63 protein-coding genes, 1 tRNA gene and 1 pseudogene (2 of these 65 cut by a window edge) are annotated in these 55,591 nt (G+C 55.0%); 30 read left to right on the forward strand and 35 right to left on the reverse strand.

Annotated elements, in window-relative coordinates:
• A protein-coding gene (locus VH413_06595; GenBank protein ID HEX3798355.1) for a sugar phosphate isomerase/epimerase crosses the window boundary here: on the reverse strand, positions 1 to 333 show its beginning. It extends 552 nt beyond the left edge of the window; 333 of the gene's 885 nt are visible here — the first part of the coding sequence; it begins with the start codon at positions 331 to 333; its stop codon lies beyond the left edge, outside the window.
• Between the two features lie 121 nt (positions 334 to 454).
• Positions 455 to 1,444 (reverse strand): L-histidine N(alpha)-methyltransferase, encoded by a 990-nt coding sequence (locus VH413_06600; protein HEX3798356.1) that lies wholly within the window; start codon positions 1,442 to 1,444, stop codon positions 455 to 457.
• 266 nt (positions 1,445 to 1,710) lie between these two features.
• Between VH413_06600 and VH413_06605 the strand changes: the two genes are divergently transcribed.
• Both VH413_06605 and VH413_06610 read left to right on the forward strand, forming a co-directional pair.
• A complete protein-coding gene (locus VH413_06605; protein ID HEX3798357.1) occupies positions 1,711 to 2,472 on the forward strand; it encodes a UvrB/UvrC motif-containing protein in 762 nt (253 codons plus the stop codon).
• 3 nt (positions 2,473 to 2,475) lie between these two features.
• A complete protein-coding gene (locus VH413_06610) occupies positions 2,476 to 2,922 on the forward strand; it encodes a GatB/YqeY domain-containing protein (protein HEX3798358.1) in 447 nt (148 codons plus the stop codon).
• A gap of 84 nt (positions 2,923 to 3,006) precedes the next feature.
• Here VH413_06610 and VH413_06615 read toward each other — a convergent pair whose 3' ends face one another.
• From VH413_06615 to VH413_06665, 11 genes are all read right to left on the reverse strand, one after another.
• Positions 3,007 to 3,453, reverse strand: a complete 447-nt coding sequence (locus VH413_06615; protein ID HEX3798359.1) for a DUF420 domain-containing protein — start codon at positions 3,451 to 3,453, stop codon at positions 3,007 to 3,009.
• Entirely contained in the window at positions 3,450 to 4,118 is a 669-nt protein-coding gene (locus VH413_06620; GenBank protein HEX3798360.1) for an SCO family protein, read from the reverse strand. The genes VH413_06615 and VH413_06620 overlap by 4 nt, the downstream gene beginning before the upstream one ends.
• Positions 4,119 to 4,214: 96 nt before the next feature.
• Entirely contained in the window at positions 4,215 to 5,009 is a 795-nt protein-coding gene (locus VH413_06625) for a cytochrome c oxidase subunit II (GenBank protein ID HEX3798361.1), read from the reverse strand.
• A 2-nt stretch (positions 5,010 to 5,011) separates the two neighbouring features.
• The gene (locus VH413_06630; protein HEX3798362.1) at positions 5,012 to 5,284 is read right to left on the reverse strand and encodes a hypothetical protein; all 273 of its coding nucleotides are present in this window, start codon (positions 5,282 to 5,284) and stop codon (positions 5,012 to 5,014) included.
• On the reverse strand, positions 5,281 to 5,487 hold the full coding sequence (locus VH413_06635; GenBank protein ID HEX3798363.1) for a hypothetical protein: 207 nt from the start codon (positions 5,485 to 5,487) through the stop codon (positions 5,281 to 5,283). Before VH413_06635 ends, VH413_06630 begins: the two co-directional genes overlap by 4 nt.
• 4 nt (positions 5,488 to 5,491) lie before the next feature.
• Positions 5,492 to 5,845: a cytochrome C oxidase subunit IV family protein gene (locus VH413_06640; GenBank protein ID HEX3798364.1), complete on the reverse strand. Its 354-nt coding sequence runs from the start codon at positions 5,843 to 5,845 to the stop codon at positions 5,492 to 5,494.
• Positions 5,846 to 5,850: 5 nt separating this feature from the next.
• On the reverse strand, positions 5,851 to 6,678 hold the full coding sequence (locus VH413_06645) for a cytochrome c oxidase subunit 3 (protein ID HEX3798365.1): 828 nt from the start codon (positions 6,676 to 6,678) through the stop codon (positions 5,851 to 5,853).
• Between the two features lie 31 nt (positions 6,679 to 6,709).
• A complete protein-coding gene (locus tag VH413_06650) occupies positions 6,710 to 8,512 on the reverse strand; it encodes a cbb3-type cytochrome c oxidase subunit I (protein ID HEX3798366.1) in 1,803 nt (600 codons plus the stop codon).
• Between the two features lie 127 nt (positions 8,513 to 8,639).
• On the reverse strand, positions 8,640 to 9,542 hold the full coding sequence (gene cyoE, locus VH413_06655) for a heme o synthase (GenBank protein ID HEX3798367.1): 903 nt from the start codon (positions 9,540 to 9,542) through the stop codon (positions 8,640 to 8,642).
• Positions 9,543 to 9,549: 7 nt separating this feature from the next.
• A complete protein-coding gene (locus VH413_06660; GenBank protein ID HEX3798368.1) occupies positions 9,550 to 10,638 on the reverse strand; it encodes a COX15/CtaA family protein in 1,089 nt (362 codons plus the stop codon).
• A 78-nt stretch (positions 10,639 to 10,716) separates the two neighbouring features.
• On the reverse strand, positions 10,717 to 11,424 hold the full coding sequence (locus VH413_06665; GenBank protein HEX3798369.1) for a carboxypeptidase regulatory-like domain-containing protein: 708 nt from the start codon (positions 11,422 to 11,424) through the stop codon (positions 10,717 to 10,719).
• Positions 11,425 to 11,593: 169 nt separating this feature from the next.
• Between VH413_06665 and VH413_06670 the strand changes: the two genes are divergently transcribed.
• Positions 11,594 to 12,391, forward strand: coding sequence for an alpha/beta hydrolase (locus tag VH413_06670; protein ID HEX3798370.1), 798 nt, complete (start codon positions 11,594 to 11,596; stop codon positions 12,389 to 12,391).
• Positions 12,392 to 12,423: 32 nt separating this feature from the next.
• Here the strand turns inward: VH413_06670 and VH413_06675 are convergent, their stop codons facing one another.
• The 4 genes from VH413_06675 to VH413_06690 all read right to left on the reverse strand — a co-directional run bounded on the left by VH413_06675 (position 12,424) and on the right by VH413_06690 (position 16,422).
• Positions 12,424 to 12,762, reverse strand: coding sequence for a histidine triad nucleotide-binding protein (locus VH413_06675; GenBank protein HEX3798371.1), 339 nt, complete (start codon positions 12,760 to 12,762; stop codon positions 12,424 to 12,426).
• Between the two features lie 27 nt (positions 12,763 to 12,789).
• Positions 12,790 to 13,347, reverse strand: coding sequence for a hypothetical protein (locus VH413_06680; protein HEX3798372.1), 558 nt, complete (start codon positions 13,345 to 13,347; stop codon positions 12,790 to 12,792).
• Positions 13,344 to 13,802 carry a transcriptional regulator NrdR gene (nrdR, locus tag VH413_06685; GenBank protein HEX3798373.1) on the reverse strand — a complete coding sequence of 153 codons (459 nt, stop codon included), beginning with the start codon at positions 13,800 to 13,802 and terminating at the stop codon, positions 13,344 to 13,346. Before nrdR ends, VH413_06680 begins: the two co-directional genes overlap by 4 nt.
• 433 nt (positions 13,803 to 14,235) lie before the next feature.
• The gene (locus VH413_06690; protein HEX3798374.1) at positions 14,236 to 16,422 is read right to left on the reverse strand and encodes an adenylate/guanylate cyclase domain-containing protein; all 2,187 of its coding nucleotides are present in this window, start codon (positions 16,420 to 16,422) and stop codon (positions 14,236 to 14,238) included.
• 145 nt (positions 16,423 to 16,567) lie between these two features.
• Between VH413_06690 and VH413_06695 the strand changes: the two genes are divergently transcribed.
• On the forward strand, positions 16,568 to 17,464 hold the full coding sequence (locus VH413_06695; protein ID HEX3798375.1) for a FecR family protein: 897 nt from the start codon (positions 16,568 to 16,570) through the stop codon (positions 17,462 to 17,464).
• A gap of 6 nt (positions 17,465 to 17,470) precedes the next feature.
• Positions 17,471 to 18,463: a hypothetical protein gene (locus VH413_06700; GenBank protein ID HEX3798376.1), complete on the forward strand. Its 993-nt coding sequence runs from the start codon at positions 17,471 to 17,473 to the stop codon at positions 18,461 to 18,463.
• A 38-nt stretch (positions 18,464 to 18,501) separates the two neighbouring features.
• Here VH413_06700 and VH413_06705 read toward each other — a convergent pair whose 3' ends face one another.
• Positions 18,502 to 18,936: a hypothetical protein gene (locus VH413_06705; protein ID HEX3798377.1), complete on the reverse strand. Its 435-nt coding sequence runs from the start codon at positions 18,934 to 18,936 to the stop codon at positions 18,502 to 18,504.
• A gap of 93 nt (positions 18,937 to 19,029) precedes the next feature.
• Here VH413_06705 and VH413_06710 point away from each other — a divergent pair, with 93 nt between their 5' ends.
• On the forward strand, positions 19,030 to 19,449 hold the full coding sequence (locus tag VH413_06710) for an EamA family transporter (GenBank protein HEX3798378.1): 420 nt from the start codon (positions 19,030 to 19,032) through the stop codon (positions 19,447 to 19,449).
• Positions 19,450 to 19,458: 9 nt separating this feature from the next.
• Here VH413_06710 and VH413_06715 read toward each other — a convergent pair whose 3' ends face one another.
• Positions 19,459 to 20,091, reverse strand: coding sequence for a DedA family protein (locus tag VH413_06715; protein ID HEX3798379.1), 633 nt, complete (start codon positions 20,089 to 20,091; stop codon positions 19,459 to 19,461).
• A gap of 182 nt (positions 20,092 to 20,273) precedes the next feature.
• Between VH413_06715 and VH413_06720 the strand changes: the two are divergent.
• A pseudogene (locus tag VH413_06720) lies at positions 20,274 to 20,497 on the forward strand (DUF433 domain-containing protein).
• A gap of 100 nt (positions 20,498 to 20,597) precedes the next feature.
• Here VH413_06720 and yidC read toward each other — a convergent pair.
• The 10 genes from yidC to VH413_06770 all read right to left on the reverse strand — a co-directional run bounded on the left by yidC (position 20,598) and on the right by VH413_06770 (position 29,712).
• The gene (yidC, locus tag VH413_06725; GenBank protein ID HEX3798380.1) at positions 20,598 to 22,442 is read right to left on the reverse strand and encodes a membrane protein insertase YidC; all 1,845 of its coding nucleotides are present in this window, start codon (positions 22,440 to 22,442) and stop codon (positions 20,598 to 20,600) included.
• 11 nt (positions 22,443 to 22,453) lie between these two features.
• Positions 22,454 to 22,786 (reverse strand): membrane protein insertion efficiency factor YidD, encoded by a 333-nt coding sequence (gene yidD / locus VH413_06730; protein ID HEX3798381.1) that lies wholly within the window; start codon positions 22,784 to 22,786, stop codon positions 22,454 to 22,456.
• Positions 22,783 to 23,157 carry a ribonuclease P protein component gene (rnpA, locus tag VH413_06735; protein ID HEX3798382.1) on the reverse strand — a complete coding sequence of 125 codons (375 nt, stop codon included), beginning with the start codon at positions 23,155 to 23,157 and terminating at the stop codon, positions 22,783 to 22,785. The genes yidD and rnpA overlap by 4 nt, the downstream gene beginning before the upstream one ends.
• Before the next feature lie 11 nt (positions 23,158 to 23,168).
• On the reverse strand, positions 23,169 to 23,306 hold the full coding sequence (gene rpmH / locus VH413_06740; protein ID HEX3798383.1) for a 50S ribosomal protein L34: 138 nt from the start codon (positions 23,304 to 23,306) through the stop codon (positions 23,169 to 23,171).
• A 289-nt stretch (positions 23,307 to 23,595) separates the two neighbouring features.
• Entirely contained in the window at positions 23,596 to 24,201 is a 606-nt protein-coding gene (locus VH413_06745) for a hypothetical protein (protein HEX3798384.1), read from the reverse strand.
• Positions 24,202 to 24,279: 78 nt separating this feature from the next.
• Positions 24,280 to 24,558 carry a hypothetical protein gene (locus VH413_06750; protein ID HEX3798385.1) on the reverse strand — a complete coding sequence of 93 codons (279 nt, stop codon included), beginning with the start codon at positions 24,556 to 24,558 and terminating at the stop codon, positions 24,280 to 24,282.
• Between the two features lie 399 nt (positions 24,559 to 24,957).
• Positions 24,958 to 25,962: a DUF4097 family beta strand repeat-containing protein gene (locus tag VH413_06755; protein HEX3798386.1), complete on the reverse strand. Its 1,005-nt coding sequence runs from the start codon at positions 25,960 to 25,962 to the stop codon at positions 24,958 to 24,960.
• Between the two features lie 223 nt (positions 25,963 to 26,185).
• Positions 26,186 to 27,421, reverse strand: coding sequence for an FAD-dependent oxidoreductase (locus tag VH413_06760; protein ID HEX3798387.1), 1,236 nt, complete (start codon positions 27,419 to 27,421; stop codon positions 26,186 to 26,188).
• Positions 27,422 to 27,484: 63 nt separating this feature from the next.
• Positions 27,485 to 28,735 (reverse strand): threonine ammonia-lyase, encoded by a 1,251-nt coding sequence (gene ilvA, locus VH413_06765; GenBank protein HEX3798388.1) that lies wholly within the window; start codon positions 28,733 to 28,735, stop codon positions 27,485 to 27,487.
• 221 nt (positions 28,736 to 28,956) lie between these two features.
• Complete coding sequence (locus VH413_06770) at positions 28,957 to 29,712, reverse strand: 3-oxoacyl-ACP reductase family protein (GenBank protein HEX3798389.1); 756 nt, start codon at positions 29,710 to 29,712, stop codon at positions 28,957 to 28,959.
• A 694-nt stretch (positions 29,713 to 30,406) separates the two neighbouring features.
• Here VH413_06770 and VH413_06775 point away from each other — a divergent pair.
• Entirely contained in the window at positions 30,407 to 30,691 is a 285-nt protein-coding gene (locus VH413_06775) for a DUF1778 domain-containing protein (protein ID HEX3798390.1), read from the forward strand.
• A complete protein-coding gene (locus VH413_06780; GenBank protein HEX3798391.1) occupies positions 30,684 to 31,199 on the forward strand; it encodes a GNAT family N-acetyltransferase in 516 nt (171 codons plus the stop codon). Before VH413_06775 ends, VH413_06780 begins: the two co-directional genes overlap by 8 nt.
• Before the next feature lie 454 nt (positions 31,200 to 31,653).
• Here the strand turns inward: VH413_06780 and VH413_06785 are convergent, their stop codons facing one another.
• From VH413_06785 to VH413_06800, 4 genes are all read right to left on the reverse strand, one after another.
• A complete protein-coding gene (locus VH413_06785) occupies positions 31,654 to 32,436 on the reverse strand; it encodes a VPDSG-CTERM sorting domain-containing protein (protein ID HEX3798392.1) in 783 nt (260 codons plus the stop codon).
• Positions 32,437 to 32,899: 463 nt separating this feature from the next.
• Positions 32,900 to 33,265, reverse strand: a complete 366-nt coding sequence (locus tag VH413_06790; GenBank protein HEX3798393.1) for a VOC family protein — start codon at positions 33,263 to 33,265, stop codon at positions 32,900 to 32,902.
• 361 nt (positions 33,266 to 33,626) lie between these two features.
• Complete coding sequence (locus VH413_06795) at positions 33,627 to 33,899, reverse strand: hypothetical protein (GenBank protein ID HEX3798394.1); 273 nt, start codon at positions 33,897 to 33,899, stop codon at positions 33,627 to 33,629.
• A 179-nt stretch (positions 33,900 to 34,078) separates the two neighbouring features.
• Entirely contained in the window at positions 34,079 to 35,122 is a 1,044-nt protein-coding gene (locus VH413_06800; GenBank protein HEX3798395.1) for a DNA adenine methylase, read from the reverse strand.
• Positions 35,123 to 35,266: 144 nt separating this feature from the next.
• Here VH413_06800 and VH413_06805 point away from each other — a divergent pair, with 144 nt between their 5' ends.
• From VH413_06805 to VH413_06815, 3 genes are all read left to right on the forward strand, one after another.
• Positions 35,267 to 36,100 (forward strand): NotI family restriction endonuclease, encoded by an 834-nt coding sequence (locus VH413_06805; protein HEX3798396.1) that lies wholly within the window; start codon positions 35,267 to 35,269, stop codon positions 36,098 to 36,100.
• Between the two features lie 311 nt (positions 36,101 to 36,411).
• Positions 36,412 to 36,708, forward strand: a complete 297-nt coding sequence (locus tag VH413_06810; GenBank protein ID HEX3798397.1) for a type II toxin-antitoxin system prevent-host-death family antitoxin — start codon at positions 36,412 to 36,414, stop codon at positions 36,706 to 36,708.
• A gap of 204 nt (positions 36,709 to 36,912) precedes the next feature.
• Positions 36,913 to 37,362, forward strand: coding sequence for a hypothetical protein (locus tag VH413_06815; protein ID HEX3798398.1), 450 nt, complete (start codon positions 36,913 to 36,915; stop codon positions 37,360 to 37,362).
• A 51-nt stretch (positions 37,363 to 37,413) separates the two neighbouring features.
• On the opposite strand, the gene VH413_06820 is transcribed toward VH413_06815, so the two are convergent.
• Positions 37,414 to 37,875, reverse strand: a complete 462-nt coding sequence (locus VH413_06820; protein HEX3798399.1) for an Rrf2 family transcriptional regulator — start codon at positions 37,873 to 37,875, stop codon at positions 37,414 to 37,416.
• A gap of 260 nt (positions 37,876 to 38,135) precedes the next feature.
• Between VH413_06820 and VH413_06825 the strand changes: the two genes are divergently transcribed.
• The 7 genes from VH413_06825 to VH413_06855 all read left to right on the forward strand — a co-directional run bounded on the left by VH413_06825 (position 38,136) and on the right by VH413_06855 (position 46,183).
• Complete coding sequence (locus VH413_06825; protein HEX3798400.1) at positions 38,136 to 39,575, forward strand: porin; 1,440 nt, start codon at positions 38,136 to 38,138, stop codon at positions 39,573 to 39,575.
• Between the two features lie 159 nt (positions 39,576 to 39,734).
• On the forward strand, positions 39,735 to 42,632 hold the full coding sequence (locus tag VH413_06830; GenBank protein ID HEX3798401.1) for an ABC transporter permease subunit: 2,898 nt from the start codon (positions 39,735 to 39,737) through the stop codon (positions 42,630 to 42,632).
• 198 nt (positions 42,633 to 42,830) lie between these two features.
• Positions 42,831 to 43,355, forward strand: a complete 525-nt coding sequence (nuoB, locus tag VH413_06835; GenBank protein ID HEX3798402.1) for an NADH-quinone oxidoreductase subunit NuoB — start codon at positions 42,831 to 42,833, stop codon at positions 43,353 to 43,355.
• Positions 43,356 to 43,377: 22 nt separating this feature from the next.
• Positions 43,378 to 44,043 carry an NADH-quinone oxidoreductase subunit C gene (locus tag VH413_06840; protein ID HEX3798403.1) on the forward strand — a complete coding sequence of 222 codons (666 nt, stop codon included), beginning with the start codon at positions 43,378 to 43,380 and terminating at the stop codon, positions 44,041 to 44,043.
• 4 nt (positions 44,044 to 44,047) lie between these two features.
• The gene (gene nuoD / locus VH413_06845; GenBank protein HEX3798404.1) at positions 44,048 to 45,328 is read left to right on the forward strand and encodes an NADH dehydrogenase (quinone) subunit D; all 1,281 of its coding nucleotides are present in this window, start codon (positions 44,048 to 44,050) and stop codon (positions 45,326 to 45,328) included.
• A gap of 8 nt (positions 45,329 to 45,336) precedes the next feature.
• On the forward strand, positions 45,337 to 45,696 hold the full coding sequence (locus tag VH413_06850) for a VOC family protein (protein ID HEX3798405.1): 360 nt from the start codon (positions 45,337 to 45,339) through the stop codon (positions 45,694 to 45,696).
• Between the two features lies 1 nt (position 45,697).
• Positions 45,698 to 46,183, forward strand: coding sequence for an NAD(P)H-dependent oxidoreductase subunit E (locus tag VH413_06855; GenBank protein ID HEX3798406.1), 486 nt, complete (start codon positions 45,698 to 45,700; stop codon positions 46,181 to 46,183).
• Positions 46,184 to 46,217: 34 nt separating this feature from the next.
• On the opposite strand, the gene VH413_06860 is transcribed toward VH413_06855, so the two are convergent.
• A tRNA-Gln gene (locus VH413_06860) sits at positions 46,218 to 46,291 on the reverse strand.
• Positions 46,292 to 46,357: 66 nt separating this feature from the next.
• Between VH413_06860 and nuoF the strand changes: the two genes are divergently transcribed.
• The 11 genes from nuoF to VH413_06915 form a co-directional block, all read left to right on the forward strand.
• A complete protein-coding gene (gene nuoF, locus VH413_06865; protein HEX3798407.1) occupies positions 46,358 to 47,788 on the forward strand; it encodes an NADH-quinone oxidoreductase subunit NuoF in 1,431 nt (476 codons plus the stop codon).
• Positions 47,789 to 47,809: 21 nt separating this feature from the next.
• A complete protein-coding gene (locus tag VH413_06870; GenBank protein HEX3798408.1) occupies positions 47,810 to 48,043 on the forward strand; it encodes an addiction module protein in 234 nt (77 codons plus the stop codon).
• The gene (locus VH413_06875) at positions 48,040 to 48,336 is read left to right on the forward strand and encodes a type II toxin-antitoxin system RelE/ParE family toxin (GenBank protein HEX3798409.1); all 297 of its coding nucleotides are present in this window, start codon (positions 48,040 to 48,042) and stop codon (positions 48,334 to 48,336) included. The genes VH413_06870 and VH413_06875 overlap by 4 nt, the downstream gene beginning before the upstream one ends.
• 25 nt (positions 48,337 to 48,361) lie before the next feature.
• Positions 48,362 to 48,625, forward strand: coding sequence for an addiction module protein (locus VH413_06880; protein ID HEX3798410.1), 264 nt, complete (start codon positions 48,362 to 48,364; stop codon positions 48,623 to 48,625).
• 321 nt (positions 48,626 to 48,946) lie between these two features.
• Entirely contained in the window at positions 48,947 to 50,635 is a 1,689-nt protein-coding gene (locus VH413_06885) for a molybdopterin-dependent oxidoreductase (protein ID HEX3798411.1), read from the forward strand.
• 3 nt (positions 50,636 to 50,638) lie between these two features.
• A complete protein-coding gene (gene nuoH / locus VH413_06890; protein HEX3798412.1) occupies positions 50,639 to 51,754 on the forward strand; it encodes an NADH-quinone oxidoreductase subunit NuoH in 1,116 nt (371 codons plus the stop codon).
• Positions 51,755 to 51,784: 30 nt separating this feature from the next.
• The gene (locus tag VH413_06895; GenBank protein ID HEX3798413.1) at positions 51,785 to 52,330 is read left to right on the forward strand and encodes an NADH-quinone oxidoreductase subunit I; all 546 of its coding nucleotides are present in this window, start codon (positions 51,785 to 51,787) and stop codon (positions 52,328 to 52,330) included.
• Positions 52,331 to 52,379: 49 nt separating this feature from the next.
• Positions 52,380 to 52,853, forward strand: a complete 474-nt coding sequence (locus VH413_06900) for an NADH-quinone oxidoreductase subunit J (protein HEX3798414.1) — start codon at positions 52,380 to 52,382, stop codon at positions 52,851 to 52,853.
• Positions 52,850 to 53,164, forward strand: coding sequence for an NADH-quinone oxidoreductase subunit NuoK (gene nuoK, locus VH413_06905; protein ID HEX3798415.1), 315 nt, complete (start codon positions 52,850 to 52,852; stop codon positions 53,162 to 53,164). Before VH413_06900 ends, nuoK begins: the two co-directional genes overlap by 4 nt.
• Position 53,165: 1 nt before the next feature.
• On the forward strand, positions 53,166 to 55,076 hold the full coding sequence (nuoL, locus tag VH413_06910) for an NADH-quinone oxidoreductase subunit L (protein HEX3798416.1): 1,911 nt from the start codon (positions 53,166 to 53,168) through the stop codon (positions 55,074 to 55,076).
• A 164-nt stretch (positions 55,077 to 55,240) separates the two neighbouring features.
• Positions 55,241 to 55,591 carry the 5' end (the start) of an NADH-quinone oxidoreductase subunit M gene (locus tag VH413_06915; GenBank protein ID HEX3798417.1) on the forward strand. 1,191 nt of this gene lie beyond the right edge of the window, so the window shows 351 of its 1,542 coding nt (coding positions 1-351); its start codon is at positions 55,241 to 55,243; its stop codon lies beyond the right edge, outside the window.

A 55,591-nucleotide genomic window follows, 5' to 3' on the forward strand; every position in this document is an offset into this window, starting at 1 on the left:
ATCATCCAAATGATCCTTGAACAAATCATAACCGAAATGTCCGCTAACGGGCGTGATACCGCTGGCGAGCAGTTGCTCCTTGAACTCGGCGGGCGGCACGCCGTAAGTGCCGGCGGTCTCGGCATATTTGATGCCGAACTTTTTCACCTTGGCAATAGTGCCGGGGACATCCTTGCCGAATTGCGCGCGCAGGCTGTAGAGCTGCAATCCGATCGGCCCTTTAAAGCTCGGCCCGATGCCTGCCTCCTTTTCCGGCGCGGCGATAATCGTCGAAGCCAGAAAAAGTCCGGCGAACAAGGTAAGGCTGGTGAGAAATCTTGCGTTTGGTTTCATGCTGCGATTTAACACGAAGCCCGGACGATTGGAAAAGAAATTTCTATGGACAATTTGAGGACATGAATTTGGGCCACGGATGGAACACCTGTTTATTCCGTGTTCCATCCGTGGCTGGCATTTAAACCTTCGCCCGGCGGCAAAGAAACACGCCTTCCTCCCGTGACTTCGTGATCCATTCGTCAACCACTTCCAGCCCGTGCGTGGCGAGCATTGCGCGAATTTGCGCGGGCATGTGGCGATACGAAAAAAACAGCCTCACACTCTCACCGGCGGCGAATGCAAAAGTTTCAATATCTACTTTCACCTCGCGGGCGCGCTTGAAAAAAAAGCGCGCGGCCACGCGTTTAAGCCCGCTGCCCGCTGGATCGTCCTCAATGGAAAAATGGAGTTCGCCATCGCCGGCTTCCACGCCCAAATCAAACAAAAACGCGAGCAGCCAATCACGCGTGAGGGCGTTGTCGTAAAGCGGCAGGATGCGCTGGATGCCCGCCAGATAATCATCACCAGGCGCAAGGTTCGCGCCGAAGAAAAGGTGATCGCCGGGCCGCACCAGCGCGGCGAGCCGCGGCAGAATTTCCTGCGGCTCGAAATTCGGAATCATGCCGAAGAAGGTGATGAGCCGCGTGGCATCGGCAGGCGCGTGCTGATCGAGAACCGTCGAAAGATCATCCGCATTCAGAAGGTCACACACCAGCGGATGACAATCGTCATCGGCCAACAGCGTTTTCACCGATTGCCTGGCCACGAGGACCATTGCCGTGCTGACATCGCAGGGGGTATAGGAAAGTTTATTCTCGCGGCTCTTCAAATGGAAAAGCAGTACCGCGTCTTTTCGCCCGCCCCCGCAGCCCAGGCCGATGAGATGAACTTTTTCCGCCCGGACCTGAAAGGCCGCTTTCGCAAAGGCCTTCGTATAAGTTTGGCTGCAATCCGGGTCCACGCGCGATGGCGCATACGCCTGGTGCAAGGCCAGCCACTTTTGCGTTTGCTTGATGCTGTCGTAATGAAATTTGTGGTTCACCCGGCGCGTGCGGAGTGATTCCAGCAGGTCACGGCGGACGGCATCGGGAAATTGGCTGGAGTGGATGGTCACGTTTGCGACAGGCATGAAACATTCTTCGCTCAAGTACGCGGCAAACACAAGTGCGAGCGGAAACGCGGATTTGACTCGGCGCTTTTTTGATTTTTGCGGCCAGCAATTTGATCTTTGAGTGCCGGAATAATCGCCCGCTTCGACACGCCCTTCGCAATTTTGAGAACGGCGGCGGATGTGCTGATTCATTGGAGAACCGGCGGCGTTTTCGACTTTGGAAACTTGAAACTTTATAAGTTCGTTGCGTTGACTTGGAACGCCGCGCCATTATATTCGCTCAAATGAATTTTGATATTTCACATCTCCTGGAGCAATGGGATTATCAGCCAGGGATGGCGTCGGTCCGGAGATTCACCGGCAAGGATGGCATGGAAAAAATCCAGTTGCGCCTGGACCTCGGCCTCTTGCAGATGAACAGCGAAGGCCGTCCCGACGGCAAACGCCCGCTGGGGCATCCGTCGCTTTACGATTATTATCAGTCCCGCCTCTACAAACATATCGCCGCGAATGACGGCAACGAAGCCGGTTTTCGCCTCAAGGCCGAAGATTGCGCCAAGCTTCAATTCGAGGCGTTGCAATATTATCAACGCCATAATTGCCTCTGGCAGCTTGAAGATTTTGCCGGCGTGATCCGCGATACTGAGCGCAACCTGGCCGTCTGCGATTTCGCCAGCAAGCATGCCGAAAGCGAAGAACTCGCGTGGTCGCTCCAACAATTCAAACCGCAACTGCTCATGATGCACACGCGCGCGCGCGGGACGGAGATGTTGCGGGCCAACGAATATGAAACCGCGGTCACCTATATCGAAACCGGCATCAATCTCATCAAGGATTTTTATCGCGACCATTCGCGCGGCGAAATGATGGAGCAGAGCGGCGAATTGAATTCTCTCAAAGCATGGCTCGACGAGCTTTCCTCGCAACGTCCCTTGAGCAAGCGCGAGAAACTCGAGCGCGCTTTAAATGATGCCGTCACCAACGAAGACTATGAAAAGGCCGCGCAGATGCGCGATGCCTTGCGCAATCTCAAATCCACGGAATAACCAATGACCTTACAGGAAAAAGTCACGCAGGAAATCAAGTCGGCGATGCTCGCGAAGGACGCCGAGCGCCTCTCGACCTTGCGCATGTTGAAATCAGCCTTCGGCTACGTGCAGATCGAGCGCAAAGTGGAATCGCTTTCCGACCCTGACGTCATCGCTATTGTGCAGAAAGAAGTGAAGAAGCGCCGCGATTCCGTCGAGCAATTTGAAAAAGGTGGTCGCGCTGAATTAGCAGCGAAGGAAAAGCAGGAGATCACCGTGCTCGAATCATTTTTGCCGCAGGCGCTCTCGCCCGAAGAATTGGAGCAACTCGTCCGCGCGACCATCCAGGAACTCGGCGCGACCAGCAAGAAAGACATGGGCCCGGTCATCAAAGCGGTGCAAGCCAAAGCTGCCGGGCGCGCGGATGGCAAGACCGTAAGCGGTCTCGTGGGAAAATTTTTGCCGTAACTCTTTCTCTAGCGGCGGTCCATGACCGCTGAATTCGAATGGGCGAGCGTACTCGCGAGCCGTAACTTAAATCAGCTCACAGGCTCAATGCGGCTGCGGGAATTTTATGTAGAGCAGCCAGTAGATGAGCACGCCCGTCACGGAAACATACATCCACAACGGCCAGGTCCAGCGCGCGATTTTTTTGTGCTGATCAAAGCGTTCCCTCAACGCGCGAATCAGGGTGATGAAAATCAGCGGCACAATGACGACGGCGAGGATAAGGTGCGTGATGAGGATCGTCAGATAGATCGGGCGAAACCACGCCGGGTCTTTAAAAATTGTCGGGCCGCGATGCAGCACTTTCGCGAGATAGATATGGTAGGTCAGATAGCACGCGAGAAAAATCGTGGAAGTAATAAACGCGGCGATCATGCACTTGCGATGTGCGCTCACGTTTTTGCGGCGGATGAAAATAAATCCTGCCGTCAAAAAAATGGCGCTCAACGCGTTCAAGGAGCCGTTGACGGCCGGAAGATCGAAGATGGTCATGATGACGCGGGTTCGCGGAGTAATTGTTTGATGGCCGCCAAGATTTGCCGCGGTGTGTCCGGGTCGAGCGAATCGAAATAGGCGTGCAGATGGCCGTCGGCATCCGTCCAGCCGCGCACGCGCCCCTGCTGGTCCACCAGCACGAACCACGTGCTATGGATGAACAAATCCACCGGCGTTTCCTGTTCCTGGGCGCCCTTTTCCACGACGACAAATTTGAAATCGTTCACTTCGAGCTTGCGGATGTCCGGCTTGGGGCCGGTGAGGAACGTCCACACATTCGAGTCGGCATTGAAACGCGCGGCGTATTTCCTGAGCACCGGCGGCGTGTCGTAATCAGGATCGCTGGTGAGCGTGACGAGGCGGACGGGTTGGGCGGCGGGAAACGAGGATTGCAGTTGTTCCATGACGTGAGTCATCGTCGGGCACGGCCCGGCGCAACGCGTGAAGATGACATCGGCCACCCACACATGTCCGCGCAAGCTCGCCAGTGAAATGTGTTCGCCGTCCTGGTTGGTGAGATTGAAATCGGAAAGTTGGCCAGTGACGGGAAGCGATTTAATGGGGCTCATCTTCGACCAGGCGAACGCGCCCACGATTGCTACGATGACGACTACTAACCCGCCCAATACCACCCATTCGATTTTGCGCGTGGAGTTATTCATCGTTCGACCGGCAAACTGTGTGAAGCCGGCAAAGAATCATTCCGCGCAAGCGGCAAAAAGCGCACGACCGGGGGAACGCCCGCGGTCATGCAAAACTTATTCAAAGCTCGCTGCCCCGCCGGCTGCCGCCTTGGATTTTGTAACTACCCACTTGTCGTAGTCTTGTTGAGATTCGACGGTGATGCGCCCACCCGACATGCTCGAATGACCGTTGCCGCAAAGTTGCGCGCAGTTGATTTGATAAACGCCCGGCTTGGTCGGGGTGAAATGCAGCGGGATACGCACGCCCGGAATCGCGTCCTGCGTCACGCGCATGGCGATCACCTTGAAAGAATGGATCACGTCCTTGGAAGTAAGCGTGATGATCACCGGCTGGTTGACCACGACATGAATATCGTTCAGCGTCGTGAAATCGTCCTTGCCTTTCGCGTCGGTCTTGTCGAAGCCCCACGGATTGTCACTCGCGATCAATGACATATCCTGGCGGCCAAATTCGCCGTCCGGGCCCGGGTAAAAAACATTCCACGCGAATTGCTGCGCAACGACGCGGATATTGACCGGATGATCGGTGGCCTTGGGGAATTGGTCTTCATCCACCGCGCGCGCCCAGAGGGGCACGGCGAAACCGATGAGCAACACCGCTTCTACGAGGATAACCACAAGTTCAATGTAACTGGAAGCATGGCCCTTGATGCCTTCGTAATCAGCCTTGGGATTCGCCTTGTGATTGAAGCGAAACAGCACGTAAATGAAATACAAAATCCAGCCGAGGAACAGCGCGCCCATCAGGCAATGGACATAAACGATGAGCTTGTCCACGTCGGCACCGTGCTTCGATGCCAGGACCGGCAGCCCCAGGACATTGTGGGCGAGAGTTAAAAAATTATCCATGATCAGGTATTCTGGGTTGGGGGTGGCAGGTCACCGGGCCCGTTGATGGGCGGAACACTTGCCGCTTTTTTTGCCAAATAAACGAAGAAAGTCGCGCAACCGGCCAGCACACTGACCACGGTTCCGAGCAAGGCGAAGATGCCCCACTTCATGCCGTCCATGAGCGGGCCTTTGGCGGCGCCGTAGCAAGCCGCGCACGCGAGCGCGGAATGCGCCTGCGCCATCAGCGCCGTCACGAGCACAGCCGCGAATATTTTAAACTTGGAACGGTTCATAGATAACTCACGTTCTTTAATTTTTTCAGGAAATAACGCTCGTAAAAAACCAGCGCGATCACCGCCGCGCCCGAACCAATCGCCGCCACCAAATACCACACACTCGCGCCATCGTGGTACGTCATCCCTGACCACACGCCGAAAGCTATCGCCAGCGCGATAGACGCGATGATGAACACGAGATGAAACGCTTTGAGTGACATAAAACTATTGGCGCATGTGGATCAGGCTCGATGGATGCATGGACCAGATCGTTAGGAACATCAACCCGGTGAAAAAGAAACCCGTCGCCAGCAAAATGCCGTAGATCATTTTCTTTTCCGAAATCAAGTGCATGAAATATCCCGCGACGAGAAAACCCTTGATGCACGCGATGAACAGCGCGATCGCCACCGTGAGCGCCACGCTGTCAATATGCAGGCGCGAAGCCGCAACCGTGACCACCGTGCCAACGATCAGCGCGTAGAAAACGAACAGGTAACGCTTGACGTGATGTTGAATGTCGTCATGGGAATCGTGAGCACCGTGAGACTTCGGATTGGTATCAAGTAATTCAGTCATGGTAGTTAGAGTAGGTAAAGCACCGGGAACAGGAAGATCCAGACCAGGTCAACGAAGTGCCAGAACAAACCGGAGACTTCCACGCGGTTGGTGTAGCGTTCCGGGTCGGTCTTCCACATGCCCGCGCCCGGGCCCCAGATGAAACCGATCACCAGCGCGCCGCCGATGACGTGCAAAGCGTGAAGACCGGTCAGCGTGAAATAAATCGCCGTGTAGGTGTTATGCCATGGGCCGTAATTTTCCATGAACTTCACGTCGGCCTGCTTGATGGTGATTTCCTGTTCCTTGATCTCGCTTTCCTGCCAGGCGTGAGTCACTGCCGAGGCTTCCGCTTGATTTACGATGTGGCCGTGAATGACGACTTTGTCCGCGCTGCGTTCGATCAAATGGCCGTCCACGGAGTCGCCCGCCTTGATGGTGACATCCTTGCCGTCTTCAAAATGCACCACGGCGCCCGGATTAATGTCTACTTCATAATGGATGAACTTGTCATGATATTCGTAGGACTTAATGCACAAAAACGCCACTGCGCAGAGCAGAGTAACAGTTTGATACATCTTGAACTTCCCAAAATCCTTCATCTTGAGCGAGGCCCACGCCATCACGACCGTGATGCTCGAAACGATGAGCACGATGGTGTTGGTCATGCCCAGCCAGACATTGAGCAGGCCGTGGGGCCACGCGCCCGGGGCCGCGCCGACGCGCAGAAGGATGTAGGAGGAGAACAGCGCACCGAACAACATCACTTCAGACGCCAGGAAAAGCCAGATGCCGACTTTGGCGTTGAATAAGCCCGTGTCCGGACGGGGTTCTACTGTATACGGAATATCCATGAATAATTAGCGGTTAATGAATTCGATAAAATTAAGGTTCGTTTTGGGGCGTATAATCAGTCGGGCGGCCCGGCACACTGTATTCATAAGGCCCACGATAAACCACCACCGGCTTGGGAAAATTCCCGTGCGGCGGAGGTGTCGGTGTCTGCCATTCCAAAGTGGTCGCATGCCACGGATTATCCGAATGGGTCTCTTTACCGTGCTTGATGCTCCAGAAAAAGTTGAAGATGAACGGCAGTTGCGAGAGGCCCAGGCACCACGCGGCGATGGACACATAACTGTTCATGTGAATCACGCTGTCGCTCAGGCCGCCGATGGCGTCCACCTTGGCGGTGGAATAATTGATGCCGCCGTCATACATGCGGCGCAACATGCCCGCCATGCCTTGCGCGAACATCGGCTGGAAAATCGCATTCATGAAAATGAAGGACGTGGCAAAATGCACCTTGCCCCAGAACTCATTCATGAAACGCCCGGTTATTTTCGGGAACCAATAATATACCCCCGCGAAGAGCGCAAAAATTGTTCCCGGCGCTACGATGTAATGGAAGTGAGCGATGACGTAATAGGTGTCGTGCAGGTGCAGGTCGCTGAAGTTGAATCCCAGCGGAAGACCGGTCAAACCGCCGATGCCGAACATCGGCAGGAACGCCAGCACGAACAGCATCGGCGTGTTAAAGCGAATCGAGCCGCCCCACAGCGAGAGAAACAAGCACGAGAGAATGATCACCGAAGGAATCGAGATGATCATCGTCGTGGTTTGGAAGAACGTGCTGATGCGCGTGCCCATGCCGGTCAAATACATGTGATGCGCCCAGACGATGAACGACACGAAACCGATGACCATCGCCGAATAGACCAGCGATTTATAACCCCAGATAGGCTTGCGGGTGTTGTTCGCGAGGATTTCGCAGACGATACCCATCGCCGGCAGGATCAAGACATACACTTCCGGATGGCCGAGGAACCAAAACAAGTGCTGCCAGAGCAACGGACTGCCGCCGCCGCTGATATGGCCGAGGCTCGCCACCGCCAAACCGGTCGGCAGAAAGAAACTTGTGTGCGCGACCTTATCCATCAACTGCATGATGGCCGCGGCTTCAAGCGGCGGAAACGCCAGCAACAACAGAAAACCGGTGACGAATTGCGCCCAAACGAAGAACGGCAGGCGCATCCAGGTCATGCCCGGCGCGCGAAGCTGGATGATGGTTGCAAGGAAGTTCACCGCGCCCAGCAGCGATGACGTAATCAGGAAAACCATGCCGACCAGCCAGTAAGTTTGTCCGTGGCCTTGGATGACCGTGGCCAGCGGGGAATAGGAAGTCCAGCCGGCTTGCGCCGCGCCGCCCGGCATGAAAAAGCTCACGAGCATGATGATGCCGCCCACGAAATAAGCCTGGTAGCTCGCCATGTTGATGCGGGGAAAGGTCATGTCCGGCGCGCCGATTTGCAGCGGCACGATCAGATTGCCAAACGCCGCGAAAGCCAGCGGCACGATGCCCAGGAACACCATGATCGTCCCGTGCATGGCGCCAAAGGAATTATACAGGTCCGCGCTCATGATGCCGTTGGCCGCGACGTCGCCGAGCATTTTGTTGAGCAAATGGCCGACGAGCGGGATGGGCGTGTTCGGATGCGCGATAGACCAGCGCATCGTCATCATCAGGCAGAATCCCAGGAACAGAAAAATCAGGGCGGTGATGCCGTACTGGATGCCGATGGTTTTGTGGTCGGTGGAGAAAACGTATTTGTGCAGGAAACTCAGCTCATGATGGTGAGCGTCGTGGTCTCCGTGCGCGTGCGCGTGAGTGGTGGTTGCCTGCGTACTCATGATTTATTTTTTTGTTTGGCTCGGCCAACTATTAATTGAACTTACGGCCCCAAACTTTCCGAACATTTAAGGGCCAAAACATAATTTTCCAACTTATCAAAGTCAACGGCAGAATACCGGTATAAGGTCACTTAATCTTATCCAGCACCATTAATCCTAACAGCAGCGGCAAATACAGGATCGAAACGAAAAATAATTGCCGCGCGCTGCGAAGCGTCAACCGCCGGGAAAATTGAATTGCGAATCCTAAAAATATCAGCCCGAGCACCAGTGCGCCGCAAAGATAAATTGGGCCCGCAAGTTGGAATAAAAACGGCCCCAAGCTCACCGGCAGCAATCCCAGCGTATGGCTGACGGCTTGGCGCCCGGTGCGTTCGCCTAATGGATCCACCACCGGTAACATCACGAACCCGGCGCGCTCGTATTGCTCGCGGTAAATCCACGCGATCGCCAAAAAGTGCGGCAGTTGCCAGAAAAATAAAATCGCGAACAACGACCAGCCACCCCGGCTGATGTCGCCGCGCGCCGCCGCCCAGCCCATCAACGGCGGCAAAGCCCCCGGGATTGCGCCCACAATCGTATTGAGCGTCGTGACACGTTTGAGCGGTGTGTAAATGAAAACGTAACTCACCAGCGTGATCGCTCCGAGCAAGCTCGTCAGTAAATTCACGGCGAAGGCGAGATAAATTAAACCAAGCGCACTACACGCGCCGCCGAGGATGAGCACCGTGTCAGGCTGCATCCGGCCCGAGGGCAGCGGACGGTCTTCGGTGCGTTCCATGCGGGCATCGTGCTCGCGTTCGATCCATTGATTGAGCGCCGCCGCGCCGCTGGCGACCAGAGCCGTGCCAAGCATCGTGTGAACGAGCAGCATCAAATCCATCCGCCCCTGGAAACCGGCATAGAACCCGACCAGCGTAGTCAGCAGCACCAGAAACGTCAGGCGCGCTTTGATCAAGTCGGCAAACACCGCGAACCGTGTCTTTTCGACACTGGCGGCTGCGGTCAACGGTTGGGCGGTGGCTTTCAAATGTTTATCAGTTGCTTCGCGTCGTCACATGCACATCACCCGGCAGGACTTTCCCGGACATGACCGGTGAAGGCGCGGGGACAGTCGTGCTCGGAACAGCAACGCGAGCGGGCATTAAAACTCGAAAAGAAATAATGGTCAAGAGCGCACCGGTTGTCAGCGAAATGGCGCCGACCACCACATGCGCCGTCGCAATGTCCGCGGCTTTGTTCGACCAGATGGTGGCCGCGCCCAGCATGGCTTGTAAGGCAATCAAGCCCACCCACACCAGCGAATAACGCGAGAGCAGATGCCGCGGGCTTAAATATTTGCGCATCTTCCTCGCGGTATAAACTACAGCGCAAAAAATCAGCAGCGCAATAAAGCGATGGATCATTTGCAATAGAATTTGAAACGCGGTGATGGGATTGGGGTCGTTGACTTCGAGGCGATGCTGATTATACAAAGTGACCGATGCGGCATCCATCGGCGGCCAAAGTTTATGATAAGCGAGCGGGAAATCGGGGATCGCCAGGCCCGCGTGTTGATGCCGCATGGTCGCGCCAAGGACGAGTTGCCCAAAAATCAAAAGCGTGACCGCCAGCAACAGGCGGCGCAGTCCGTGACGGTCGAAAATAACCATGTCGCGATGCGGCAACTCAATCCACCAGCGGCTGGTGACCAATGCAATCGCGCACAGCAACACGAAGAAACTTTGCGCCAGCGCCGCATGAACAATACCCAGATTGTCCCACGCCAGCACCACCCGCAGGCCGCCCAATACTCCCTGCAACACTACGCCAAAAAATGCCGCGACCCCCAGCCAGCGCAGCCAGCCACGCGGTTCTTTCAACCAAAGCCACACCATCAAAATGATAGTCAAAAATCCCACCGCCGACGCCAGCAGCCGATGGGAATGCTCATAGAATATGCCGCCCATCCATTTCGAGATGGGGAATAAAAACATGTTATAGCCGTAAGTCGTCGGCCAATCCGGCACAGCCATGCCCACGCCATGACTCGTCACCAATCCGCCCACGGCAATCAACGCGAGCGTCGCCACCGCCGTAAGAACGGCGAAACGATGCAGCCACGGATTAACAGCGGAACGGTTCATTTTCAGGCGATCAATCAGGTTCTAAAAGCGAAGCCGCTGCGGCATCACTACCGCAGCGGCCCCCTTAAATCCCGTGAATTATTTCACTTCCATCGTGAAATCCAGCTTGTTCGAGCCGTCTTTCACTTCAATTTCTTTGCTGACCGTGCCCGCCTTGCGGTGCGAGGCTTCGATCGTGTATTTGCCCGGCGGCAAATTCGAGATTTTGTAAGTGCCGTCCTTGGCGCTCACGGAGAAATACGGGCTGTCCACCACGGTCACATACGCGAACATCCAGGGATGCACATCGCACTTGAAACGCAGGAAGTTTTCCGGAGCGGGAAAACTGATGGAAACATCCGGCGCGTTAGGACCCTGCGCGGCGTTCTTCGCACTTGAAGCATTTCCGGCCGCGGCGGGAATCACATCCACGTTGTGGAAAAGCGGGTCGGAATTCTTCACGATAATCTTCTGTCCCGTCTGCACCGCGCCAATATAAGGAATATATTCACAACCCTTTTGGTCGAGAACCAGCGGAGCGGCGGAAGCGCCGGAAGATGCGGGCGCGCCTTTGACCACGACTACGACGTCGGCCAAATCATTCTTGCCGTCCACCACGTAAAACTGCGTCTTGACAGGCTCGCTGTGGAGCTTGCCGCAATCCGGATTGGAAGCGATCGCCTCGTTGACCTTTTCTGGCGGCGGCGTGCCGCTCAAAGTAATGGTGCCAGTGACATCCGCCGCCACCGCCGCTTGCAAGCCGGCCACAAGCGCCGGGACGATTAAAAATCGAGGATTTATTCTCATAGTAATGTAATTGTTAAAAACCAAACCAAAATAACCAAGACTTATTTTTCCCGCAAGTGGTTTGTGAAACATTTCACAAGCCCCATTTAATTCATTTCATCGCCGTCCCATCTTCAGCCATTAACAAATGAGGCTCGCGAGTGCGCTCCCTCTCCCATAATTTACGCGCATGCTCCGTTGGTTTGAAAATAGGCAGGTTTACCATCCCACGCGGGAATGGAATGTCTCGCCTGCTGAGGCCGGTTCATCGGTCGAAGATGTTTATTTCACAACAGCCGATGGCGTGCGGCTCAACGCCTGGTTTTTTCCGGCCGGGAAAAATTCTCCGCGCGCATCATTCGCCGCACTCGTTTGCCACGGCAACGGCGGCAATGTCAGTCACCGTGCCGGCTTCTGCCAGATGCTCGTCCGGCTCGGCCTCAATGCGTTCGTATTCGATTATCGCGGTTACGGCCGCAGCGAAGGACGGCCGACCGAGGAAGGCACTTATCAGGATGCCCAGGCCGCGTATCGCTGGCTGCGCGCACGCGGTTTTGCGCTACAAAATATCATTGCGCTCGGCAAATCACTGGGCGGTGCCGTCGCCACCGAACTCGCTCTGCGCGAAACCGTGGGCGGCCTCGTGTTGCAAAGCGCGTTCACGAGCATCGCGGATGTCGGCGAGGAACGCTTCCCGTGGTTGCCCGTGCGCCGGCTGCACCGCATCAAATACGAGACGTTGAAAAAACTTCCGCGTCTCCAGGTACCCGTGCTCATCCTCCACAGCCGCGATGATGAAACCATCAGCTTCAGCCACGGCGAACGCAATTTCGCCGCGATCACCGGCCCAAAACTTTTCGTCGAAGTCAACGGCCCGCATAATTATCGCGACGTCGCAAATGTGAATCGCCACGCCGAAGGCTTGGAAAAATTTCTTCGCCAGCTCAAGCAGCGGGATAAAAATAATCCACTCGCGCCCGAAAAATAAATCTCGGCACAAGCAAAGATTCCAGGCGGCAATCAACCGGGCGGCCATGCCAATTCCCGCCCGCCGAGAATGTGACAATGCAGATGCGGCACGCTCTCACCCGCATGCGGGCCGCTATTGATCACGAGGCGAAAACCGGTTTTTTCCAAACCCAGTTTGTGCGCGACTTCACCCGCCTTGAGCAGCAGATGTCCCAAAACTTTTTCATCCCCCGGCTTCGCCGCGCCAATGCGCGGGATGACTTTCTTGGGCACGATGAGCACATGCGTGGGCGCGTGCGGATGGATATCGCGAAAGGCGAGCACGAGATCGTCTTCATAGACGATGTCCGCCGGGATTTCGCGCGCGATGATTTTTTCGAAAAGTGTCATCGGAAAAATATTCCGCGAAATTATTTTTTATTTCACGACCAGCGCGCAATTTGTCCCGTGATTTTCCTGGGACACGCACGAGCGCAAAAATTCCACGATCTGGTCGTGCAAACTCTGGCAGCGCGTCGTCCATCGGCGCGCGCCGGCCAGTTGCTTCACGCATTGGCGAAGCCCGCGAAAACACAGCATCTGCGGCGCGTCCTGCATTTGCGTCCGCAACTCATCGCGCAGGCGGGAAAAGAAAAACAATTCGCCCGCCTCGTCTTCCTTGCCAATCAGCCGGCACAAATCGGATTGCACCACGCGCGGCGCGGGCGTATCCGATTGCGCTTCTTCGCTGGCGAGCGAGAAGCCGCGCAGAATTTTTTCCAGCGCAAGCGAAAATTCCGCCACCGTCACCGATTCGCGCCCGAGTTCATCGCGAAAATAATGGAATACGGCGGCCGCCGCGTGCTGGATGAATTCCGTGTCGAAAAACGACGCCGAATCTCCGACGATTTCCACCGAGATCATTTCCGCGGAGTAAGGGATGCTGTCTCCCCCCGCGGTCCGAAACACGAGGCACTCCTGGGCGAGTTGAATCATGCGGCGTTGTCCTCCAATTTTTTGACTTCCTGGACGAAGTCGGTTGCTTCCTGGAACCGCCGGTAAACGCTGGCAAAACGCACATAAGCGACCTCGTCCACTTCGCGCAGGCCGGCCATGACGCGCTCGCCGATTACCGAACCGGGCACTTCGCGTTCATATTTATTCGTGATTTCGTTCACAATTTTCTCGAGCAAATCTTCAATCGCCTCGGGGCTGACCGGCCGTTTCTGGAAGGCTTTCTTGAGTCCCGAAAGCAATTTCTCGCGTGAAAAACTCTCCCGCCGGCCGTCGCGCTTGACCACCATAAGTTCATCGCGCTCAATCTCTTCGTAAGTCGTGAAACGATGTTCACACGCGGTGCATTCGCGGCGTCGGCGGATGGTGGCGCCCTCGCGAGAGGCGCGAGAATCAATCACCTTGTCATCCTGACAACCGCATTTCGGGCAACGCATAAGGGAACCTGCCACTTCTTATGGTGGTGACGGGTGTTTAACATACTAAGGATAGTGGCGTCAAGAGGTTCTAATCGTAGTATATATGCTGCCCCTGTATTAGCAACTTCACTCAACCCCGACCGTCCGCCCAAAATATTTTTACCCCCTTAAGCGAACTTATCCGAGCTTAAGCGGACCAACGCGGACCAATCCGAACGATTCGACCGCATCTGCTCACAAAATTTACCCGCAAATATCTGCACTTACGCGCACCGAGCCGCACTTTTGGGCTCGCTTGGCAATTCAACTGGCGTTTTTTATCCATTTCAGAATTAAAACCGCTGGAATCGCCAAATTTCAATCCCGGGCAGACTTCAACTCCATTTCAAAGAACTGCCCCCACCATGACACATTCCTCCAATACAATCCACCCTTCCATAGGTTACAAATTCTATTTCTCCGTCATGACAAATACGCCGTTCCAATGCGCATCCGGCGGGTTCTTCAACAACTCCTCACACTCCTTGATATACATCTGGCTCAAATAATCGTCAGCGTGATCTTCCAGGCAGCGCTTGAACCATTCGATGCCTTCCATGAATTTCTGCGCGCGATATAATTTCACCGCGGTTTCATAACCGGCGAGCCACGCTTCGATTTTTTCATCCGCAGCCGTGCCGCGCTCGCCCATCACGGTATAAACCTCCACGCCCACGGTTTTACCTTTAGGCTGAATCAAGCCCACCGTCCGCAAAATAAATTTGTCCCGCACCAATCTGCCCATTTCCGGGCCGAGCAACAAATCAACGTGAAATTTTTTCGTCAAGCCTTCGAGCCGTGAGGCCGTGTTCACCGTGTCGCCAATCACCGTCAACTCCATCTTCTCCATCGAACCCATGTTGGCCACGATGGCTTCGCCGTGATTAATGCCGATGCCGAAGGCCAATTTGATCATCCCGCGCTTTTCCCAATCGGCATTGAGCTTGACCAAACTGCGCTTCATCGCCAGCGCGGTGGACACGGCGTGTTGCGCATCTTTTTCCGGGCCCTGCGTGACGATGTTTCCCCACACGGCCATGACGGCATCGCCGATGAATTTATCCAGCGTGCCTTGCGAACTGAAAACATCCTTCACCATCTCGGCGAAATATTCATTGAGCTGGCGGACGAGCGCCGCGGAGTCTGCTCCTTCAGTGAGCGTGGTGAACCCGCGCACGTCGGAAAATAAAATCGTCACCTTTTTGCGAACGCCTTCGAGCGTGTGAAAATACGTGGCGGGATTGTCCAGCAATTCCTTGACGACATTTTTGGAGACATAACGCTCCAATGTCTTGCGCGTGCGCGTCTTCTCGAATCGTTCGCTGAAATAATCGAATGCCAGCACCAGAACGCCGGAGAGCGCGAGCACCAGCAACGGATTGGCCACGCCCCATACGATGTTCCAGTGGTTCCAGGCCCACAACGAAGCGTAACTATAAAGCACCATCAGCGCTATGATTGCTATCAATCGCCGCAATGGCTGATGCACCAGAAAGGAAAGCGCCGTCGCGAGCAGTCCTGCCAACACCACAATCAGTGAATTTTCGTAATCGCTTGCCTCCGTCAAAAAAGTGCGATGCAGCGCCGCGCCCAGCATGTTCAAATGGATTTCCGGGCCGTGCATGACCGAGTTATAATCCACGCGGATGCCTTGTATCACCGCTTGCTTGTCCGGCAGTGGAGTTTTGTGCGCGTCCTGAAAAATATCCGCCGTTGGGCCGACCAGCACGATCTTGCCGCGAAAAAATTCTCCGTCTTTGAAATTGTGTTTCCAATATCGCGGCGCAAGGACATCGCCCAACGAGATCACTGGATAACCTCGCCCCGCCCAATCCGTGTAACGAAAGCGCAGCGGCTGTGATCCCGGCGGAATCAATTCAGGCCGGCCAAACTTGCGCAACGCCCGTGCCTCCAGCGATTCCAACACCGTACCCGTTGGCAGCAAATCACCGGCTTGCGACGCCTCCAAACGATACCGCGCAAAGCGTATGACATCGTCAAATGGGTCCGGCCAGATATTGACAAAACCCACGCGCTCATCGAAGCCCGGCGAAAGCGTGCTTGAGCTTTCGAGCACCGAGGGATTCGGCACATCCAATGTCATGGAAATGCCGCGATCGGTTTTGACATCATGAATATTGCAGCCGATGACGACATGATCGCGATATTTGTCCATCGCCGCTTTCATGGCTTCGTCTCCCTCGCCCTGCCCGCCAAAAACCAAATCCAGCACGACTACTTTCGCTCCGGCATCACAAAGGTGCGTGATCAAATCCGCCCAAACCGCGCGCGACCACGGGAAACTTGTCTGTAAAAGTCGCAGCGTGGGATCTTGTTTTAATTCGTCGTCGCTGTAGTCAAGATAGGCCGGTTTATCAATGCCGATGAGAACGAGTTGCGGGTCTATCGGTGTTTTCGTGCCGTATGTGGCGCGCAAATCTTCGGTGTAAGCCTCCAGTCCGACCAGCGAGGATAAATTGTTATGCGTCCACCCCAGCATCAAAAACAAAAGCGCCGTGCCTCCGCAAATCGCCGTCACGACCCAGAAACGGCGGTTGTGTTTTTTGAACTTGAAAGCGCTTAGGAATTTGCGAAACACGCCGCAGCTTACCGGGTGCGCGTGGCGTTGACAATTTCCTTCGCTTTGCTTACACGAGTGGTGGTAACATTCCCTCGTCGCAACGAATTAACTTTTCCGCGCTGGACGGCGAAAGTATGCCGCCCTCGGCGAGGGTCGCGCTCTGGTGAATACGAGATTACTGATAGGCATGGTGCTGCTGGCTTCGCGGCTGCCGCTCGCGGCGGTCCCGCTGACTGAAAGCACGTTCACGGACGTCGTGCGCTCCGTCGAGGTCATCAATGCCTCCGATAAAAATGCCGCCCCCGCGAAGCTCAACGGGATTTTCAAGGCGCCCAACCTCATCCGCACCGGCGTTGCTTCACGCGCGGAATTGACCGCGCCGGACCAGACGCTCACCCGCGTCGGCGCGAACACGGTTTTTTCCTTTGCTCCCGTTGGCCGTGAAGTGGATCTCGCGCAAGGCAGCATTCTTTTTCATTCGCCGACCGGGCGCGGCGGCGGCACGATCAAAAGCGGAGGCGCTTCCGCCGCCGTGAGCGGAACCACGCTCATCGTCGCCACCACGGCGGTCGAACATCCCGGCGATCACAACGGCTTCAAAGTCATCCTGCTCGAAGGCACCGGTCACGTGACGCTTGCCAATGGTGAAACCATCACCGTCAAAGCCGGGCAAATGATTTATGTTCTGCCGGACCACACCGGCTTCGGCCCGCTGCTCAACATCAATCTCGGAAAACTCGTCAACGGCTCCGCGCTCGTCAATGGTTTCAGCCATCCCCTGCCGTCGCTTCCGCTCATCGAGATCGTCATTCACGATCAGGACATTCGTTTGAAATCCGGCACAGTGGTGGATACCGGCAAACCCGCGGACAAATTTCTTCACAATCCACCCACGCTGAATTTCGGCCCCCATTCCGCCCCCAGCGGTGGAGATCCCAACATCCCGGGAATGGCGCCCGCGCCGACGCTTGGCCCGACGATTGATGGCCAGCCGTCGAACAATCCTTTTCAACATGAGGTTCCGCGCTCGTTCCAACTCCAGCCACCTTTCGGTCCCTGAGCGCGCATGAGATTATCTATCCTTCGAAAAACCATTGCCGCGTCCCTGCTGATTTCCGCCAGCGCGGCGGCGTGGGCGCAATCTCCCGCCGCGCTTGACCAGCTCAACACCACCCAGCAGCATCGCGACCTTGATCAGGCCGGCGAATCGCTTTACGACAAGGACTCACTCGCGCCCGAACTTTATCCGCACGAGGCCGACGACATTGGCCCGCAATCTGTTCTCAGCACGAAATCGCCGCGCACACTTTTTGAAGGCGTCGCCGACGTCCAATATTATTATAGCGACAACGCCTTTCTCGATCACAACGTGCGCCTGCCTGCCGGCGTGCTGGTGAGCAGCGCGCAGTTTTCCCTCGCGCCCACGCCGTCTCCATTAGGCAATGGACAATCCGCGCCGCGCGTCGGTTTTCGTGAGCAATGGTTCGATTTCCTGCAATACGACAGCCACGGCCTCAACCTCAATGCGTTCGATTTCAATGTCCAAACCGTATTCGCCGAGGAACGGTGGAGTTACAAGAATTGGATCTTCGGCGCGGGCTTTGATTACAACCGATTGCTCACCACGTCAGCGTACCGGCAATTTTATTCCGAGTATGTTCCGCGCTGGGAAGCGACCCGGATTTTCAGCACCGGCCGGCATCAGGCATTTTCCCTGGGTTATCAAGGCTACTATCACTTTGGAAATTCCAGCGTCTTTCAACTTCCCGACTCGGGATTTGCCGACCGGCTCGACCAGGTGCTGCTCGCCACTTACTCGTACGGCGTGACCTCCGATTTTATTCTCCAGCCCTACTACACGTTTCGCTACACGCATTTCACCGGCGAGAACCGCGAGGACTACGAAAATTCCGTCGGCCTCGGCCTGTATTATTTCATCGGCAATTACGTCAGCGCGCGGGCTTATGTCGGTTACGACGTGCGCAACTCCAGCGTCCTCGACGCGGAATATCACCAGTTCGATGCCGGCGGCGGGTTGAATTTTACGATTAGGTTTTAGAAATCAGCGTACTCCGGCAATTTTGTCGTTGGTAAGATTCATCGCCACATGCCATCCAAAAAATTGGTACAACCAATTATTTTTTGTTTGTGAATGCTCCAGATGCGAAGTTGGGCTTGCATGCGCCCGTGAGCGTTGGTTTGAGAAACAATTTCAAGATGATAAGGTTCTCCCCATAGATCCGTGAATTGTTCCTTTTGATGCCAAATCCCGTTTCCAGTCGCGACAAAATCAATGAATGAATCATTCACTTTCAAATGGCTCAATCGTTTATATAATAAATGATTGTTGGTGATAACCGATTCGTCGATTTGGCTGTCAGTCACGATGGAATATTGTTCGATGGCCTCAGCGATGCCAATAAAGTCTGATCGCACGGTCTTCTCAATCGGTTCAACGATCACATGACTCGGCGCCAAATAAATCGCGAGGACGATAGCGGCAAAGATGATCATCAACGATAACTTGCTCATTGGCGGTGAAATTGAATCCTTAAATTAAAAAATGATCGGTGTCTCCTTTTCTGTCGCACACAATCAACAAACGGCAAGTATAATTCGCTTATGATGAACTGGGTTTTCTGGGCAGTGCTCTCCGCCTTCTTCGCGGGTGTCACCGCCGTGCTCGCCAAAAAAGGTGTCGAGGGCATTGACTCCAATCTTGCCACCGCCATTCGCACAACAGTGGTACTCGTGTTCAGTTGGGCGATTGTCTTTGCGCTGCAAACGCGTTTCACGCTGACGGAAATTTCCCGCCGCGCCTGGATTTTTCTGGTGCTCTCCGGGCTTGCGACGGGACTTTCGTGGCTCTGCTATTTTCGCGCGCTTCAACTGGGCGAGGCCTCACGCGTCGCGCCGGTGGACAAACTCAGCGTGGTCTTTGCCATCATTCTCGCCGCGCTCGTGCTGCACGAAAAACTCGGCTGGCAACATCTCTTCGGCGGCGCGCTGATCGTGAGCGGCGCGATCATTCTCGCGTGGCGATAAATTCGCAAATCACTTCGCCGCCGCCGGAATTTTTTTCATGTGGCGATGGACGAAGAAATAATAGACCGCGCCGAGCGCGAGCACAATCGCTCCCACCCACATCACCATGTGCCGGTATTCACCCTTCATCAGTTGTTCGTCCTGCCCCATCTTGACGCCCAGCCAGCACAGCACGCAGCACCAGATTCCCGAGCCAAGCAAAGTGAAAAGTGAATACCACCGAAAATCCATCCGTACGATTCCCGCCGGAATGCCGATAAGATGCCGCACCACCGGCAGCAAACGCGAAATAAAAACTCCCATCGAACCAAAGTGCGTGGCCCAACGCTCCGCGCCTTCCACTTTCTCCGGCGAAATCATCGCGTAACGTCCGTAGCGCAGCACCAGCGGACGCCCCGCCACGCGCGCCGTCCAATACATGATCGCCGCGCCAATCCACGAGCCCAGCGTCCCCACGATAATGATGCCCGCGATGGAAAGATTTCCGTTCGCATGCGTGTACGCCAAATGCGCGGCCGGCGGAATAATAACTTCGCTGGGCAGCGGGACGATGGTGCTTTCCATCGCCATCATCAGACCGACCAGCGGCAAGCCGCCGGTCTGAAGCGCATTCGTGTACCAATCGAGCAAAGACTTGAACATCTCAAGTGATTAGCGGGAAAACCGCCCGCGGGCAAGTTACATTGCTAAGGTGACGCGCTGACAAAAAATCTTAGCCACGGATGAAAACACGGATTTTTGGAACGGTGAATTATCAATAATGGTGCGTATGGGTTGCGAAAGCTTTACTTGAGTGGAGTGAAAGTAAGGATTAAGGTGTGGCGATGAAATATACGGATCGCATCACCTTCGACCCGGAGCAATGCGGCGGGCGGCCTTGTATTCGCCACTATCGTATCCGGGTGAAGGATGTGTTGGATATGCTGGCAGCGGGGGTATTGGAGGCTGAGATTCTTCGAGATTACGCATTTCTCGAACCGGAAGATATTCGCGCGTGCCTGAGTTTGCTGCTGAACAGGTTAATTACCCGGTGGTTGTGAGCACTTAAACGCGTGCGCTTTTTTGTGGACTTGCGACTGCCACCTGGTTGTCACCGTCCTGCGCGTCGAAAAAAAGTTTTCAGTTTCCTGCTGAAAACTTGAGACTTATTATTTCTTCTTTTGCGGCGCGACGGAGACGGTGGTTTTGGTGGCATTCGCAACGATCGGGTCCACTTGGGCGCGCGTGAGTTTGGTTTGGAGGACGGTGAGAAGATTGCTCACGGTCCAGTAAAGCGCGAGGCCGGACGAAAGATTGTACATGAACACCAGCATCATCAGCGGCATGTATTTCATGATTTTCTGTTGCGAGGCATCCATGCTGGGCGCGGGCGGCGTGAGGCTGGCCTGCCAGAGCAACGCTCCCGCCATGATCAGCGGCATGGGGTTGAGCGGCAGAAAACCGTCACTGTAACCGAGATAATGGAGTGGGAGGGGGAGCGAGAAAACGGTGTCGGGCTTCGACAAATCACCGATCCACAAAAAGGGCGCACCGCGAAGTTCAATGGCGGTGCGGAGCATGGAATAAAAACCGATGAACACGGGAATCTGCAACAGCGCGGGCAGGCAGCCGCTCATGGGGTTGACTTTATTTTTCTTATAAAATTCCCATTGCTTGGCGGTGAATTTTTGCGGGTCGTCCTTGTATTTTTCCTGGAGCGCCTTGAGCTGGGGCTGGAGCACCTGCATGCGTTTGGCGGAGCGCATGCTGGCCTGCGTGAGCGGCCAGAAAAGCAATTTGATGACGATGGTGATGAGGATGATGATGATGCCGTAGGCCAGGCCGGCGGAGAAATGCAGCCAGTTCATCGTGACGAGCAGCGCCTTCGAGACGGGGCCGAAGAAACCGAAGTTCATGATGAGGTCGGCGTCGTTATTGAAACGCGCGCCGAGGTTGGCGAGGGTCTGATATTCCTTGGGACCGGCGAAGAGGGTGAATTGATTCGTGAGCGCCTGGCCGGGATCGAGATGTGCGCCGGGATAAACGAGCGTGGCTTGAAGGGCTTTGGGATTGCGAATGGTGGCGGGGTCAGCCTGAAGTTCCTCGGGCGTGGGCGGCGGCAAATCAATCATGTGAACGACCACGGACTCCGCCGGCGCGTGCGGCATGGTCAGCAGCGTGAAAAATTGATTTTGCGCGGAAACCCAAGAAACGTCATTGCTGCCGGCGACAAATTCCTTCGCGGGCGTGCGCGAGACGAGGCCCATGAACGAGGAAGTATTGGTGTTGAAATAACTCAACATGACCGGCTTGGCTTTGCCGTTATACCAATAAACCGTTTGGGCCATGCCGTTGTCGCGCGGGTCCATGGGCGTGGCGGTACCGGCGACCCATTGCTGCGGCGGGACGACGATCGGTAGCTTGGAATCATTTTGAAAACGCACGGAGGTGGTGAGCAAATAATTCGTGCTGAGTTGAAAATCCTTGATGATGACCAAGCCGTTCGACAAACCCTTCACCGCCTGCACGCCGTTGGGAACGAGCGTCAGTTTATAGTTGCCATCGCCTTGCAACGATTCATCACCGAGAATGGCGTAAGTCGGAAGAACATCGGGGCCGTTGAGCGTGGCGAGTTGATTCGTGGTTTTATTTTTTTTACGGACGGAACTGACGGTCTCGGGGTAGTGCAACAACTGGACTTCCTTGAGGCCGCCGCCGCGCGAGGTGAAGATGTAGCGGGCATTGTCATTGGTGATGACGAGCAATTCTTCGGGGACATCGTTACGCACGATGAAATTTCCACCGGGCCGACCGGGGGAGAGCGCGGGGGATGGGGCGACGGCTTGGTTGGTGTCAGCGCTGAAAGAGACGGCGTTGCTGGCCGTGGTGTTCGCGATGCTGTTCGTTGCGGGGTGCGGGTGGTTCATCGCGGGGTACTTCTTTTGCAACATGTATTGCCACGAAAGAATGAGTCCGAAGCAGGCGACGAGAATGAGAATTGATTTGCGGTCCATGAAATTGATTTCTAACGGCGTGCGTGGCCCTTGCCGATTTCGCGCCCGGAGGGAAACAGCGCGTCATTGAAGGGCGAAACGGAAAAATTTTGTTTTTTGGATTTGCGCGGCGGCACGGGGTCGTGTCCGCAACGGCCCCACGGACCGCAGCGCAGAATCCGCCAAGCCGCGAGGGCAGCGCCCTTGATCGCGCCGTGAGATTGGATGGCTTCGATGGCGTATTGGGAACAGGTGGGGGTGTAGCGGCATTGGCCGAGCGGGCCGACGAGACGGGTGAGCATCGGCGAGAGCACGCGTTGATAGGCGCGCAAGCCGAAAACCAGAATGTGTTGAGCCCAATTCACTGTTTCAATAACCGAGCCTTCCGCAACATCGCCATGAATGCTTCCTCCACCACCGGCATACCCTTGCCCAACAATGGCGGTTGCGCAACCAGAACCAGATCCACCGGCTGCACGAAATCGTGCTGGTGCAGGCGAAACACCTCCCGCAACAGACGGCGCGCGCGGGCGCGGGCGACGGCGTTGCCGAACTTTTTCGCCGTGATCACGCCCAGATGCATGGCCGAGCCGGGCGGTAATACCTGCCAGTTCGCGATGAAACAACCGCAGGCCATCCGGCGTCCCTCCCGGCGCACTCGCGCGAAATCCCGGGCCTGCTTGAGGCGCATGCGCCGCCCGAAGAGACAACGGGCCTGCGGAGCGTCAGCGGCCACAGGTGAACGGGTTATACCGGGGTCAAGCGCTTGCGGCCTTCGCGGCGGCGATTGGCGAGGGTGGCCTTGCCGCTCTTGGAGGAGTTGCGATTGAGGAATCCGTGCTGCCGTTTGCGGCGAATCTTGGACGGTTGATATTGACGTTTCATATTCGATTTAAATTAATGTGCCCCGCCACGACGATGCAGCGACGTTCCGACACTCCGCTATTCACGGAACGCGAGAGGATACCAATGAAAACGGGGGTGTCAAGCGAGGGAATTAGGGGCGGTAAATTTAGCTTCGCCAGTGTTTAGAAATGAAAATCATTACATTCCCGGTAATAAAGGGGCTGGCCCAACAGATGACCTCTCTCGTTTGTATAAAAACACTTGCTAACGAGCAACCTATCGGCAATAGGACTTTTAAGACTTTTTAAAGAGGCGTGTCTTTAATTGCTTACATCCCAGTTTTGCCATGAAAGGTATTGTCGGGGTCGAGCGAAATGCCTCGTGGCCATTCTGGGCAATTATCGGTGCTGCTGGTTTTTAAAGGGGCATCGAATGTATGCTCCGGGAAATATACATGCTTTTCGCGAGACGCTTCATCCTTGTTGAATTTATCGTGGGCGCGACAAAGTTGCCATGCAAAAATATTGCAGGCTTCTTCAACCGCTCTACTTACCGGAATAGCGGCCCATGTTTTGCGGTCAGATGTAATGTATGCTTCTAACTCAAGCAAAAGGTGATACATTTCGTGAGCGATGCAAATTCTTGCTAGATGTTTGTTTGCATTTTTATGAATGAAAATAGATGCTTTTACGCGATTAATTTTTGTTGTGCCACCAGCTACTCCTTTTATGTTGGATGGCTCAATAATAATAATACTTGGAGCCTTGCTTCCGCCTGCCGATGCAAGTCCACTACGATCCACTAAAATACGAACATCGAGTTCGATTCCATTTTTTAAGAAGTGCCTTGTGACGCCACGTATGGTATGAGCCATTAACGCTGAAAAAGATTCTTGAAAAATATTATCAGCGGATTTTTCGGGATTAATAGGCATGGTGTTGGGCAATAAAAAAGCCCATAATTACATCTTTGTCGAGGCAATTATGGGCTTTTGAATTTTCTTTCGAATTCTTTAGGCAAGATCCAGTTCGATCAATCCTTCTTTTTCTAGGAATTTATATTCGAAACAGGCAAGGCGCATCTCTTCATTAACTTGTCCGCCCATCGCGTAAATATGATATTCACCCGGGAGATTCATTTTCAAAACTGCGATTTTCTTTTCAGTATCAATTGCACCGACAGAATTATATAATTCGGCGAGGCGATTATCTCCGGCGGTGCCAAATCTCGCGCCGGACGTAGGCGAAGCAGCGGCTTGTAGTTCTTCTACTACTATGGTTTGTTCGCTCATAAGACTCCTCCGATTCGGTTGTTTGTTTGTTGGTTATTATTCTTACTTATGACACGGTTAAAGCAAACTTATGACGTGACGCTAAAAAACGATTCATTTTCCGTATTAAAGATCACATGGTTCGCGAACATAAGCGAGTAAGAGTCTTCACATGAAAACCTCATTGTCAAGAGGTTTGACACGTTTTTTTTTGTGATTTTTCTCACACTTCTCACAAGCGAACTTCATACCATTAGTCATATAATGCAAATTAATAATGCAAACATTTAAGTAATATTGATTTGTATTAAATATATGTAACATGCAAAAGGTATAAATATTTAGTAAAAGTGTCGCATATTATTACACAAATGGATGAATTTTACACATTTTGCATTTTTTAGATTTAATGGTTGTGCTCTAAAGCTTCAACAACTGAATATTTCCGCCGCTGGTTTTCAGGGCGAGGTTGGGGCCGCCGCCGTTGATTTTGCCTTCGAGGTGGCCGTCTTTTTGTTTGCCGAGGACGGTCACGGGCAGGCTGGTGTTCACGGCTCCGCCTTCGGTGAGGGCGTGGAGGGTCAGGGCGGCGTCTCCGGGGAGGCGCGCGGTGATGTTTCCGCCGCTGGTGCTGAACCAGCAATCGCCGGTCGGTTCTTTGGCCAGGCCGACGTTGATGGAGCCGCCTGAGGTATCGGCGTAGGCGGAGGGGCCGGCGAAGCCTTCGATGTTGATGTTGCCGCCGGAGGTTTTGACCTGCAACCGGCCTTCGCAATGGGTGACGTCTATGTTTCCGCCGGAGGTATCGCCTTGCGCGGAGGGGCCGGTGTAATCTTTGATGACGATGTTTCCGCCGGAGGTTTGGAGGGTCAATTTATCGGAGCAGGCGAAGGCTTTGACATTGCCGCCGGAGGTGTGGCCTTCGACGGGGCCCTGGATTTTGGTGAAGGTGAGGTCGCCGCCGGAAGTGCGGGCGTCAAGTGTGCCTTGAAGATTGGAGACGGTCACATCGCCGCCGGCAGTGCTGAGGGTGGCATTGAAACGGCGCGGAACGATGACGCGAATGTGGACGTCCAACCCGGGCGGGGCGGACGAAAATAATCCGTGCGAGGCTTTCGCGGTGGTGGCTTCGAGGCGGATGGTGTTGTTGTCCTGGCTGAAAACGACTTTCTGGCGTTTCAACGCTTTTTCGAGGTCGCTCTTGCCGCCGTGAGCAAGTTCGCGCTCAACGGTGATATCCACGGTGTTCTGGCTGGCGGTGACGACTTCGATGTCGCCCTGGTCGGTGTCCACATTGAGATCGCCGCCGGGTTGCACGGTGAAAGTTTTGGTGATGGTCTTTTCAGTGAAGGTATCCGCCGCGAACGCAGGCGGGATTGCGGTGAGGAATCCGAGGCAGAAAATGGCAGCGATGATTTTTTTCATACGGTGATAGATGTCCCTTGATCCTGCGAAACTTTGGTTCAAAACAAGAGGGATGTCGAGATGAATTGGTGCAGCACAGTTTGGGTATTATCGGACTGGGAAGAAATAAAGATGTGGCCGGCGAGGGCGCCAGCCACTGCACGCGAGGGCGCGTGCGCTCCCCGGGACAAGACGGGTTTTCGTCTCCGCTTGAACGGGTTGGCCGCAATACAAGAAGCGACGATTATTTACCCGCTTGGCGAATATGTTCCGGGCGGAAGCCGATGCCGACCATGCGGGCGGGAATTCTTCGCAGGCGGGGATATTTCTCGAAGAGCCGCATGGGCAGCGGCGGGGGAATGATTTCGGTGGAGTTGAAAATCGGTTCGAGGAGATGTTGGTGCAAAAATATTTGCGCGCGCTGGGTCAGGCGGGCGGGGCGTCCACGGCGGTTTTGCACGGCTTGAAGGTCGGTGGACGTGACGGAATGGGATTTTAATTTTGCGGCCAGCAGATTCGCGGTGGCGACGGCGTCCTGGATGGCGAGGTTGATGCCCACGCCGCCGACGGGAGACATGGCGTGGGCGGAATCGCCGATGCAAAGCAGGCCTTCGCGATGCCATGAGCGGAGGTGATCCACTTTGACGTTTAGAAGTTTCACATCATCCCATTGCTTCAATTCGTCCATGCGATCCTTGAGAAAGGCGGCGCAGCGGGCGACTTCATCGCGGAAGGCAGGCAGGCCGCGTGCGCGTTTTTCGTCGAACGAGCCTTTGCGGATGACGTAGGCGCATTGCCAATAATCGGCGCGGTCAAGGAGGACCATGAATTGGCCGACGCCAACGAATCCGAAGGCTTGCGCGGGATCGTTTGGGCGTTTGGGAAGACGGAACCAGAGAGCATCAATGGGCGCGCCGAGATCAATGACTTCAAGGCCCGCGCGTTCGCGGGTGGTGGAACTGCGGCCATCCGCGCCGACCACCAAGTCGGCACGGATTTCGAGAGCGCCCTGGGGAGTGTTGGCTTTCACGCCGACGACGCGTTCCTGCTCGAAGATCAGATCGGTCACTTCGGTTTCCATGCGGAGACGGAAGTTGGGATATTTTTTTGCGTGCGTGCTGAGGAAGTTTAGAAAATCCCATTGGGGCATGAAGGCGATGAATTTGCAATGGGTGGGCAAATGGGTGAAGTCGGCCATGTGGACGATCTCGGGGCCGAAGTGTGCGGTTACTTCGCGCAATTCCTGATGCGGCAGGCGAAGGAATTCGTCGAGCAAGCCGAGTTCGTAGAGTAATTCCAGCGTGGAGGGGTGGATGGTATCGCCGCGAAAATCGCGGAAGAAATCCTTGTGCTTTTCCACGACGAGAACGTCCACGCCGGCGCGCGCGAGGAGGAAACCGAGCATTACGCCAGCAGGGCCGCCGCCGACGACACAGCAGTTGGCGCGGTCGGATGGTGGTGGCTGGTCAGTGGCGTTCATTTGAGTAACGAAGCATAAGTTCGTCATTTGTAAAATTCAAATGGGGACGATAGCTGGAGATTTTTAAGGCAATCTCAAAGAGCGTTCTTCGTGGAAGATTTCCACGCCATTTTCGGCGAGGCGTTGCTGGATTTCCGTGATGTGCGCGCGGTCGCGGGTTTCGACGGTGCAGAGCACGTGAACGCGCGAAAGGTCCGGGCCGGCGAAGGTCCGGTTGTGGACGATCTCGGTGACGTTTGCGCCGGCATTGGCGAGCACGGTGGAAAGATGCATGAGGCCACCGGGGCGGTCGGTGAGCAGGACGTCGAATTGGTAGATGCGACCGTCAGCCGCCAAGCCGCGTTCGATCACGCGACTGTGGGCCAAGGGGTCAATGTTGCCACCGGTGAGCAGCAGGACGACGCGGCGGTTTTTCAGTTCAGGCAAATGGCCGCTGAGCAGCGCGGCCAACCCGGCCGCACCGGCGCCTTCGATAATGCACTTTTCGAGTTCGGCCAAACGCAGCATGGCGAGGGCGAGGGTTTCTTCCTGGACTTGCACCATGCGATGAACCAAGGGCCGGGCGATGGTGAGGGCAAGCTGGCCAGCTTCCGCGACGGCCAAACCATCGGCAAGGGTGAATCGAGTGGCGACGGGCACGGGAGCTTCCGCCGCGAGGCCGGCGGCAAAACACGCGGCGCGGGCGGGCTCGACGCCGATGATTTGCAAATCGGGTTTGAGCGCATGAAAAACGGTAGCGACGCCGGCCAGCAATCCGCCGCCGCCGACGGGCACGATGATGGCTTCCGCATCGGGAACTTGTTCGAGAATTTCAAACGCAAGAGTTCCCTGTCCGATGATGACTTGCGGATCGTCGAAGGGATGGATGTAGGCGAGTTGGCCGGCTTTGGCCAGGCGGCCGGCTTCCTTGCGGGCTTCGTCGAAGGTGTCTCCGTGGAGGATGACCGTGGCGCCGAACTGGCGGCAGCGCGCAACTTTCACCAGCGGAGCAAAACGTGGCATGACCACCGTGACGGAGATGTTCAGCAAGCGTCCGTGCCAGGCCAATCCCAGCGCGTGATTTCCCGCCGAGGCGGCGATGACGCCTTTGCGCGCCTGGTCGGGGGTGAGTTGGGCGAGGGCGTTGCGGGCGCCGCGTTCCTTGAAGCTGCCGGTGCGCTGGAGGTATTCCTGTTTGCAAAAGATGCGGGCACCGGTCAATTCGCTCAGGGCGGCGGACTCGGGGCACTGGGTGTAGTTGATCGCGCCATTGAGGCGCGCGCGGGCGGCAACGATTTCGGAAAGCGAAACGGCGGCGGTGGTTTGATTTTTCATACGATGGTTGGCAAATAAAAAACCCCGAGCGATCAGCCCGGGGTTTGGAATCGAGAGTTGCGGTGAATCGGCGCGCGTCTATCCCAGCCCCAAGCAGGGGCGAATAATGACCGCCGGGCTCATTCGGAATGACGCTAAGTTGAACATCTGCCTTTTAGATAGGTCTTGCGCCAAACGAAGTCAAGCCGGTCTGCGGGAGGGCAAACTGATTGATCATGCGATCACGCATTGGTGCCGCCGTCCACGGTGAGGTTCGCTCCGGTGATGTAGGCGGACTCGGGGCTGGCGATGAAAGCGACGAGGGCGGCGACTTCTTCAACTTTTCCGTAGCGGTTGAGGGCGGTGGCGGCTTTCTGAGGCGTGGCCCAATCGCCGGAGGCGGGGTTGAGGTCGGTGTCAATGGGGCCGGGTTGGACGTTGTTGACGGTGATGCCGCGGGCGCCGACTTCGCGGGACAATCCCTGGGAAAACATTTTGACGGCGCCTTTGGTGGCGGAGTAGGCGACGAGGCCGGGCGCGACGACGCGTTCGCCGACGCAGGAGCCGATCATGATGATGCGTCCGCCGCTTTTCATGTGCTTGAGGGCGGCCTGGGTGGCGACCATGACGCCGCGGATGTTGATGGCGATCAAGAGGTCCATTTCTTCAAGGGGCGTTTCTTCAAAAGGCTTGGGCATGGCGGTGCCGGCGTTGTTGACGAGCACGTCGAGTCCACCAAAGGTGGCGGCGGTTTTTTCCACGGCGGCTTTGACGGCCTGGGCGTTGGAGGCGTCGGCCTGGATGGCGAGGGCTTTTCCGCCGGCGCTTTCGATGGCTTTGACGATGGAGGCGGCGGCGTCCGCGCCTTTGGAATAGGTGATGGCTACGCTCGCGCCGTCGGCGGCGAGACGTTTGGCGATGGCGGCGCCGATGCCGCGAGAGCCGCCGGTGACGAGGGCGGTTTTACCGGTCAATTTTTCTTCGTGGTTAGTGCTCATAGATGGCAGGTGTGGCTTTTTTCTAATTTGGTTTGGTTATTTAATTGCAGAACAAATCGTTCGCGAGCGAAGAATCGTTCATGTTGAAGGATTGTCAAAGAGTTTGGATTTTTGTTTGGTTCATGACGAAGGACTCTGGTTATGCGCAGGTTCTTGATTTGTTGAAAATGAGGATGGGCTGATTGGCAACGCCGCTCGGCTGGTATCTAAATTTTAAATAATGTGCAGAATGGAGATGCTCGCTTGGGCTCGCCTCGCTGCGCTCGATATAGAGGAGTTGTTTTGGTGAGGAGTCCCCCAACTGAAGTTGGGGGTTAATGAGAAGCGTTGGGCGAGTGGGTGAGGGTTGGTTCCAAGAGGAAAATTCTTTCGTCCCTGCGGGACTTGGTTTGGAACGGAGGCAAACCCAGCAATAAATTGCTGGGCTAAGATCTGTCGTCCCTGCGGGACTTCGGATGGTGGAGCGGCAGCGCAGACCTACCGTGCGCCGGGATGTCGGTTGTCCCTGCGGGGCTTCGGACGGCGGAGCAGCAACTCCGCCTTACCGTGTCTTGGATTGTCGGTTGTTCCTGTGGGATTTCGGCGGCGCATCAGCGTCAGCTTGTCATTTGGGGGTAGTGCGCAAATACGCCCGCCGTGATCTGCTGTAATCGCCGGGCTTGACAAGCTGGTGCCAAAATGGCACCATTCAGGCATGGCGGAAGTCATTGAAGAATCTCGAAAAAGGATTACGGCCCGGGTTTCTGACAAGGTGCGGGACACGCTGGAGCAGGCGTCGGAGCTTTTGGGCGCGACGGTGAATCAGTTTGTGGTCCAAACAGCTTATGTGGAAGCGCAGCGGGTCATTGAGCGGGAATCGGTCATCCGGCTTTCGCAGAAGGACGCGCGCAAAGTGCTGGCGCTGCTGGATCATCCGCCGAAACCCAACAAGCGGCTCAAGGCGGCGGTAAAGGCGTTCAAAGGCGCGGTGCGTGCGTAAGATCGAACTGCTCGCGAAGTCGCATGACCGGGAGGGGTTCGATTGCGGAAGCGAGCCGCTTAATTTGTTTCTCAAACAAACGGCCCGTCAACACGCGGAGCGGGGAATTTCACGCACGTTTGTTTTGGTGGAGAAAACCGAGTCCGCGCCCAAACCCATTCTCGGTTTTTTCTCACTTAACATTTGCCAGATCAAATCGGAATCGCTGACGGTGGGAGAGGCGAAAAAACTGCCGCGCGACGTGGCGGGTGTCAGGCTGGGGCGGCTGGCGGTGGCCAAAGAAAATCAACGGCAAGGGATTGGAAAAATATTGCTGGTGGCGGCGATGGGGAAGTTCATGGAGATTTTCGATTCGGCGGGAGGGATTGGACTGTTTGTGGATGCGAAGGATGGAGACGCAAAAAGTTACTATGAACAATTTGGATTCGTCGCGATGCCATCCAATGAGCTGGAATTATTTTTGCCGGTGAAAACGATTCGGGAGGCGCTGGGGACAAGGGGCGGTTGATGGCGACGAGGGTTTCAGTTTCAAGTTTTGTAAATTAAAAATTTAAAATTAAAAATGAAAATTGGGAAATGAGGACTCGCGAGGGGTTGGGTATGGGATAGAGGTTTCAAGTTTTCAGTGGTACCACCTCTCCCCGGCCCTCTCCCCCGCGAGCGGCGGTGGAGAGGGAGAAGATTGGGGGGCTGGAGCATTTCCACAAAATGATGCAGCGGTGTGGGGCGCCATGAAGGGAAGCGGTCTTTTTGGCTTTGGCTTCGTTTCGGCTCAGTCACGGGCCGCTGCGGGTCTGTTCCTTCGCCAAAGCCTCGCCAAAAGTCAAAAATCCTCGCTTCACACCGCTACATCATTTCTGTCAATGCTCTAAGGAGGACGCAGGATTTGGAGGCGAGGCTGCTTCAAAAATAAAAAACGCGCAGAGCGGAGGGGCTCTGCGCGTTTTTTTGATTAAGGATAATTAAGCGCGGTTCAGGCGGCGGCGCAGGAAGGCGAGGCCGGTGAAGCCGGAACTGAGAAGGAGCATGGTGCTGCCGCCATCGGGCGCGGAGACGCCGAACACTTGCACGTTGGCGTCAGAGTTTTTGTCCCAGCCAGCGAAGCCGGGATCGTAGGTGCCGTCGCCGGTGCCGGTATCCCAGGTGTCAACGGTTCCGGTGTTGGGATCATAGAACAGGAATGTGCCGTCGGAGCCGTCCTGCGGCGAACCGCTGAGGGCGGCGTTGGAGGCGGCGATGAAAGGACTCTGAGTCGAACCGGGCAGGGTATTGGCCAGGAAGAAATCGAACGTCTGTCCCGCAGTCAGGGAGAGAGCGACGGTGAAATCCAACTGGAGAATGGGAAGACTCGTGCCGATCTGCGACAGATAACCCTGGCCGTTCGCATAGGTGACGGGGGTGGCCGTGACGCCAGTGCTGATGACTCCGATGGGGGAGCCGGAAATTCCGCCTAACAGGGTCACAGGACTTTGACCGCCGCCGACTTCCCAAACCCGGATGTCGGTCACGGTCGCCGCGGTGTTGAGCGAGAAGCTATCGCCGGGGGCGAAGGGGAGTGTGCCGGCGGGCTCATTGTCAGCCCAGGCGACGTTGCTGCGGTCGGGATTGGGGTCGGGCAAATTAACATTATCCGTGGGCAGGCCGCGATCAACGAGGAGGGTTTGGGCGTAAGTGGACGAACCGCCTAATACGATGGAAATGCCCGCCACCAGAGGCGTCAGCGTGTTTTTGAATGGATGCTTCATTATATGGGTATCTTGGTTTGGTTTAGCTTTCGGTTATGCGGTCGGACATTTTAAAGTTTGCCCGTTCCTCAAACGCAAACTCCCCCTCTAATCAAATAGCCACAGTTGCGTTTAGGAAACGGAAAGTCTTGAGCATAAATGACGCCAGCGATCGGTGAAGAAAATTTTTGTGATTCTAAGGTGGTGATTATTAGTGAGTAACACCGGTCGTTTTCTGCTTTTAAAGCCGGGACGAGTTACATCAATGAAACTTAATTTGTAAGAGTTCCCGACGATTTGACGCGGGTTTTTGCGCTTAATTCTCAATTAAAATACTGCAAATAAGCGGGTTATATTTGGGCGTGGAAAATCGTAATGAATTCCGACGATTCATTTCTTAACGAACGGTGGTTTTGAATGCGTAAACTTAGAGCATTTCTATCAATGTTCTATCTGAAGAATGAGGGGATGGCGATTTATCAGATCAGGCTCGCAGTGCGCCGGCTTCATGAATCTCAATGCGGTTGCCAAAGGGATCGCGTACGAAGAAGCGTTTCCAAGGCGCTGGACGGCCATCGGCAGTTTCCACGCCGGCAGTCTTCAGATTGGCTCTCAATTTATCCACATCGGCACACTCAAGGCCGAAGTGCCGTTGCGCGTCTGGTCCAAAAGGTTGCTCCTCGACTGAGAGATGAATATCAAGTCCGCCGGCGTCAAACCATACGCCGCCGCGAACTCGAAGCGGCTCGGGTTTGGGAATTTCCCGCAAGCCAAGCTGCCCGGTGTAGAACGAACGGGCAAGGTCTTCGCTGCCCCTGGGCATGCTGATATTGATATGGGAAAGACGCATGGAGGGTAATGTTTCCAATAATCACTCCGCGGTGCAATAGTGAATGTTCTTCAACGCATTCAAGTTTCCAGCCGCACCTTATATTTGTGGTGAGGTCCGCCGTCCCTGCCGGGACGGATTATTTTGTTTGGAGGTCGTTCCGGGGATGTTATTCCCGGTAAGATCCAGCAACCCTCCGGGTTGCAAGAAACTGGGATGCGCTCAACGGGCGCAACTTGACACTGCCCCCAAAAACGGCAGGGCTGAACTGCCCGGCACGGAGCACCTTTGCTGGCGTACGAATGCTCCACCGGCGGCGCGGCAGCGCCGCCGTATCACGGGGCAGTCCGCGGATGCGCGCAATTCAAGCTCTCGCGACGCGTTAGGCGGTGTGCTCGCAATAAATCTCGGGTGGCGTTCCGGTTGGTCGTGAGGGTGGCGTCAAGGATGGCGGAGTTGGCGGCGGTGAACCTCCACCACTGGATGATGATCCTCGGAGGCGATGGTTGAGGGTGATAACCACGTGGGTAATCACGTAAAGCAATGGAAGCACTAAGGCTACGCCGGTGAGAATGTCGTGACCGCGAAGGCGGTAAAAAATCGCGAGGATCAATGAGCCTGAAAGGATGTGGTTGAGTGCGATTTTTGGGTTCATATTTTTTTCGTACGTGGCGATGGTTTTGTCGATTAAGTATCGTGTCCTCGAAAACCGAAATGGTAAGCGACAAAACGATTAACCTTTTGGAAAAAATCGGCGATGAATTTTAATCGCATCCTACTTGGAATTGGTAAATGGTCATCCTTGCTTGCTGGTTTTCCCCTCATCAGTTGGATTTAGTAATCTGACGCAGAATTAAACCAACTCAAGTCGCGTCCGATTAATAGTTCGGTCATTTTCGCATGGTGTGTGTTTTTCATCGCAATGGGTTTGGCCTGAAATCCAAACTCTGCGGCGAGTATCGCGACTTCGGGAGTGTTGTCGTAGGTCATGAGGAAATCGCCCTTGCAGACTCGCATTGCCGCAAATAATCGGCGATGGTCAATCTGCCATTTTGTGTAGAGACGCCGCGCCGCGAGTGTGTATGGTGGGTCAATAAAAAAGACCGCATCTTTGTCAGCTCTCTGTTCTTCAAGGAGAACGAATCCGTCACCCTCTACAAATGTTAGTCGATCTTTAAGGTGATTTATTTCCCGAATCCGACGCGCAAGCGTTTCAGGATACCACCGGGACATAAGTCCTCGACCATTTTCGCCCGCTTTGACCAGACCCGCTCCAGCAGCCATAATTCCACCGCGTTGAACACGATTGCGTAGAATCGTCTGAAACGCTTTTTCGCGAACTGATTCAATTGATGCGTCAAGAACTCTGCGAACATTCTCTATTGAGAGTTCAAAGCCTAGGATCTCATTCGCGAGCCACTCTGCATGTCCGTTTAACACAACACGCCAAACAGCTGCTACTCCGGAATCAAGCTCAGCGAAGACTACATGTTTCGCCAAACGTTCAAACGCCACTGTGAGACTTACAATGCCGCCGCCGGCAAATGGCTCTATGAAGCGAGTCGGCAATTTCGATTTGCTCTGAAGCCAGTCCCGAAGATACGGAATGAACCAAGTCTTGCCGCCAGGGTATCGAAATGGGCTCCGCTGCGGAACACTCGCGACGTTGATGGGCTGGTCTGAAGTATAGCGAACCCGGCGTTGCGGAGCGGCTTCCAAAAACAAGCCATTGGGTTCCTCTCGAACACAGAAACTGCCCGCCGCGTCGAGATGGTGGGCGATGTCTAGAAGATCATTCGCCATCCGAGCTGGTACCCGGATAACGGTAGTTTTGCCCGAGGTCCATTTCCTAGGAAAGGTAGTTGAAGAGCGGCCCATGCGACGAAATCTAGTACATCAACTGCCCGGAGTCAACCCTGTAACAGGGCTATTATCCGTGTTACATCTCAATTATTGGCCATACCGCTGTGACTTTCGAAGCTTTAGGCTCGCTCTTGTGACGGGACTGTTGAAAATAATTGCATGGCTTTCAAAATTACGGAAGTTTTCGGCTACTCCGTGGAAGACAAGAGTCCGGAAGCAATTGCTTCACGGGTGGAGAAACCATGTCCCTTTCAGTTGCCTGGAATGCCTTGCACCAAGGTCAGTAAATCTGACCCTTTGGGTGTCTGCATGTTCGGCGACTCTCAAATCGGCACCCCTGTTTGCCCGATCCGTTTTGTTCAGAACGGTCAGATGTTTGTAGATGTCGCGAGGGCTGCGTTTGGCACCGGACGAAAGATTGTTATCCGTCCCGAGTTACGGATTTTACGAAAGGAAAATGGCAAAAAGGCAGGCAAAGTCGACTACATTATCGGTTTGCTCGGTGAAGATGGAAAGCCTGCTGATTTCTGCGCTCTCGAAGTCCAAGCAGTTTATGTGTCTGGGAATTCCTATTATCCGATGTTCCATGAATTCCTCAACACGGGCATCCCACCTCACGAGCAAAGGGGTATGGATTGGCTTTCTAGCCGCAAGCGCCTAATCTACCAACTCAATCTCAAAGTACCAGTTTTTCGTCGCTGGGGCAAAAAATTCTTTGTTGCGGTAGACCAACAGTTTTTCAAGGCGCTTCCCAAAATGAAACGCGTTCCTGACATCGAGAACAGTGAGGTGACGTGGGTGCTTTACGATTTCAAACGCCGGGATAAGGGCGCACGGTTCAGCATGAGCCCCGCAGAATTTTACTGCACCGAATGGGCAGACGTTGAGGTAGCTTTACGCGAGGGAGTTCCGCCAAAACAAATGGAAATCCTCAATGATGTTTACGCCGCGATGACGAGGAAGCAACGGCCAATAACGGCGATTGACATTTAGCTTTGCCAGCATCATTCATAACACCATTCTCTTGACTAACAATAAACCTTACCCGACTCGATATTCCGTCAACCCGACCGCTGCTTGACCTGAATAATTATCGCTTCCATGATTTGCCGACTTACGGGGCGGTATCGAATCGCACGCGGTACGCGGAGGTGGGAGTTCAAGATCGTGCTTTAGAGCTTCTTCAAACAACCGATTCATTTGATTTGGAGAGCCTGAAGGATTCCATCAAGACAAACACCTATGCCGCTTGAGTGGGAATGTGCTTATGATAAAATGGTTAGTGACTGGTTAATTTGAAAAAGGTGAATATGGCAAGTATCTCAGTTCTTGATGCAAAAACTCGCTTTGGTGAGTTGCTCGAAAGGGTCGCGCAGGGTGAGGAGGTGGTGATCACCAAGCACGACAAGCCGGTGGCGCGCATCATCCCGGAGGGGCGTTCGTCTGCCAAATCCATTCGGGAAGCGGTGGCTTCGATTCGGGAGTTGCGCGGGCGGATCGAAGCCCGGACGAAGGGCAAATCAAAGCTTTCATTGGATGACGTCAAATCGGCGCGGGGCGAGGGCCGCAAGTCAGCGGTTCGTGGGTGGTGGATGCTATAGCGGGCCGGGGCGGGTTTAGAGTTAGTGGAGATCATACGGCTCGCGGGTTTACGTGTTCAAATTGCAAAGCTGCGGTAGAGAGTAGTGAAACCATATGCACTGGTTGTGGATCAGTTTTGCTATCCTAAACCAAAAGAAATTTGAGTTTGCTAAATAAAAAACGGTTAATGATAATCGTCTGATAATTAAATGTTAAGGCGTCATATGAAAAGTAAAAATTCCTTAAAAAAAACAACTAGGAAAATTGTAAAACCCACTAAGTTATCAACTAGTGTTAAGAAGGCTATCCCTGCGCCGATCGTTCTTCAAAATAGCGTATTAACGATGCTAGAGAGCGGAGAAATTTATTTGGATCTGGATAATAATCCCGAATTTTACAATTTTGTACATGGGGTGGGAGATCGCACCTGTCGAGTTCGAGTCCAAGCGCCAGCAATTTGGTTGCGGCTCCCTCCTACGGCACAGGTGTCTGTGCAAGTTTTTGGCTTTACTAGAATGGATTTTGACAATGGCGCCAATGCTCGGTTGTTGGTGAGTGTCGAGCAGCCGGCCAATGTAAGAAGCGACTATTTTATAAATGTATCAGTTTGGGGTAATACGATTCTCTATTCAGTTGCCTTTCAATATGCCTCATTTGGATATATAGCCGGCTGAGGTAAAAGTTTTACGCTACGCTCGCCCTCCCTTTTTTTTCAGTTGATTGGTTTAGATGATGTAGTCGAGGGGGTTGGCGTGGGTTCCTTGCAGGTCTTTCACGCGCTGGCAGAGTTCGGCGACGGTGACGCCTTCGAGGATTTTGGCGATGGCGTCGCGGACTTCTTTCATGATGCTGCGGATGCCGCACTTGGATTCGTCGGGGCAGGAGCATTTGGAGTAGAATTTTTCGCTGACGCAACCGACGGGCGCGAGGGGGCCCTCAATGTGGCGGACGACGAGGGCCAATGAGATTTTCTCGGGGGGCTTGCTGAGGCGGTATCCGCCCGCGACGCCGCGGCGGCTCTCGACGATGCCGGCGGATTTGAGGTCGTTGAGGATTTGTTCGAGGAAGCGTTTGGGGATATTTTGTTGCTCGGAGATGGTTTGGATGCGCAGGACGCGTTGATCGTAATTGAGGCCCAGAACTACGAGGGCTCGAAGGGCGTATTCTCCGCGCAAGGAAAGTTTCATAGGGGATAATATACAATCCGCACCGATTTGCTCAAGATTATATCGAGGAGAGATTTATAGCGAAAAAAGCCAATGAAAACGGCTGTAAATAATAATATCATAATCTCTATTGACATACTGTAGATTATTGATATTATCGTGTGCGTTAACTGAAATGAAGCTTATGAAACACAGGTTCGATTTGGCGTTGGTGGGTGATTGGGCGCGGATGCGCGCGATTTTGGCGTCGCCAGCAAATTGAACGGTCAAATTCCAATCCCATGAAAAAACCTCGATTCAAACAATTCAATCGTCTGGCAGTGGTCACTGCCATTACTGGTCTTCAACTTGGCGCGGCGGCACTCCACGGCGCGACGCTTTCGGATGAGGATGTGCAGGCACTCGTCAAGCGGGTCAATGAACTGGAGCAGCAGGTGAAAATTCTCCAGCGCAATCGCGAGGTGGATCAGGATGTCGCGACGGATAAGGCGAAGGAGTCGGCGATGGTTTCGCTGGGCACCACGGGGTTGGTCGTCAAATCGGGCGATTCGAATTTCACGATGATTGCGCATGGATATGTTCAGGCGGACGCGCGTAATTACATCGGGTCGAAGGCGACGCCGGATGAATTTCTATTGCGTCGCGTGCGCCCGATCGTGGAAGGCACGATTTGGGATAAATTTAATTATCGCCTGATGCTCGACCTGGCGTCGGGCAGCGTGACGGGCAGCACGGCGAACAATGTAGGCATCCTCGATGATGCTTATCTTAACGCGCGCATCTTCGATGACCTGCAAGTTCAAGCGGGCAAATTCAAATCGCCCGTGGGATTGGAACGCCTTCAATCCACCGCGGATTTGTTTTTCGTCGAGACGGGTTTCGCGACCGAGTTGACGCCCAATTACGATCTCGGTGTGGAAGTTCACAATGACCTTTTCACATCGCCCATTGCTTACGCCGTGGGCGTGTTCAACGGCGCGTCCGATAATGCGAGCGACGATGCCGAAACGGACGAAGGCAAGGACGTGGCTGGCCGGTTGTTCCTGCAACCGTTTTTGAAAAAGAACATCGCGCCGTTGCGGAATTTGGGTTTCGGCGTGGCGGGTTCTTATGGCGAGCACAATGGCGGTTCGCTTACGAGTTACAAGACGCCTGGGCAGCAAACGATGTTCACCTACGCCAATGCCGCGCCCGGCGGCGATCTGTATCGCATAGACCCGCAGTTGTTTTGGTATTGGGGTCCGTTCGGCCTGGAGGGCGAATACAATTTGTCGTCGCAAAAATTGATCTCCACCAAAACCGGCGCGGGAATTCCGCCTTACCAACGCTTCAACAATACCGCGTGGCAGGTCGAGGCTTCTTACTTCCTCACTGACGAAGAAAATTCTTTCAAGGCAAGTTCGCTCAAGCACGTCACGCCGTGGCATCGGTTCGCACCGACGCAGGGCGAGTGGGGCGCATTTGAAGTGGTGGCGCGCGTGCAGCAACTTTCGCTGGATGAAAACGCGTTCACCAGCCACGCGGGCACGAGCTACGCCGCGGCGGGTTCGGCGCAGCGCGCGACGGCGTGGGGCGTGGGATTGAACTGGTATCTCAACGAAAACCTGAAACTCAATCTCGATTACGAATCCACGACGTTTCACGGCGGCACCGCGCTGGCCGGATCGGCGACGTCGCGGCCGGAGCATGTGATTCTCAGCCGCATTCAATTCCAATTCTGATTTGTTAGGTTAGTAAGTCCTGCGTTAAGAGCCGATGGGTGAAAGTCCGTCGGCTCTTTTATTTTTACGATTGCGTTGCGGCCAGAGATGCAAAAGCGATTTCCTTTCACACCAGACATTGACAACTTCGCGCGCGCATCGGAAGGTTAGTCACCAAGCATGATTTTCCTGCCGATTGTCGAACGCGAATTGCGCGTGGCTGCGCGCCGAGGAGCAACTTTTGTGTGGCGATCACTGATGGCGCTTTGTGCCATCGGCATCGGCATCATCGTTTTTCTCGCCAACTTCAACCAGCCCGACACCGTGGTTGGCTACGCCATTTTCACCGGACTGGCCGTGCTTGCATTGGTTTATTGTCTCTTTGCCGGACGCCTTTCCACCGCCGATTGTCTGAGCGAAGAAAAGCGCGAAGGCACGCTCGGCCTGCTCTTTCTCACGGACCTGACCGGCAACGACGTCGTGCTTGGGAAATTGGCGGCGACATCTTTGAACGCCTTCTACGGTTTGCTCGCGTTGTTTCCCGTGCTCGCTTTGCCGCTGCTCATGGGTGGTGTCGCCTACACGGAATTTACGCGGCTCGTGCTCGTGTTGCTCGACACTTTTTTATTTTCACTCGCCATCGGCATGTTTGCTTCGTCGCTCACCCGCGATCTTCGCCACGCGATGGCCGTCAACTTTGCCATGCTGCTCGCGTTGACGCTGGTGATCCCGTGTATTGGTGCGGCTATCGCCGCGTGGTGGCACGTGATTATCAATCCATTTGGATATACCAGCCCCATCTACTGTTTCGTGTTGGTCTTTGACCGGTTTTACAAACCGACGCCATACAATTTCTGGTTCTCGTTATTCATTATTCATGGCATCACGTGGTGGCTGCTGTACCAGGCGGGACGCATCGTGCCGCACTCGTGGCAGGACGCGCCCAAACCAAAACCAGTTACGGCAAAAAACAAAGCGCCGCGGCAGGGCTGGTGGCACAAGTGGAGCTACGGCCCGGTTGAAAAACTTCCCGCGCACCGGAAAAAATTGCTCGATGTGAACGCCTTCTTCTGGCTTTCCTCGCGCGCGCGGCTCAAGCCCATGCACGTCTGGGTTTTTCTTTTTCTGCTGGGCGCGTGGTATTTCTTTCTTCACATCACCGCCGATGGAATCGTGGATGATGCCCTCGACCTCATGGCCGCGCTGCTGCTGACCACGACGCTCAAACTGTGGCTCGCGCTCGAAGCCGGCCAGCAACTTGCGCGCGATAAAAAATCCGGCGCGCTCGAATTGCTGCTCTCCACGCCGCTCAATGAGCACGACATCGTGCGCGGACAAATGCTCGCCCTGCGCCGGCAATTTTTTTTCCCGACGATTGCGGTTTTGATTTTGGATTTGGTCCTGATGTACGGCGCGCTTAGCTTCAACAAGCAGCATCCCGATCCACAACTGGGCTATATCTGGATGGGCTCGATCCTCATGGTTCCGATAGACCTGATCGCGCTCAGTTGGTTCGGCATGGCCTCGGCGCTCACGGCAAAAAATTACAATCGCTCGGTGATGGCGGCGGCGGGCATGCTGGCGCTGCCGTATCTGATTTTTGGCGTGGGCACGGTCATAGCTGAAGTGTGGATTGACCTGACTTCAAGCCCGCCCGCGTTCGGCTCGGCTTTTCACCCGGGGTGGTTTTTTGCGCTCTCGCTGGTGACCGATGTCTTTTTTGGACGGCGCGCTTACAAGCAATTATTTGGCGGGATGCGCCGCATGGCTTCGCAACGATTTATTTCCGCCACGCGCGCGGAAGCCGAAATCAAACCCGCGAAACCTAAAATCTCGCGGCGCAAACTTGCTCTGCGCTGGGCGGTGGCGACGGCTGTGATCGCTGTCGTGGCCGGATACCTGAGCATGGATTCGCCGCGCCATTTTCCGCCGCCAGTTATCGTGCCGATGAGCACCGGGCAAGGGACGTTGCAGGTTTTTCCGTCGAGCGCCGGGGCGATTTTTATTTTGCCGGATGGGACGTTGTGGCGATTCGGCAAAACCGGAGGGAACATGGACCGGGCGATCGTGCCGGAACCGTTCGACACCAATCGTTGGACGAGTGTGGCGGCGGCGCCGGAGGATTTTATCGGCATTCGCGACGACGGGACATTATGGCAGGAGCCGTTTCGTTACGGTGCTCCCGGTGGGCTTTCTCAACTGGGCTCGGACCATGATTGGGTGAAAGTCTCCGGCGTCAATTCCCACGGTTGCGCCATCAAACGCGACGGCTCCTTGTGGGTGTGGGGAAACAATCAGATCGGCCAATTGGGCATCGGCCCGGGTCCGTTTCAGGAAACACCCGTGCAGGTCGGCAGCGATAAGAATTGGTCGTCCACCTTTTGCTCGGGCGCGGCCACGCTCGCCATCCGAACCGATGGCACACTCTGGGCCTGGGGACGCACGTTTTTCATCAGTGGCTTTCAGTACTCCTCCGTCGCCAATTTCGCAACTCCCACCCAGGTCTGCCGCGACACCAACTGGAGCGATTTCCCAGTCACAGGCATGACCATCAAGGTTCGCAATCGCGCGGGCGAACTTTGGGAGCCATTCCTCCTGCCACCCGATGCGCTGCTGGGCGCGGATGCCACCTGCCGCCTCGCCTGTTACGCGGCAAACTCCAATCGGCTCGCTTATGCTTTTTGCGGAGAACCAACAGCTTTTGAAATTCGCACCAACGGCACGCTTTGGCGGAAGGAATACACAAGTGGCTCGACCATGATTGCATCCACCGAGAAATGGCAGCAGGTCGGCAAACGCGCGGACTGGGTTTCGCTTTGGGGCGGCGGTGGGACGATTTACGGCCTGACGACGGATGGTGTTCTTTGGACCTGGGGCTTCGACCCGACCCGCACGGATGAGCCGGATAATTTTCACGAAAGCCTGCGCGTGTTTCATTTGCAAATCCTCGCCGCCATGGGTAAAGCCTCTGGCGGCGCACGGTTCGGGATGAATCGAAACGCCGTCTGGCAATACGAAAAAAAACCGCACGCCATCCTGCGTCTCACTGGCGCGCCGTCGGTGGCTTCGACACCATAGCCAGACTCCAAAAGAAGTTTCACTTTGCCGGGAACAGCTTCTTTTCTGCTAACTCATAACCGGTAAATGGTTTCAGTTGATGGGCGACGCGTGGCTTTTGCCGCCGTTCGCTTGTGAAAAAAATCACAAATTCAACTTGCCGTCTTTTTCCCGCCTGATTAGTTTGTTTAAGACGGCGGTATTTCCACCGCTAATCTTATGCAGACAAGCACCGAGATCGGCTATAATTCGAAGGTCGAAGGCGACGTCGTCGTTACGCAACTGGACGCCGCCCTCAACTGGTTCCGCAAGAATTCCCTTTGGCCCATGCCAATGGGGCTGGCTTGCTGCGCGATCGAATTGATGGCTGCGGGCGCGAGCCGGTTCGATATTTCCCGCTTCGGTTCCGAAGTCATGCGATTTTCGCCGCGCCAATCCGATGTCATGATTGTCGCCGGCACGGTCACTTATAAAATGGCGCTGGCGGTCAAACGCATCTACGACCAAATGGCTGAACCCAAGTGGGTTATCGCGATGGGCGCGTGCGCCTCGACCGGTGGCATGTATCGCAGCTACGCCGTTTTGCAAGGCGTGGATCGCATCATTCCGGTGGATGTTTATGTGGCCGGTTGCCCGCCGCGTCCCGAAGCTTTGCTCGATGCCCTGATCAAACTGCAAAATAAAGTGGCCAAAGAACCGGTCATTTCCGTGCAGCGAAAAGTCATCGCTGACACTTCGGTATAATTTAATTCGGATTCATTTGCCCGTGGAACTTGCGCAAAAATTAAAAGAGAAATTCGGCGACCTCATCGCGGAACCCGTGGAGTTTCGCGGCGAGACGACGCTGAAAGTGCTCGATGCCGAACGCATCGCGGACGTGTGCGCCTTCGCGAAGAACGAACTGAAGTTCGATTACCTGATTGATATTTCGTCGGTGGATAATTACGGCGATGATCCACGTTACACGGTCGTTTATGAACTTTACGGTTTGGGTCATCACGTGCATTTGCGTTTGAAGACTGATGTCAGTGAAGAAAAATGTGAATTGCCGACCGTCACCGGTGTGTGGCGCACCGCTGACTGGCACGAGCGCGAGGCTTTTGACATGATGGGTTTGCGTTTTCGCGGGCATCCCGACCTGCGCCGTATTTTGATGTGGGAAGGCTATCCGTATTTTCCGTTGCGCAAGGATTTTCCGCTCTCGGGCAAGCCGACGGATTTGCCGGAAGTGGCTTTCACCAAGCCCGCGCCGCTCGAAGGCGGCCCGTTCGTCACCATTGCCGGCGGCAAAGACCGTGTCGCCCGCGAACCGCGCGTGCGCATTGCCGAATCGGAAACCGTTCCGCTCAACGCGCGCCTCGAACGCCGCAGCGACATCAAAGACGCCCACGGCCAATCGCATGGGCCGGGAACTGTGGACAAGAAAAGTTAATTAAATGGCCACGACTCACGACATTGAATTTCGCGACCCGCAGGCGCGCATCGTCACCGCGCTCGCGGCGGACGCTGCCGGCACGTCGCCTTCGCATGAGTTGACGGACATGCAGGGCGAGAAGATGGTCCTCAACATGGGGCCGTCGCACCCGGCGACGCACGGCGTGTTGCGCATCATTCTCGAACTGGATGGCGAACTGATCACCAAGGCTTTTCCCGACATCGGTTATCTGCATCGCGGCGATGAAAAAATCGCCGAGAACATGACCTACACGCAGTTCATTCCCTACACCGACCGCCTCGACTATCTCGCGCCGCTCGCGAATAACGTCGCCTACGCGCTCGCAGTGGAAAAACTGCACGGCATTGACAAAGACCTTCCGCCGCGCTGCCAATACATCCGCGTGATGTGCTGCGAACTGGCGCGCATCTCGTCGCATTTGCTTGGCCTGGGCGCGTTCGCGATGGACGTCGGCGCGCTCACGGTTTTTCTTCATACCTTCACGCAGCGCGAGACGATTTATAATTTGATCGAGGCCCTCACCGGCGCGCGATTCACGACGAGTTACACGCGCATCGGCGGTGTGTCGCGCGATTTGCCGCCCGGTTGGCTGGACCAGTTGCGCAAGTTTTTGAAGGAAGTTGCGGTGAATTTTGAGGAGTCGGAAAAATTGCTGACGCGCAATCGCATCTTCATGGATCGCACGCGGGACATCGGCGTGATCTCGAAGGAAGACGCGATTGATTACGCGCTCAGCGGGCCGAACCTGCGCGGCAGCGGCGTGGATTTCGATTTGCGCAAGGCGCATCCGTATTTGGTCTATGACCAGTTGCAATTCGATATTCCGACCGGTTCGGTGGGCGATTGCTACGACCGTTATCTCGTGCGCATGGAAGAGATGCGCCAGAGCGCCCGTATTTTGGCGCAATGCGCCGATAAAATTCCCGACGGCCCGGTGCATATCCAAAATGGCAAGACGGTTTTGCCGCCGAAGGAAAAAGTTTTGACGGGCATGGAAGAATTGATCCATCAATTCATTCTAGTGACGCAGGGTGAGAACGCGCCCCCGGGTGAAGTTTATTTCGGCGCGGAAAATCCCAAGGGCGAACTCGGCTTTTATATCCACAGCAAAGGCGGCGGCACCCCGCATCGCCTCAAAATTCGCGCGCCATCGTTCGTGAACCTGAGCATCCTTTCCCATTCGCTGCCCGGCCACCTGATGAGCGACGTCGTGGCGATTCTCGGGTCGCTGGATTTCGTGATGGGAGAATGCGACCGCTAAAAAATGTTATGAACCAAATCGTGTGGTGTGACATACCGGTGAAAAATTTGGATCGTTCGATCCAATTTTATAGCGCCGTGCTTGGGTCGGCGGTGAAAAAAGAATCCATGCCCGGCATGACGTTCGGGCTGTTGCCGCACGCCAACGACAGCGTGAGCGGCTGCCTGGTTGAAACAACGGAAGTGAAGCCTTCCGAGCATGGCCCGTTGATTTATTTGAATTGCGACGGCCGCCTGGATGCGGCCATCGCCGCCGTGGAAGCGAACGGCGGGAAAGTTTTGAAACCGAAACATCCAATCGGCCCGTATGGTTTTCGCGCCGTGATTTTGGACAGTGAAGGCAACCGCCTCGCCTTGCACTCGAAGTAAAATGAGTTTTACCGTTCCAGCCGCACTTGAAGCCGAGTTGAACGAACTCGTGACGCATTATCCGCAAAAACGGAGCGCGTCGCTGATGTTTCTGCACGCCATTCAAGAGCATTTCGGCTACATCTCGAAAGAAGCCGTTGAGTGGACTGCCGCGAAGCTCGAGTTGCAGCCGATCAACGTGTATGAGTTGGTGACGTTTTACCCGATGTTCCGGCAGGAGCCGGCGGGCAAGACGGTGTTGAAAGTTTGCCGCACGCTGAGTTGTGCGCTTGGCGGTTCAAAACAGTTGCACGAACATTTTTGCCAGAAGCTCGGCCTCGATAGTCACGCCCACGGATTGCAGACGACGAAGGACGGGAAATTTTCGGTGGAATTTGTCGAGTGCCTGGCCAGTTGCGGCACCGCGCCGGTCATGATGTGCAATGAGGATTTTTACGAAGGCGTGAGCAACGCGAAGGCGGACGAACTATTGGAGAAGTATAAATGAAGACTTTCCACACTCCGCATTCCGCACCGGGAATTGGCTGCCGAACATGGATTCGAACCATGACAGACTGCTCCAGAGGCAGCCGTGCTACCATTACACCATTCGGCAAGCAGCAATTTAAAAAGCTAGTGGGTTTATCGGCGGAGTCAAGCCTCGCCTTAACCTTTGATTGATATGCCCCAGGAATATCGCCTTATCTTAAAACATGCGGACGAGCCCGGTTACACGCCGGAGATTGATTCCTATTTGCGCGTGGGCGGTTACGAGACGCTCAAGAAGGCGCTGGCGATTGCGCCCAAGAGCTTGCCCGATGGCAAGACGCAAAGCGCGCAGGAACAAATCCGCGACGAGGTCAAACTCTCCGGTTTGCGCGGTCGCGGCGGCGCGGGTTTTTCGTGCGGCTTAAAATGGTCGTTCGTGGACCGGCGCAGCGGCAAACCGATCTATCTCATTTGCAACGCCGACGAATCCGAGCCCGGCACGTTCAAGGATCGCCAGATCATTTACAAAGATCCGCATCAGATGATCGAAGGCATGATCATCTCCTGCTTCGCGAACGACGTGAAGCTTGCCTATATCTATATCCGCGGCGAATTTCCCGAGGGCGCGCGCATATTGAATCGCGCCTTGAAAGATGCGCGGGCGAAAAATTTTCTCGGCAAGAATATTCTGGGCAGCAGCTACGATCTGGAAATCTACGTTCACCGTGGCGCGGGCGCTTACATTTGCGGTGAAGAAACGGGCTTGATCGAATCGCTCGAAGGCAAGCGCGCCTACCCGCGCATCAAGCCGCCTTATTTTCCCGCGATTCTCGGCCTTTATCAATGCCCAACCATCGTCAACAATGTTGAAACGCTTTGCGCGGTGAAACATATCGTGGCGATGGGCGCATCGGAGTTCGCGAAACTCGGCACGCCGAACAACACCGGCACGCGCATCGTGAGCATAAGCGGGCATGTGAAAAAGCCGGGTTACTACGAAGTCGAAGTGGGCAAGGCGACGATCGGGCAGTTGATCAATGAATTCGCGGGCGGCTTGCGCGACGGGCGCAAATTGAAAGCGATCATCCCGGGCGGTTCGTCCTCCAAAGTTTTCAGGGCCGGCGAAAAGTTCAAATTGAAGAAAAAAGTGGACGGGAAAGATGTCGAGCAGGAAGTGGAAGTGCTCGATCTGCCTTACGATTTTGACTCGCTCATGGCGGCAGGCACCATGTCGGGCTCCGGCGCGATCATCGTGGTTGACGATTCCGCGGACATCGTGGAAGTGCTGGCGAACATCAGCGAATTTTACGCGCACGAAAGTTGCGGCCAATGCACGCCGTGTCGCGAGGGCTCGCTCTGGATGAGCAAGACGCTGCATCGCATGACGCACGGCGAGGGCCGCAAGCAGGACGCCGATTACCTCGTGAAAATCGCCGACAACATTCCCGGTGGCCGGACGATCTGCGCCTTCGGCGAAGCTTGTTCCTGGCCCGTGCAAAGTTTCGTGGCCAAGTTTAAAGATGAATTCGTGGCCAAAGGCGCGGCGGATGAAGCAAAGCGCGCGGCTGGCCAAGGCGCCGGGCCGACGCATGATTTAAAAATCGCGGCGAGTCCCAACGCATAGTTTTAAAATCATTGACCAACTATGAATGCGACCACTGAACAAGTATTCATCGAAGCGCTCTCGTTGCCGACGCAGTCGCGCGCAGAGCTGGCGCAAAAATTATTGGCGAGCTTGAATCGTGAGACTGACTCGGCAGAAATAGAAGCCGCATGGGCAGAAGAAGCCGTTGGGCGGTGCAATGCATACGATCAGGGCAAAATTCCTGAGCGTGATTCCATGGATGTATTGCGGGATGCCTACAAAAAAGTTGGGTGAAGAGAATAACTTATTTAAGTGTCGCCGAGACAGAATTGACCGATGCCGCAAAATATTATGATGAACAACAACCGGGACTTGGCAGAGAATTTCTTGATGCGATCAAAAGCGCCCAGGAATTCATCCAGCGCAATCCGGAATTGCCATCTATTTACAAAGAACTCGTGCGCAGTCGGCGGGTTAAGCCATTTTCCTATAAATTGCTCTACCGCGAATTATCAGACCGTATCCAAATCGTCGCGGTTATGCATTGCAGCCGGCGGCCTGATTATTGGCAAAACCGAATCTCATAAATCTGAGCTGAATGATTTAAATTAGATGTCCACACCCGCACCAACTGAAAAAGCCATGACAACGACCGCATTGGAATTTTGCGTCAAGGCATTGAGTTTGCCTCGCCAAACCCGGGCTGAAATTGCCGAGCATCTTTTGAGCAGTCTTGAGGATGATGAATCTTTCGCACATACTGAGGCACTATGGAGAAATGAAATACGCCGCCGCCGCGACGAAATTCGCGACGGAAAAACCAAATTGCGCCCGGCTGACAAAGTTATGCGGAGTGCCCTGCGCGCAATAGCGTGAAGCCTGTTTACTATCACTGTGAAGCCGATGTTGAACTTGTTGCAGCCGCAAAATATTACCAATGCCAGCGCACTGGATTGGGCAGGCGTTTCCTTCAATCTGTTCACAAAACATTGGCAACAATTCAAGAAAGTCCAAAACGATATTCTTATTATGACAGGCCATTACGAAGCTGCCGCGTCGTGGGATTTCCCTATCGCGTCGTTTATGATGAAACGCCGGATGCAATTCACATTCTCGCCGTTATGCACCTTGCTCGGGAACCGGATTATTGGAAACATCGGCACTAACTTGATTGTAAGATTTTAGTAACTGGAATACATGTCCACACCCGCACCAACTGAAACGAAGGCCGCGCCGCCGCCGGTTGAGACCATCAAGGTCAAGGTGGATGGCCGCGAGATTTCCGTGCCCAAGACCACGCCGGACCCGATCACAGGCAAGCCGACGCCCACGACGATGATTCAGGCGTGCGCGCTCTCCAAGGTGGATGTCCCGCATTATTGTTATCATCCCAAGTTGCCGGTGGTCGGCAACTGCCGCATGTGCCTGGTCGAGTTCGGCACGCCCGCGCTGGGGCCGGACCGCAAGCCGGTCATGAATCCCGACGGCACGCCGAAGATCGCGAAATCGCCGCGTCCCGCGATTGCCTGCGCCACGCCGGTTTCGCCGGGGATGGAAATTTACACGAACACGCACGGCGTGAAACAGATGCGCGAGGGCGTGCTGGAATTTTTGCTGATCAATCATCCGCTGGATTGTCCGATTTGCGACCAGGCGGGCGAATGCAAGTTGCAGGAATATTCCGTGGATTACGGCCAGGCGACGAGCCGCTTCGTGGAGACGAAAGTCCACAAGCCCAAGCACGTTGACCTCGGGCCGCGCATCGTCCTCGACGACGAGCGTTGCATCCTGTGTACCCGCTGCATCCGGTTTTCGCGCGACATCGCGCAGGACGACGCCCTGGGCATTGTCAATCGCGGCAGTTACAACACGCTCAGCGCGTATCCCGGCAAAGCCTTTGACAATAATTACACGCTGAACACGGTGGACATTTGCCCGGTGGGCGCGCTGACCTCGAAAGATTTTCGTTTCCAGATGCGCGTGTGGTTTCTCAAGGAAACCAAGAGCGTCTGCACGAGTTGTTCGACGGGCTGCAATATCGTTGTCGGTTCGCGCGAAGAAAAAGTGTTTCGCTACGAGCCGCGCGAGAACGATGCCGTCAATTCGAGTTGGATGTGCGATGCGGGCCGCCTTAATTATAAATGGATCGGCAGTGAAAATCGTTTGACTGAAGTGCGCATCGGCAAAACCTCGACCACCTGGGCGGCGGCGCTCAACGAAATTTCCGACAAACTTGCGAAAGTCAAAAATGGCTCCGTCGCCATCGTTGCTTCCGCGCGACAGACGAACGAAGAATTATTTTTGCTCGCAAAACTGGCGAAGAAATTCAACGCCATCACCGACTCCGTTCCGCGCCCGCAAGCGGCTGACAAATTGCTCGTCAGCAACGACCGCAATCCGAACAGCAATGGCGCGACGCTCACGGGCATCGCGCCCGCGACGATGGGTACGAATTTGCCGCATATCGCCCAAGGCATCCGCAATGGCAGCATCAAGACGCTGATTGTTTTTGGTGAAGACGTGACGAAGCATGGTATCGGCACGGATTTGCTCAGCAAATTGGACACGCTTATCGTCAGCGAAATTTTGCCGAACACGACGACCGAACTGGCGCATTACACGTTGCCCGGTTGCGCGCATATCGAAAAGCGCGGCAGCTTCACGAATGGCAAGGGCCGCGTGCAGAAATTCATGAAGGGCGTCGAGCCTCGCGGCGACGCGCGTCCTGAGTGGGAATTTTTGCACGAGTTGGTTTACAACGTCACTGGCCAAAACGGTTTTGCGAGCATCGAAGGATTGTTCAATCAGATGGCGAAGGAAATTCCGGCGTTCAATGGCCTGACCTGGGCCGGGCTCGGTGACACGGGAGCAAGCATAACCATTTAAGCGATGCACCCTATTGAATCACTCACGAACTGGTTGAACGGCCTGACGCCGGCAAACCAATTCATCGTTTTTTCCTGCATCAAAATCGCCATCGTCTTCGGCATTTTGCTGACCTTCGTCGCGTATTCAGTTTTGGCCGAGCGCAAAATTTCCGCGTGGATTCAGGATCGCGTCGGCCCGAATCGCGTGGCGCTGCCGTTGATCGGAAGCATTCCGATTCTCGGACCATTTCTGACGCGCCTCGGTATTTGGCAGCCGATGGTGGATGGGCTCAAATCGTTTTTGAAGGAAGACTTCACGCCCGGCCACGTGCGCAAAGTTTATTTCTGGCTCGCGCCCGCGATCACGATGATTCCCGCGTTGCTCACGGTAGCGGTGATTCCATTCGGCTCGAACATCGGCGGGCAGCACATGGTCGTCGCGAATTTGAACGTCGGCATTCTCTACAGCTTCGGGATCGTTTCACTCGGTGTGTATGGCATCGTGCTTGCGGGTTACGCGGCGAATTCCAAATATCCGTTCCTTGGCGGCATCCGTTCGAGCGCGCAACTTATCTCCTACGAAATCTGCATGGGCATGTCCGTCATCGGCGTGTTCATGATCGTGGGCAGTTTGAACCTGGGCGATGTCATCGCCTACCAGACGCACACCTGCTGGCTGATTCTCAAGCAGCCGCTGGGTTTCGTGATTTTCCTCGTGGCGGCGTTTGCGGAAACGAACCGCCTGCCATTCGACATGCCCGAATGCGAAAGCGAACTCGTGGCCGGTTACAACACCGAATATAGCTCGATGAAATTTGCGCTGTTTTTCATGGGCGAATACGCCAACATGATCGTTTCGGCGGGCATGATGGTGACGCTGTTCCTCGGCGGATGGACGTTGCCATTCGCGGGACTCGACCAGCCGGCCACGACCGTCACGATGGGCATCGTCAGCATCCTGATTTTCCTGGCGAAGGTGATTGTGCTCATGGGCCTGTTCATTTGGGTGCGGTGGATGCTGCCGCGGTTTCGTTACGACCAGTTGATGAACCTGGGCTGGCAGCGGTTCATTCCGTTGACGCTGGCGAATATTTTTGTGACGGCGTTGATTTTGTGGATCATCGCCTTGAAGCATTGAGCGATGCCGGACGAAAAATAATTTAAGCGAATGATTGTTAAGCGCGAAAAACTGAATTTTTGGGAACGCCTTTACCTGCCGGCGCTGGTCGGCGGGTTCAAGGTGACGCTGCGCCATTTCTTCAGCAAGAAGATCACGATGCAGTATCCCGAGGAAAAATGGGTGGTGCCGCCCGGTTATCGCGGCGCGCCGTACCTCGTGAAGGACCAGGAGAACCGGACGAAATGCGTCTCGTGCCAGTTGTGCGAATTCGTGTGCCCGCCCAAGGCCATCCGCATCACGCCGCCGGGACCCGCGGGAACGCCGGACGCCGGCAATGTCGAGAAGGGGCCGAAGGAATTTGAGATCAATATGCTGCGGTGCATCTTCTGTGGTTTCTGCCAGGAAGTGTGCCCGGAGGAAGCGATCTTCCTGATGAAAGATTATTCGCTCACCGGCACGAACCGCAAAGAGATGATTTATAACAAAGAAAAATTGCTGTCGCTCGGCGGCATTCATCAGGACAAAATCCACAAGTGGCAGCACAAGGCGGACGAAGCCCGGGCGCAGGAAAATTTTCCGGTGAAAGAAATTTAATGACGGCCAACCCCTCGCGGCACATCAGCAGGCAATGATGCAGGACATTTTGTTTTATATATTTTCGGCGCTGGCGCTGCTTTGCGGCGTGTTTGTCATTGTGGGGCGCAACCCCGTGAACAGCGCCATGTTCCTGGTGCTCACGATTCTTTCGCTCGCGGGATTGTTCGTCCTGCTGCACGCGTTTTTTCTCGCGGCGGTGCAGATCATCGTTTACGCGGGTGCGGTGATCGTGTTGTTCCTGTTTGTGATCATGCTGCTCGATTTGAAAGAAGAACAGCGCCGCAAGATCAAGGTCGCCAGCGTTGGCCTGGGGGTGGTTTCGGTTGCGGCCATCGGCGGTTTATTTTGGCGCGCGCTTTCGCAAACGCCGTTGTCGGCGACCTCCGGCGTCGAGGGCGGGCCGTTGGAACTGGGGCGCATCCTGTTTTCAAGTTATACGCTGCCATTTGAAATATTGTCCGTGCTGCTGCTCGTGGCGATGGTGGGCGTGATTCTCATCAGCAAAAAGGATTTGAAATGAACCTGACGCCGGTGGGGCCGGAACATTATTTGATCGTGAGCGGGCTGCTGTTTTGCCTGGGATTGATGGGCGTAGTCATGCGCCGCAATCTTCTGGTGATTTATATGTGCCTCGAGATGATGCTCAACGCCGCGAACCTCGCGCTGGTCGCGATGTCCCGCAGCAACGGCAATCTCGACGGACAGATCGTGGTGTTCTTTATCATCACGGTCGCGGCGGCGGAAGTCGCGGTAGGGCTGGCGCTGATCGTGGCGTTGTATCGCCGCCGGCAAACGGCCCACGTTGAAGATCTCACGGCAATGAAATTTTAGCATGGCACATCTGGAAAATTTAGCGTGGTTGATTTTGTTTTTGCCGCTGTTCTCGGCGGTGATCATAACGGTATTCACCCGCGCGAAACCGGTCGCGAGCGCGCAGATTTCCATCGGCGCGGTGGTGGTATCGTTCGTGTTGACGTGCATTCTGTTCGTCGTCCTGCATTCATCGGGAGCGACGACGCTGCGCGACACAAGTTACTCGTGGCTTTCGGTCGGCGATTTGGATGTGAGCATTGGTTTGAAGCTTGATTACCTCAGCCTGACGATGGCGCTGATCGTCACGGGCGTGGGCAGCCTCATCCATATTTATTCGTCGAAATACATGGAAGGCGACGGCGCGTATTACCGCTATTTCGCGTGCCTGAGTTTGTTCACGTTCTCGATGCTCGGTATCGTGCTCGCGAATAATTTTTTGATGATGTTCATTTTCTGGGAACTGGTGGGCGTGTCCAGTTATCTGCTCATCGGTTTCTGGTATGAAAAAGCTTCGGCGGCGGATGCGTGCAAAAAAGCTTTCATCACGAATCGGCTCGGCGACTTCGGTTTTCTGCTCGGCATCCTGCTTGTGTGGGCGACGCTGGGGCATCATTTGAACTTTGAGGACTTGCGCGCGTATCTCGGCAATCACACGGCGGAATACGGCGTGGTGGCCACGATCGCCGGCCTGCTGATTTTTTGCGGCGCGGCTGGCAAATCGGCGCAATTCCCGCTGCACGTGTGGTTGCCGGACGCGATGGAAGGCCCGACGCCGGTGAGCGCGCTCATCCATGCCGCGACAATGGTGGCGGCGGGTGTTTACATGCTGTGCCGGGTTTTCTTTTTACTCAATGTATCGGATTCGTTCGCGCTTGAAGTCATCGCGTGGATCGGCGGTTTTACGGCGTTACTGGCGGCGTTGATCGCGGTGCAGCAAAACGACATCAAACGCATTCTCGCTTACTCGACGCTTTCGCAGCTCGGTTACATGGTGATGGCGGTGGGCATGGGCGGGCCGACTGAGGCGATGTATCATTTAACGACGCACGCGTTTTTCAAGGCGCTGCTGTTCCTCGGCGCGGGCTCGGTGATTTACGCGGTGCATCACGAGCAGAACATTTGGAAGATGGGCGCGCTTCGCAAAAAATTGCCGGTGACATTCTGGACGTTCATCGTGGGCACGCTGGCGTTGTGCGGCATGTGGCCGTTGAGCGGATTTTTCAGCAAGGACGGCATTCTCGGGTTGGCGCTGGAAAAAAATCACATCGCGCTTTTTGTGCTGGGCGCGGGCGTGGCGTTTTTGACGACTTTTTACATGTCGCGATTGGTTTTCGTGGCGTTCTTCGGCGGCGAACGCTCGCACGCGGCGGAGCATCCGCATGAATCGCCGGGGATCATGTTGTGGCCGCTGCGAATTCTTGCGGTGTTGAGCGCGATTGGCGGTGTCATAGGCATCGAAGGAATTTATCAACGCGCGTTTGAGCCGAACACGGTATTGGAAAGTGGAGGATTTTTGGGACAGATTCCCGCGCGTTTGCTGGGGCCGTTCGATGCGCAACCGTTGGGCGCGGTCATCGGGCTTGGCTGCGTAATTTTTGGCGCGTTGCTGGCGTGGTCATTGTATGGAAGCGCGTCGGTGGATCCGCTGCCTTCGAAGCTTGGCTGGCTTTCGCGCGCGATGCGTAATCGGTTTTATTTTGACGAATTTTACGAACACGTGCTGATTCCTTACACGCAGGAAGCGGCTTCAAAAATTGCCGATGCCTTCGACCGCATGATCATCGCCGGCCTGGGCGTGCGCGGAACGGAAGGCACGACGGATTTGTTCGGCCGTGCGCTACGCCTGGCGCAAAACGGAAGCATCCAAACCTACGCTTTCCTGCTCGTGGCAGGACTCGCGGTCGTGTTGTATTTCGTGCTGGCACAATGAAACTAACATTTGAAAATTTGAATGCGGTGGGATTCGTCTGCTTGACGCAGAGGCGCAGAGGCGCAGAGCAATTAAAAAGTAATCTCCGCCTATTTCCTCTCTGCGCCTCTGCGCCTCTGCGCCTCTGCGTCGAAACGAATTTACCGAGCGCCCACGAATAACGAATGTCCACCTCTCTCACATATATTATTGGCTGGCCGTTTGCGGCGGCGTTGTTGTTGTGTGTCGTGCCGCGGAATTATCGGTTCGTGATGCGGTTGGTTGCGGTATCGGCGACGCTGGTGAGCATGCTGCTCGCGATCAAATTGTTCTGCCAATTCAATGGCGCACCGGCGGATGCGGATGGTTTCAAATTCGTGCACAAACTTCCGTGGTGGGGCGTGCAATCATTGGGCATCGGTTATCACGTCGGGGTGGATGGCATCAATGTGGGGCTGATTTTGATGGGCGCGATTGTGGCGTTCGCGGCGGCGTGCGCGGCCTGGGAAATCAATGATCGGGAAAAAGAATTTTAC

Source organism: Verrucomicrobiia bacterium, from assembly GCA_036268055.1.
GTDB lineage: Bacteria > Verrucomicrobiota > Verrucomicrobiia > Limisphaerales > Pedosphaeraceae > DATAUW01.

Excerpts from the sequence above, each read along its gene's own strand:
- VH413_06635 (HEX3798363.1), bottom strand. The coding sequence starts at position 5,487 with ATGTCACTCAAAGCGTTTCATCTCGTGTTCATCATCGCGTCTATCGCG.
- VH413_06805 (HEX3798396.1), top strand. The coding sequence starts at position 35,267 with ATGGCTTTCAAAATTACGGAAGTTTTCGGCTACTCCGTGGAAGACAAG.
- VH413_06670 (HEX3798370.1), top strand. The coding sequence starts at position 11,594 with ATGCTCCGTTGGTTTGAAAATAGGCAGGTTTACCATCCCACGCGGGAA.
- VH413_06715 (HEX3798379.1), bottom strand. The coding sequence starts at position 20,091 with ATGTTCAAGTCTTTGCTCGATTGGTACACGAATGCGCTTCAGACCGGC.
- VH413_06665 (HEX3798369.1), bottom strand. The coding sequence starts at position 11,424 with ATGAGAATAAATCCTCGATTTTTAATCGTCCCGGCGCTTGTGGCCGGC.
- yidC (HEX3798380.1), bottom strand. The coding sequence starts at position 22,442 with ATGGACCGCAAATCAATTCTCATTCTCGTCGCCTGCTTCGGACTCATT.
- nuoH (HEX3798412.1), top strand. The coding sequence starts at position 50,639 with ATGCACCCTATTGAATCACTCACGAACTGGTTGAACGGCCTGACGCCG.
- VH413_06885 (HEX3798411.1), top strand. The coding sequence starts at position 48,947 with ATGTCCACACCCGCACCAACTGAAACGAAGGCCGCGCCGCCGCCGGTT.
- VH413_06870 (HEX3798408.1), top strand. The coding sequence starts at position 47,810 with ATGAATGCGACCACTGAACAAGTATTCATCGAAGCGCTCTCGTTGCCG.
- VH413_06800 (HEX3798395.1), bottom strand. The coding sequence starts at position 35,122 with ATGGGCCGCTCTTCAACTACCTTTCCTAGGAAATGGACCTCGGGCAAA.
- VH413_06605 (HEX3798357.1), top strand. The coding sequence starts at position 1,711 with ATGAATTTTGATATTTCACATCTCCTGGAGCAATGGGATTATCAGCCA.
- VH413_06755 (HEX3798386.1), bottom strand. The coding sequence starts at position 25,962 with ATGAAAAAAATCATCGCTGCCATTTTCTGCCTCGGATTCCTCACCGCA.
- VH413_06880 (HEX3798410.1), top strand. The coding sequence starts at position 48,362 with ATGTCCACACCCGCACCAACTGAAAAAGCCATGACAACGACCGCATTG.
- nuoL (HEX3798416.1), top strand. The coding sequence starts at position 53,166 with ATGGCACATCTGGAAAATTTAGCGTGGTTGATTTTGTTTTTGCCGCTG.
- VH413_06795 (HEX3798394.1), bottom strand. The coding sequence starts at position 33,899 with ATGAACCCAAAAATCGCACTCAACCACATCCTTTCAGGCTCATTGATC.
- VH413_06650 (HEX3798366.1), bottom strand. The coding sequence starts at position 8,512 with ATGAGTACGCAGGCAACCACCACTCACGCGCACGCGCACGGAGACCAC.
- VH413_06630 (HEX3798362.1), bottom strand. The coding sequence starts at position 5,284 with ATGAACCGTTCCAAGTTTAAAATATTCGCGGCTGTGCTCGTGACGGCG.
- nuoD (HEX3798404.1), top strand. The coding sequence starts at position 44,048 with ATGGCCACGACTCACGACATTGAATTTCGCGACCCGCAGGCGCGCATC.
- VH413_06645 (HEX3798365.1), bottom strand. The coding sequence starts at position 6,678 with ATGGATATTCCGTATACAGTAGAACCCCGTCCGGACACGGGCTTATTC.
- VH413_06625 (HEX3798361.1), bottom strand. The coding sequence starts at position 5,009 with ATGGATAATTTTTTAACTCTCGCCCACAATGTCCTGGGGCTGCCGGTC.
- VH413_06790 (HEX3798393.1), bottom strand. The coding sequence starts at position 33,265 with ATGCGTCTTTCCCATATCAATATCAGCATGCCCAGGGGCAGCGAAGAC.
- VH413_06895 (HEX3798413.1), top strand. The coding sequence starts at position 51,785 with ATGATTGTTAAGCGCGAAAAACTGAATTTTTGGGAACGCCTTTACCTG.
- VH413_06705 (HEX3798377.1), bottom strand. The coding sequence starts at position 18,936 with ATGAGCAAGTTATCGTTGATGATCATCTTTGCCGCTATCGTCCTCGCG.
- rpmH (HEX3798383.1), bottom strand. The coding sequence starts at position 23,306 with ATGAAACGTCAATATCAACCGTCCAAGATTCGCCGCAAACGGCAGCAC.
- VH413_06620 (HEX3798360.1), bottom strand. The coding sequence starts at position 4,118 with ATGAATAACTCCACGCGCAAAATCGAATGGGTGGTATTGGGCGGGTTA.
- nuoK (HEX3798415.1), top strand. The coding sequence starts at position 52,850 with ATGAACCTGACGCCGGTGGGGCCGGAACATTATTTGATCGTGAGCGGG.
- VH413_06680 (HEX3798372.1), bottom strand. The coding sequence starts at position 13,347 with ATGATTCAACTCGCCCAGGAGTGCCTCGTGTTTCGGACCGCGGGGGGA.
- VH413_06745 (HEX3798384.1), bottom strand. The coding sequence starts at position 24,201 with ATGCCTATTAATCCCGAAAAATCCGCTGATAATATTTTTCAAGAATCT.
- nuoF (HEX3798407.1), top strand. The coding sequence starts at position 46,358 with ATGCCCCAGGAATATCGCCTTATCTTAAAACATGCGGACGAGCCCGGT.
- VH413_06700 (HEX3798376.1), top strand. The coding sequence starts at position 17,471 with ATGAGATTATCTATCCTTCGAAAAACCATTGCCGCGTCCCTGCTGATT.
- VH413_06600 (HEX3798356.1), bottom strand. The coding sequence starts at position 1,444 with ATGCCTGTCGCAAACGTGACCATCCACTCCAGCCAATTTCCCGATGCC.
- VH413_06675 (HEX3798371.1), bottom strand. The coding sequence starts at position 12,762 with ATGACACTTTTCGAAAAAATCATCGCGCGCGAAATCCCGGCGGACATC.
- nuoB (HEX3798402.1), top strand. The coding sequence starts at position 42,831 with ATGCAGACAAGCACCGAGATCGGCTATAATTCGAAGGTCGAAGGCGAC.
- VH413_06820 (HEX3798399.1), bottom strand. The coding sequence starts at position 37,875 with ATGAAACTTTCCTTGCGCGGAGAATACGCCCTTCGAGCCCTCGTAGTT.
- VH413_06815 (HEX3798398.1), top strand. The coding sequence starts at position 36,913 with ATGAAAAGTAAAAATTCCTTAAAAAAAACAACTAGGAAAATTGTAAAA.
- VH413_06640 (HEX3798364.1), bottom strand. The coding sequence starts at position 5,845 with ATGACTGAATTACTTGATACCAATCCGAAGTCTCACGGTGCTCACGAT.
- VH413_06710 (HEX3798378.1), top strand. The coding sequence starts at position 19,030 with ATGAACTGGGTTTTCTGGGCAGTGCTCTCCGCCTTCTTCGCGGGTGTC.
- VH413_06660 (HEX3798368.1), bottom strand. The coding sequence starts at position 10,638 with ATGAACCGTTCCGCTGTTAATCCGTGGCTGCATCGTTTCGCCGTTCTT.
- VH413_06770 (HEX3798389.1), bottom strand. The coding sequence starts at position 29,712 with ATGAGCACTAACCACGAAGAAAAATTGACCGGTAAAACCGCCCTCGTC.
- VH413_06850 (HEX3798405.1), top strand. The coding sequence starts at position 45,337 with ATGAACCAAATCGTGTGGTGTGACATACCGGTGAAAAATTTGGATCGT.
- VH413_06830 (HEX3798401.1), top strand. The coding sequence starts at position 39,735 with ATGATTTTCCTGCCGATTGTCGAACGCGAATTGCGCGTGGCTGCGCGC.
- VH413_06855 (HEX3798406.1), top strand. The coding sequence starts at position 45,698 with ATGAGTTTTACCGTTCCAGCCGCACTTGAAGCCGAGTTGAACGAACTC.
- VH413_06785 (HEX3798392.1), bottom strand. The coding sequence starts at position 32,436 with ATGAAGCATCCATTCAAAAACACGCTGACGCCTCTGGTGGCGGGCATT.
- ilvA (HEX3798388.1), bottom strand. The coding sequence starts at position 28,735 with ATGAAAAATCAAACCACCGCCGCCGTTTCGCTTTCCGAAATCGTTGCC.
- VH413_06760 (HEX3798387.1), bottom strand. The coding sequence starts at position 27,421 with ATGAACGCCACTGACCAGCCACCACCATCCGACCGCGCCAACTGCTGT.
- nrdR (HEX3798373.1), bottom strand. The coding sequence starts at position 13,802 with ATGCGTTGCCCGAAATGCGGTTGTCAGGATGACAAGGTGATTGATTCT.
- VH413_06825 (HEX3798400.1), top strand. The coding sequence starts at position 38,136 with ATGAAAAAACCTCGATTCAAACAATTCAATCGTCTGGCAGTGGTCACT.
- VH413_06775 (HEX3798390.1), top strand. The coding sequence starts at position 30,407 with ATGGCGGAAGTCATTGAAGAATCTCGAAAAAGGATTACGGCCCGGGTT.
- VH413_06750 (HEX3798385.1), bottom strand. The coding sequence starts at position 24,558 with ATGAGCGAACAAACCATAGTAGTAGAAGAACTACAAGCCGCTGCTTCG.
- VH413_06610 (HEX3798358.1), top strand. The coding sequence starts at position 2,476 with ATGACCTTACAGGAAAAAGTCACGCAGGAAATCAAGTCGGCGATGCTC.
- VH413_06615 (HEX3798359.1), bottom strand. The coding sequence starts at position 3,453 with ATGACCATCTTCGATCTTCCGGCCGTCAACGGCTCCTTGAACGCGTTG.